Raw genomic sequence first — 42,989 nt, 5'->3', positions numbered from 1 at the left:
GGCGGGCCGCGGGCCCAGCCGGCCGCTGCGCCCAGCCTGCCGGCCGACGCGGCGCCCAGCCAGATCGGCCAGCGGTTGCTGGCCGAGACCGAGAGCGCGGTGGCCCGCCAGGAGTTGCTGCAGATCGCGTCGCTGCCGGCCGGCGAGAAGCATCCGGTCGAGGCGCAGGTGACCCGCTGGATGTTCGAGATGCCGTTCACGACCCCGCAGGGCGCGGCGGTTGCGCAGTTCGAGATCAGCCGCGACGGCCGCGGCAAGGGCGGCGAGGCGCAGCCGACCTGGCGCGCGGCGTTCTCGCTGGACATCGAGCCGCTGGGGCCGATCCACGCGCGGATCTCGCTGGCCGGCGGCCAGGCGATCGTCGGGCTGTGGGCCGAGCGCGAGAGCGGGCTGGCGCAGCTGGAGGCTGGGCGCGATCTGCTGGGCGCGGCGCTGGCCCGGGCCGACTTCCGGGCCGAGATCGCCGTCCACGCGGGCGCGCCTCGGCTCGCCGAACCACAGGCGGGCACGCTGGTGGACCAGACGTCATGAGCCAGGAGCCGCGCAACACTCTGGCGGTGGCGCTGACCTACGACGCCCCGCGCGCGCCGCGGGTGGTGGCCAGCGGCCGCGGCGTGATCGGCCAAAAGATCATCGAGACGGCCCAGGCGCATGGCGTGCCTATCCAGCAGAACGCAATCCTGGCGGAGGCGCTGTCGACCATCGAGTTGGAGACCGAAATCCCCGAGCGGCTCTATGTGGCGGTCGCCGAGATCCTGGCCTTCGTGCTGCGCACGGCCGAGGAGGGGCAGGCCCGCTGAGGTCGTGCTAAGCGGGGCGCATGCACGCGATCCTCTGCGCCACCCCTGAAGAGATGGACGCCCTGCGCGGGGTCCTGCACGCCGATCTGCAGCCGGAAGTCCACGGACCGACCCGAGTCTGGCGCGCCCGCTATGGCGATGAGCCGGTCGTGCTGGCCGAGGCCGGGATCGGCAAGGTCAATGCGGCGGCCGCCGCCACCCTGCTGCTGTCGCGGTTCGGGGCGCGCAGCCTCATATTCTCCGGAGTGGCCGGCGGTCTGAACCCGGCGCTGGGGGTCGGTTCGGTGCTGTTGGCCGACCGGCTGGCGGTCCACGACTACGGCATCGTCACGGCCGGCGCCTTCACGCCGACAGCCTATGGCGTGATCCCGGTTGGCGCGCCGGTGCTGTCTGCGCCCGAGCCGGTCGATGCGGCGGTGCGCGTGGTGCTGGCGCGGCTGGCCGGGGCGATGGCCGGGCGGCTCGACGCGCGGCTGGGCGGGGTGGTGACCGCCGACTACTTCCTCAACTGCCCGGCGACGCGGGACGAGCTGCACGCGCGCCTGGGGGCCGACGCCATCGACATGGAATCGGGCGCGGTCGCCGTCGTGGCGCGGGCCTGGAACACCCCGCTCTATGTGATCCGCACGCTGTCGGACCTGGCTGGCGAGGACAGCCACCTGACCTATGACGAGATGGTCGAGGCCGCGGCGGCGAACTCCGCCGCCTGCGTCGAGGCGCTGCTGGGCCTGCTGGCCGAGGGCTAGGCGACGGCGACCACCTCGACCTCGGCGCCGTTGACGTCGGCGAGGTCGCCGACGGTCTTGCCGAGCAGGGCGCGGGCCAGGGGGGAGATGTAGGACACCGAGCCGCTGGCGGGATCGGCCTCGTCCTCGCCAACGATGGCGTAGGTCTGGCGGCGACCGTCCTCGCGTTCGAAGGTGACGCTGCGCCCGAACTGAACCGTATCAAGCGAAAGGTCCGGCTCGACCAGCTGGGCGCTGGCGCGGCGCGCGCCGTAGTAGCGCAGGTCGCGGGTGGCCCGGGCCATGGCGGTGCGGTCGGCGTTCACGTCGCCGCTGGCCTGGGCGGCGTTGTAGGCCGCACGCGCCTTGGCGAGCTCCTCGTCGAGTTGGCTGAGGCCCTTGGCGGTGACCAGGTTCGGGTGCGGGGAGATCGGACGGTCCGGCAGGTCCGCAGCAGCGGACTCGCTGTCCTCCTCCTTGGTGAAGGCGACGCTCATAGCCCCATTATCTCAGGCGGCGGACGTCATGAAAACGTCGTAGCGCAAGGTCTTGCCGATGATCTGATGCGACGGAGCGCGCAGGCCCGCCATCGGCGGGCCCTTCCGAGGCCATTTCAGCACCACGCGCTTGCGCGCGCAGGCCAGGGCGGCCTGCATCAGTTCAAGCTGGTCGGGGTCGGTTCCGACAAGGTCGCGCAGCAGGCGCATGTCCTTCTTCACCAGGGCGCTGGAGGTGCGCTCAGGGTGCATAGGGTCGACGATCACGACATCCGGCGCCAGGCTCGGCAGGATCAGCCGCGCGTCGCCGTGCAACAGGGTCATGCGGGCGATGATCTCGGCCGTGCGCGGATCGGCTGCGGCGGCCTCCAGCCCGGCGGCGAGACGGTCATGGACGTGCGGCGAGCGCTCGATCAGCGTCACCTGGGCGCCCAGCGAAGCCAGAAGGAAGGCGTCGCGGCCCAGGCCCGCGGTGGCGTCGACGACGCTGGGCGTGACGCCCTTCACGAAGCCGGCGGCGCGCGGCAGATCTTGTCCCCGGCCGCCGCCGAACCGGTGGCGATGGCCGACCGCGCCGCCGACGAAGTCGATGGTCAACTCGCGGGCGAGGTCGGCCGGATCGCTCATCAGCGTTGGGACACCGTCCACTGGTCGACCACACGTTCCAGCACCGCCAGCGGCAGCGAGCCGCCGAGCAGCACCGCGTCATGGAAGCCCTTGATGTCGAACTTCGGGCCGAGGGCCGCCTTGGCCCGGGTGCGCAGGCGGTCGATTTCGGTATGGCCGATCTTGTAGCCGCAGGCTTGGCCCGGCCAAACCACGTAACGGTCGATCTCGTTTTCGGCCGCGCCCTTGGGCAGGCCGACCGTGTCGCGCATGTAGGCGATGGCTTGCTCGCGGCTCCAGCCCTTGCCGTGGATCCCGGTGTCCAGGACGATCCGGGCGGCGCGGTAGAGGAACGACTGCAGCCAGCCGATGCGGCCGGCCGGATAGGCGTCGTACATGCCCAGCTCGTCGCCGAGCTGTTCGGCGTAGAGCCCCCAGCCCTCGCCATAGGCGGTGAAGCCGATGTTCTTGAACAGCATCGGAGAGGCGCCGGCCTCCTGGACCAGGGCGCCGTGGAACAGATGGCCCGGCACCGCCTCATGATAGGTGAGGGTGGGCAGCGCCCACTTCGCCCACTCGGTCGTGTCGCGCAGGTTGATGTAGTAGGTGCCCGGCCGCGAGCCGTCGAGCGAGCCGCTTTCGGCATAGCCGCGCGGGGCGCCGATCTCGATAGCCGGCGGCACGCGGCGGATTTCCATCCCGCCCTTGGGGATGGTGTTGAACACCTTCGGCGCGGCGGCCTTCACCGCGGCCATCTGGCGGTTGAGCTCGGCCAGGAGGGCTTCGCGGCCGGCGTCGGTGTTCGGGTAGAACTGCGCGGGATCCTTGGCGAAGGCGTCGAGGCGGGCTGCCACCGTGCCTTGGGTCAGGCCCTGCGCCTTCAGCAGCGGGTCGAGGCGAGCGGTGAGGTCGGCGACCTGCTCCAGGCCGATCTTATGGGCGGCGTCGGGCGTCAGGTCGGTCGTGGTGTGGAAACGCAGCGCATACTCGTAGTAGGCGGCGGTGATCTGCTGGCGCGACACGGTGGCGTCGTGGACGGCGGTACGACGCTGGGCGCTCAGCAGCTCGATCTGCTGGGCCAGCGCCTGGGCGACGGGACCGTCGACGATGGCGGCGGCCTTGGCGGCCCAGTCGGTCCCGAGGCCCTTGGCGGCGGCGCGGCGGCCCAGCGAGGCGGCGAGGCCCGAACTCTCCCCTTTCTGGGCGGCCAGGGCGTTCATCTGGGCCAGGGCCTTGTCGAGAATGAAGTCCGGCGGGACGAGGCCCTGTGCGGCGCTTTCCTGGGCGCGGACGGTCTCGTCCTTCATCGCCTTGGCGAAGTCGGTCAGGCGCGCGAGATAGGCGTCGGCGTCGGCCTTGGTCTCGATCACATGCTTGGTGTCGAGGGCGTCCGGGACCTTCTGGTAGCAACCGGTCAGCTGGCTGAGCACATAGGGAACCGGATAGTCGTAGGAATCGACCCCGACGAAGGCGAAGCGCGCGCCCTCGGCGCAGCGGTCGGCGTACCAGGTGATGGTGTCGTACTCGGTGACGGCGCGGCCCGAGAGCTGCGAGCGGTCGATCGCCTTCAGCGCCGGGCGGGCGTCGATCAGCGGCTGGAACGAGCCCATGCGGCCGGCCTGGGAGCGGTCGCCGACGCGGGACTTCAGCGGCGCGCGGGCCGCCTTATCAAGGCCCAGGCCCGAGGCGTTGAGCGGGTCGGCCGCCAGCATGCCTTCGAAGATCTGGTCGTAGAGAACGAGCGCCTGAGCCGGGGCGGCGGCGGTCTTGGCCCGGGCAGGCAGGGCCCCAAGGCTCGCGGCGCCGGCGGTGGCGGCGAGCAGGTGGCGACGATTGAGCATGGACAGGAACTCCCCCGGACAAGAACGGGGCAAGAGGCCACGGGCCGAGGGAGTCGGCAAGTCAGGCGGTGCGGTGCGCGGCGATCTCGGCCGCCATGCGGATGGCGGCGACCAGGCTGTCGGGGCGGGCCAGGCCGCGCCCGGCGATGTCGAACGCCGTGCCATGATCGGGCGAGGTGCGGACGATCGGCAGGCCGAGGGTGACGTTCACGCCGCCCCAGAAGTCCAGCATCTTCACCGGGATCAGCGCTTGGTCGTGGTACATGCAGACGGCGGCGTCGAAACGGGCGCGGGCGGCCTCATGGAACAGGCTGTCGGCGGGTGTCGGGCCGCTGGCGGCGACGCCTTGGGCGCGCAGGGCCGCCACTGCGGGCGCGATGATCTCGACATCCTCGCGGCCGATGGTTCCGCCCTCGCCGGCGTGGGGGTTGAGGCCGGCCACCGCCAGCCGCGGCTCGGCGACGCCGAAGTCGCGGCGCAGGGCCTGGGCGGTGACGAGACCGGCGTTCACGATCGCCTCGACGCTGAGCAGGGCGCCGACCTTGGAGATCGGTTCGTGGACGGTGACCAGCGTGGTGCGCAGGCCGGGAACCGCCAGCATCATGATCGGGCCGCGCGCGCCGTCATAGGCCGCGCCGGCGGTCAGCTCGCCGAGGAATTCGGTATGGCCGGGAAAGCCGAAGCCGGCCGCGTAGAGCGGCGCCTTGGCGATCGGCGCCGTCACGACGCCGCTGACCGCGCCGGACAGGGCCAGACCGACCGCGGTCTCGATCCAGCGGATGATGGCCGGCGCCGCGGTCGGGGACGGCTGACCGGCGATCACCGGGCTGCGCAGCGGAATGTCCAATACCGGCAGGGCCTCGCCGAACACCGCGACGGCTTCCTTGGGCGTGGTCACCCGACGGACGGTTCGCATGCTGGCGCCCGACGCCGAAGCCACCGATTGCACGTCGCCGACCACCATGAAGGCGGGGCCCTCGCGTCGCAGCTGGTTCCAGGCCTTCACGACGATCTCCGGACCGACCCCCGCGGGGTCGCCCAGGGTCAGGGCGAGCGGCGGCTGGTCGGGCGGGGTCACCGGGTCTCGATCGTCGCCGACGTCCGCAGGTCGCGCATGTAGCGACGGGCGATCATGCTGAGCTGCTGGCCATAGAGCCGGCTCTCGATTTGCTCGGTGGTCAGGCTCTCGGCGCCGCCGGCCCGCTTGCTGCAGACGGCCAGGATGTGGAGGCCTGCGTTGGTGCGGATCGGGCCGGAGATCTGGCCGGACTCCAGGCTCTCGATCGCCTGGCGGAAGGCCGGTGCAAGGTCCTTGATCTCGGTTTCGCCGAGGTCGCCGGCGACGACGCCGTTGACCCGGCCGGCCTTGGCCTCGATGTCGCCGCAGCCGGTGATCTGGCCACGGACGGTTTCGAGCGTGGCGGTCGCGGCCGCGACCTGGGCGTCGGTCGCGCCTTGCGGCAGGGCGACGGCGGCTTGCTTCAGATGGACGACCGAAGCGCTGGCGCCCGAGCGCTTGTCGCGCAGGAAGATGATATAAACCCCGTCGCGCACGGCGATCGGCTGCGACAGCTGGCCGGGGCGCATCTGGTCGAGTGCGGCGTCGACTTCCGGGGCCATCTCGCCGGCGGTCACCCAGCCGGCGTCGCCGCCGTTGGCCGCGGTCGCCGAAGCCGAGAACTGGCGAGCGACGGCCGGGAAGGGCGCGCCCTGCTGCATCTGGGCGATCAACTGGGTGGCCCCGTTGACGGCGGTGTCCATGCCGCCGACGCGGTTGGCGTCGATGAACACTTCGCTGATCTGGTACTGGGGCTTAGAGGCGGCGGCCGCCATGCGCTGCTGCACGGCCTTGACCTGATCCTCGCCGACCCGCAGGCGCGAGCCGTACCGGCCGCGGATCCAGCGTTGCCAGCTGACCTGGGCGCGGACCTGGTCGCGCAGGGTGGCGACGTCGATGCCCTGGCCGGCGAGCGAATTGGTGAACTGCTCGAGCGACATGTTGTTGTTGCGGGCCATGTCGGTGAGCTCTTCGTCGACCTCGGCGGAGTCGGCGATGAGCGAGATCTTCTGTTCCTTCTCCTGGCGGCGGAGCTCCTGGATCTGCAGGCGCTCGTCGACCAGCGAGACCAGGGCCTCGCGCTGGAACTGGGCGATGTTCTGTTGCGTCGGCTGGATGCCGGAGGTGGCGATCAGCAGCCGCATCCGTTGAGCCAGGTCGTAGGTCGAGATGATGTCGTCGTTGACGACCGCCGCGACCGATTCCGACAGGCCGCGCGGCGCAGCGGGCGCCGGCGCAGCGGCGGCCGGGGCCGCGGCGGGGTCCTGAGCGAACGCGTACTGCGGAGCCGCAGCAGCGGCGAAGGCGGCGGCCAAGGCGACGCCGCGCGCCGCAAGGCCCGTGACTTTACGCGCGCGGATCATGGATGAGGTCTTCCTTAGCGTAGCCGTAGCGGGCGGCGCCTCTAGGCGGCCGCGGTTGTCAGTTGCCATATATCGGTTCGCCCAATGTGGCGAGGGTTAGGCGGAACCCGACGGACTCCGTCGCGCCCAGGCGATTGCCGATGGCGTCTTCGCGTCGATAGTAGACGTCCAAGCGCAGGCATTCGTCGCGATAGGCCACCCCGATGTCGCGGACGACCCAGGCGTCGGCCTGCAGATCACGGTTGCCGTAGGCGGTCAGCGACCAGTTCTTGGTCAGGTAGACCTCGCCGCCGAGATCGAAGTTCTCGACCCGACCGTTGGGATCGGTGGCGATCGGGCTGGAGCGATCGCGCAGATATCGGACGTAGCCGAAGCCCCACTTGGAATTGACGTTGGCCCCGGCCTCGGCGCGGGCGATGTCGAAATCCTCGGAATCAAGCCGGGCGCGGGTGAAGACGGACAGCCCGCGGACCGGCTCGGCCGAGGCCGCGACGATCCAGTCGGACGACTTGGAGCGCAGGCCGCTGGCCGCGGAAAAGACGTCGTTGTCCTCGGTGCGCAGCGAGCGGCCGATCAGCAGGCTGGCGCGCCGGCCGTCGTCCCACAGGATCGAGGCCCGTCCACCGACATTGGCCCGCAGCCCATCTTCGTAGAGGTCGTAACCGGGGAACTTGTTCGGACGGAAGAGGTTGGTCTCGTCGAACTCGAAGGCGAGGCTGTCCTCGTTGAGATAGATCGGCGCGCCCGAGGCGTCATAGCCGAGCACGACCTGTTTGACGTCGGGCGAAAGCGCAACCTGAACGATCGGCTCAAGAACCGCCGTGAAGTTCTTGTAACGCTTGAAGAAAGGATAGCTTACATCAGCGCCGGCGACGCCAAGGCCGCGCATCAGGCTGTCCGAGCGGGAGCCGTTCGACACCATGCCCTGCAGGTTGTCGTCGATCGAGTAGGCGTCGACCCGCGCCTGCACGTAGGGCGACACCACGACGCCCGCCTTGCTGATGAAGGTCGTGCGCCAGTCGACCTCGCCGGTGGCGCGGGCGCTGTCGAGGCCGTCGAGGCGCTGCGGCGGCGCGTTCAGCGGGGACTGGTCACGGGTCAGGGCCACGGCGCTGGCGCGGACGCGCAGGCGGCCGCCCAGCACGGCCGGTTCTGCCTCCCAGCGGGTTTCGATCAACGGCGCGACGATCGGGAAGGTCCGGTCGTTGTCGTCCGGACGCAGGCCCTGGATGGTGAAGGCGGCGGCCGAGAAGTACGAGCGCTGATCCTCGCGGATCGTATAGACCTGACTGATCAGGCGGCGGTCGTCGGCGACATAGGGACCGCGCGCCTCATAGACGCCGCCGATGTCGTACTTGTCGAACAGCAGGTCGTCGGAGGTCCGTTCGGCGGTGAAGCCCCAGCGCCACTTGTCGTTGATGGCGAAGGCGCCGGACGCCAGGATGTAGCTGCGCGAAGTCTCGTCGCCGCTCTGCCCCTGGGGTGCGCCGATGTCGTCGTCATAGGTGTAGCCGAACCGCGCCTCAAGCCCGCCGGAGTAGAACCGCTTGCGAAGCTTTCCGTTGAGAAGCGGATTAACTTTCGTGTTGATTTGAGGGCTTAGCGTCAAATCCGCAGACGGCGACAGCACGAAGAGATACGGCTGTTCGTACGACACCCCGCGGCGATCTGAGAACGAGATTTCCGGCGGCATCAGGCCGGACTTGCGCTCGGCCTGCGGGTCGGGATGCCAGAAGATCGGCAGGTAGATCAGCGGCACGCCCTTCACTTGGATGACGGCGTTCCGGTAGTAGACGAGCTGGCGCTGCTTATCCTGCACCACCTTGTCGGCCTTGATCGACCAGGTCGGCGATTTGGAGGCCTTGGTGTCGGGCGCGCAGATGTCGCACGGGGTATAGATCGCGCGGTTCAGCTCGTTGACGGTGTCGGAGCGGTGGACGGCGCTGGCGGCGGCCATCTTCACGTTCTGCTGCAGGCGTGATGAGAACCCGGTCGCGACGCCGGCCTTCATCTCGTCGTCGAGCACGATCTCGTCGGCGTACTGAACCGAGCCGTCGGCGTTGATGATCGAGGTGTCGCCGCGGGCCCGGATCAGGCCTTTGGCTTCGTCGTAGATCAGTTCCTGGGCATGCAGTGTGCGGCCCTGATAGCGGACCTCGACCTCGCCCTTGGCCGTGGTGATCTTGTTCTTGTCGTCACGGATGACGAGGTCGGCTTCCATGTAGAGCTGGCCAGGGGCCAGGCCGTCGGGCGAGGGCGGGGCGGCGCGCGCCGTCTCCTGCGCCTGGGCCGCGCCGCAGAACACCATCAGCGCCGCGCCCGCAAGCAGGCCGCGCTTGGCTGAGGCTGAACGCCTGCCGAGACTCATGAACTCCCCTCGCGCGGACCCTAGAGCGAAGCCCGATCCGATGAATCGGGCTTCGCTCAAGACTCCTTTGAATTGAAGCATTTTTCTGCGCCGAACCGCTGCCGGTTTCGGCGAAGGATGCTCCAGAGCGTGATGCATAGCCGGTCAGTCCGGCGATTCAACCGTCTTCGGTGTAGCAGAGCAGCGCAAGGCCTGACAGCAGCGCCACCAACGGCGGCGCCCAGGCGGCCGCGAACAGCGGGATGATGTCGGCGCCGGCCAGCGCGCCCGAGAACTCGTTGAAGAAGAAGACCACGAAACCGAGGCCCACGCCCGCGCCGGCCAGGCCCGCCAGACCGCCCAGCCGCGCCAGCCGCAGCGAGAAGGCCGCCGCCAGGATCGACATGGCCGCGAACAGCACCGGCGTGGCGAGCAACTGTTGGAACCGAAGCCGGTAGCCGTTGCCGGAGAAACCGGCCTGCTCGGTCAGACGGATGGCGTCGGGCAGGCGCCAGAAGGCCACCGACTCCGGCGCGGCGTACCGCTCCATGGCCGATTCCGCGTCGAGCGTGGAGCGGATCGACAGCGAGTCGGAACGCACAGAGCTTTCGCCCGCACTGGCCTCGCGCACGTCGGTGAGCTTCCAGTAGCCCGGATAGAGCTGGGCCTCGGCCGCTTCCAGCCGGCGCTTGAACTCGGGGCGGCCGCCGCGGTCCTTCTGGTAGACGAAGACCGAGACCGAACGCAGGCGCACGCGGCCCTGTTCGGTGTCTCGCTGCTTGGCGTGAATGACCATCTGGGTCCGTTCGTCGCCCTGGCGCAGCCAGACCTCCTTGGGCGCGTCGGTCAGGTAGTTTTCCATCAGGTCGGCGCGGTCGGCCTCGTACCGGGCGCTGAAGGCGGCGGCCAGCGGATTGAACACCAGCACGACGGCCACGCCGATCAGGAAGGCCACGGCCGCCGATGGCAGGATGAACCGCCAGGCCGAGACGCCGGCCGCGCGCATGGCGACCAGTTCAGAGCGCCGGTTCAGCCCGACATAGGCTGCGATGCCGCCGAACAGGAACACGAACGGCAGCAGCATCAGCACTACCGACGGAGCCTGCAGGAGGGTCAGGCCGAATAGCTGAGCCACGCCGACGTCGGCGCGCACAGCCACTTCCCGCGAGAGATTGACGAAGGAGACGAGGATGATCACCGCCGCGATCACCGCCAGGGCCGCGCCGACCCCGGCCAGGGTGCGCCCCATCACATAGCGTTCGAGCTTGCCGGCGCCGATCATGCGGCGGCCTCCCCGTGACGGCTGATCCGGTGAGGTTTCAGGCGCATGTCGATGAAACGCGAGACCTTTTCCCGGAAGACGCCGCGCAGGCCGACATAGATCGCGGCGACCGGCACCGCGTACTGCAGGACGTTCAGCCAGGCGGCCTCCTCGGAGGCGGCCTGGACGACGAAGCCGAGGATCCGGAAGCCGACCGCCACCGCGCTCATGATCGCGATGCGCCGGCCATAGCCCATGCGGCTGAAGCCGCCGCCGATGATGGCGGCGAAGGCCAGAGCCATCAGGGCGATGTTGTAGAGCGGACTGGCGATGCGGTTATGCCCCTCGGCCAGCAGCTTGAGCTGGTTGCGCTTTTCCCAGTCCTGGGTGAGGTCGGGGAACAGCAGTTCGTGGAGGTAGCGGTCCGACGGCTTGAAGTGGATCAGCTCGTCGCTGCGCATGAACGGGGCGAGTTCATACGGATAGTCGTCAAAGGTCAGGTAGTTGAGGACGTCGGCCTTGTCGAACTCCTGCATGGAGCCGCGATGCATGGCCAGGACCGGCTTGCCGTTGCGCTTCTCAAGCCGGCCTTCGTCGGCGGTGTAGGTGGTGGCGCCGCCGCCGTCCTTTTCCTGATGGATGAACAGGTTGTGGATCAGGCCGGTGGCGTCGACCGACTGGGCGTAGACGGTGAGGCCGGGGGCCGGGTTGGTGAACTCGCCCTCGCGGATCAGGGTCGAGGCGAGGTCGGTGCGGACCTCGAACAGCGTCTCGCGCATCTCGCGCGCCGCCAGCGGCTGGATCCAGAGGTTCATGACCAGGGCCAGCAACGCGATCATCGCGGCCAGCCGCAGGCCTGGCGAGATCACCCGCCAGCGGCTCATGCCGCCGGCGAAGCAGACCACGATCTCCTGTTCGGTGTGCAGGCGATTGAGCGAGACCAGGGCGGCGACGAATACCGCGATCGGCAGCACCATGTTGACCAGCTGCGGCATGGCCAGCAGCGTCACCTTGGCGAACACGACGGCGCTCTGCCGCTGGCCGACGATGAGGTCCAGCGCCGACAGGCTCTGCGACAGCAGGGCGACAGCCGCCAGCGCGCCCGTGGCGAGCACGGTCGGTCCGAGGAGCTGGCGGAGCAGATAACGGTCGATCAGCAGCATGGGCAGAAAAGTGGGGTTCGGCCGGGGATTTTGCGCGCCCTGGACGTGAACCTGCTCTAAATCATGCGTCGCCGCGTCACACAACCGCCGCAAGAACGGCCAAGCTTGCGGGCGAGGTGGGCGCGGCCCCAATTTCTATTCGGAGTTCGAGACTGATGGAGATCGAGTTCATCGCGGCTGGCGCGGCGCTTCCCGAGAAAAGCGCCCTGGCCTTGGTGGTGTTCGAAGGCGCGGTGTTGGACGGCGCGGCCGGCCAGGCCGACGCCCAGGCCGGCGGCGCCTTGGCGCGCGCGGCGGCCGCGCAGCGGTTCACCGGCGCGAAGGGCCAGGTCCTGGACGTGCTGGGCGCGGCCGGCGCGGCGGACCGCGTCCTGCTGGTCGGCGCGGGCAAGAAGGACGGTTTCGACGACGTCGGCGCCGAACACGCGGCGGCCAGCGCCTACAATGCGGTCAAGACCTGCGGGCTGACGACCCTGCGCGTGGAACTGCCGGCCGGCGGTTCGGCGGCGCATGCGGCCCTTGGCGTGCGGCTCGCCGCCTACCGCTTCGACCGCTACCGGACCAAGGAGCCGGCGGACAAGAAGCCGTCGATCGCCAAGACCCAGGTCGTCGCGGCGGACGCCGACAAGGCGCTGGGCGCCTTCGCGCCGTTGGCCGCCCTGGCCGACGCTGTGGCGTTCTCGCGCGATCTGGTCTCCGAGCCGCCGAACGTGCTTTACCCCGCCGAGTTCGCGCGTCGCGTGAAGGCGCTGGAGAGCCTGGGCCTCGAGGTCGAGATTCTCGGCGAGGCCGAGATGGAGAAGCTCGGCATGGGCAGCCTGCTGGGCGTCGGGCAGGGCAGTGCTCGCGAGAGCCAACTGGCGGTCATCAAGTGGTACGGCGCGGCCGACAAGTCGGCCCAGCCGATCGCCTTCGTCGGCAAGGGCGTCTGCTTCGACACCGGCGGCATCTCGATCAAGCCGGCCGACGGCATGGAAGACATGAAGTGGGACATGGGCGGCGCCGGCGCCGTCGCGGGTCTCATGCACGTGCTGGCCGGCCGCAAGGCCAAGGTCAACGCCATCGGCATCCTCGGCCTCGTCGAGAACATGCCCGACGGCAACGCCCAGCGTCCGGGCGACGTGGTCACCTCGATGTCGGGCCAGACCATCGAGATCATCAATACCGACGCCGAAGGCCGCCTCGTGCTGGCCGACGCCATCTGGTACTGCCAGGACCGCTTCAAGCCGAAGTTCATGGTCGATCTGGCCACGCTGACCGGCGCGATCATCATCAGCCTCGGCAACGACTATGCCGGCCTGTTCTCGAACAATGACGAGCTGTCTGCGAACCTGCTGGCGGCCTCGGGCGCCGAGGGCGAGCCGCTGTGGCGCATGCCGCTGCCGGCGCAGTACGACAAGAACATCGACTCGATGATCGCCGACATGAAGAACACCGGCGGCCGTCCGGGCGGTTCGATCACGGCGGCGCTGTTCATCCAGCGCTTCGTCAACAACGTGCCCTGGGCGCACCTGGATATCGCCTCCACCGCCTGGAAGAAGCCCTCGACCGTCCCGACCATCCCGGACGGCGCGACCGGCTTCGGCGTGCGGCTGCTGAACCGCATGGTTCAGGACAAGTACGAGGGCTGAGCGTGACTTTTCCTCCTCTTCATGGGGAGGGACAGGTCGCCAAGCGACCAGGGTGGGGCCGCGTCTGCGGTCCCCACTCGTCTCGCCGCCCTGCGGCGATCCACCCTCCCCACAAGGGGGAGGGAAGAAAGGATCCATGCGCTTCATCCTGCTTCACAGCCCGCTGACGGGCGCGGCGGCCTGGGGTCCGGTCGCGGCCGAACTGGCCTCGCGCGGGATCGAGGCGACGCGGCCGGTGATCCCGCCGATGCAGGCCCTGGCCGCGCCCTACTATGAAAGTGCGGCGCAGGCTGTCGCCGCCCAGGTGCTGAGCCAGGGCGGGCCGTTCGTGCTGGTCGTCCATTCGGCGGCCGGCGGCCTGGCGCCGTCGGTCGTGGCCGCCGCCAAGGGGCAGGTGCGCGGGGTGCTCTACGTCGATGCGATCCCGCCCCATCCGGGCCGTAGCTGGTTCGACACCGCTGGCGACGGGCTGGTGGCGAGCCTGAAGGCCAAGGCGCAGGAGGGTATGATCCCGGCTTGGGATCAGTGGTTCCCCGCCGGCGCGCTGGAAAGCCTGCTGCCGGAAGGGCCGGTCCGCGCGCGCTTCACCGGCGAGCTTTCGGCCACGCCGCTGGCCTGGTTCGAGGAGCCCGCCCCGCAGATCGACTTGCCGCGCGACGTCGGCTGGGGCTTCCTGCGGCTTTCGAAGGCCTACGAACGCGAGGCGGGCGAGGCGCGGCGGCTGGGTTGGCCGACCCTGCGCCGCGACCTGCATCACCTCTCGATGGCCACGCATCCGACGGAGGTCGCCAACGCCATGCTGGCCCTGACCCGGCTCCTGGGACTGAAGGCGGGCGCGTGAGCGAAGCGCCCTGCGAGGTCTGGTTCTACCACCTGGAGCGGTCCGGGCTGGACCAGGTGCTGCCCGACCTGCTCGAGCGCACCCTGGGGCGCGGGTGGAAGGCGGTCGTGCGCACGCGCGAGCCCGACAGGATCGAGCACCTGGACGGATGGCTGTGGTCCTATCGCGACGATAGCTTTCTGCCGCACGGAACCGCCGACGAGCCGCAGAAGACGCGCCAGCCGATCCTGCTCACCCTGGCCATGGACAACCCCAACGCGGCGGACGTGCTGTTCGTCGTCGACGGGGCCGAACCGGGAGACCTTGCCGGATACGCCCGATGCATGATCGTCTTCGACGGGCGCGACGAGGCTCAGCTGGCGCTCGCCCGCAGCCAGTGGAAAGCGGTGAAGGCCAAGGGGCATCCGGCGGTCTACTGGAAGCAACAGGAACGGGGATGGGAGAAACAGGCATGAAGAAGTTCGTCATCCTTGGCGCGTCGCTGATCGCCCTGTCGGCCTGCGCCGACAGCCCGCCGGTGCCGCCGCCCGCCCCGCCGAAACCCGCGCCGGCCCCCGCGCCGCAGCCGCCGAGGGAGCCGGACCAGTGCGGCGCGGCGGACGCGCAGAAGTACGTCGGGCGCCCGCGCACAGAGATTCCGGTCCCGGTTCTGCCGAATTTGCAGCGGGTGGCCTGCACGACCTGCCCGATGACCATGGACTTCAATCCCCGCCGCCTGAACTTCCTCTACGACGCGGCCACTGGGGTCGTGAAAGAGGTCAAGTGCGGCTAACGCCGCGGGCGCGATGAGCTCGTCGCTGGGAGCCATGATCCTGACGGGCGGCGCCTCCACACGGATGGGCGCCGACAAGGCCGCGCAGCTCTGGGCTGGCGTCCCTGCGGTCGAGCGCGTCGCCGCCCTGGCGGCCGCGGTCGGGGCTAGTCCGGTGATCACGGTCGGCGGCGACGCACACGGCCTGCCGCATGTGCGTGACGAGCCGCCGCTGGGCGGCCCGGTCGGCGGGGTGCTGGCCGGCGCGGCCGCGCTGCGCGAGGCCGGCTGTCTTCGGGGCCTGGTCCTCGCTGTCGATGCGCCGACCCTGCAGGCGGACGACGTCATGCCGTTGATCGAGGCGGCCCTGCCGGGGGCCGCTTATGAGGGGCTGCACCTGCCGCTGGTGGTGAGCCTCTCGGCGCTGCCGGCGGACGCCGAGGCTGGATGGCCGCTGGCCCGGCTGGTCGAGCGATCCGGTTTGGTCCGGCTGACCTGTCCGCCGCGGGTCGCGGCGCGAATCCGCGGGGCGAACACGTTAGACGAGCGCGACGCCCTGCTGGCGTGCATGCCGCCGGACGATTCCGCCGAGAATCCGGGCGCCAGCTGACCGATCCTTGGGCGTTTCGGCGCTGTGGGGGGGAGTGGCGCGGTTCGCCCCCTGCTCAAGGCCCCTGCGGCGATCTTAGTCGAGCGGCATGCGCGTGCTCGTCATCGATCCCGATCCCGCCCGGGCCGCCCTCGTCGCCGAGGGCCTAGCCGGCGTGGAGCCATTGGAGGTGCGGCGCGCGGCGGTGTTCGACGAGGCGGAGGCCGCGCGCTTCGGACCCGACGTGGTCGTGGTCGCCGCCGACAGCCCCGATCGCGACACCCTGGAGAGCCTGCGCGAGACGAGCCTGGCCAATCCACGCCCTGTGGTGATGTTCGTCGACCGCTCCGAGCCGGGCCTGGCGGAGGAGGCGGTGCGGGCCGGGGTGGCGGCCTACATCGTCGACGGCCTGGCGGTGGGCCGCGTCAGGGCGATCCTGGAAGTGGCGATGACCCGCTTCCAGCTGATGAGCCAACTGCGCCACGACCTGGAGCGCGCCAAGGCGGATCTGGCGTCACGCAAGAGCGTCGAGCGCGCCAAGGCCTTGCTGATGAAAGAGCGCGGCCTGGAAGAAGACGCGGCCTACAAGTTGCTGCGCAAACTTTCCATGGACACCGGCCGGCCGCTGGGGGCGGTGGCGGCTGACCTCCTGGCCTTCGCGGGCGTGTTGAAGGGAGACGGCGGATGAGCCGGAGCGAGGTCCTGCGGCTGGGCTTCGTGCCCCTGACCGACAGCGCGCCGCTGGTCGTGGCGAAGGAGCGCGGGTTCTTCGAGGCGGAGGGCCTGAAGGTCGAGCTGAGCCGCGAGGTGTCGTGGGCGACGATCCGCGACAAGGTCGCCGTCGGGGCCCTGGACGGCGCTCACATGCTGGCGCCGCTGGCGCTGGCCGCCACCGTCGGCGCCGGCAGCGAGCCGACTCCGATGATCGCCCCTATGGCCCTGAACCTGAACGGCGCGGCGGTGACGCTGTCGACACGGCTGACCGCGGCGCCGGGCGAGAACGGCGAGGCCGTGGCCCTGGCCAAGCTGATCGCGCGCCGGCGCAAGGAGGGGGCCAGTCCGCTGACCTTCGCCGTCGTCTATCCGTACTCGGTGCACAACTACCTGCTGCGCGACTGGCTAGCGGCGGCGGGCGTCAATCCGGACAGCGACATCCGGCTGACGGTCGCGGCGCCTTCGCGCATGGCCGAGCTGCTGGCCGGCGGGGTGATCGAAGGCTTCAGTGCAGGCGAGCCCTGGAGCAGCGTGGCCGTCGCATCGGGCGCCGGACGCGTCGCGGTCCGCGCCTCGCAACTCTGGGGACGCGCGCCCGACAAAGTGCTCGGCGTCACCCAGGAGTGGGCGCAGGAAAACGGCGAGATCCTGAACCGGCTGCTGCGGGCGCTCATCGCAGCGGCGGCCTGGTGCGATGAGCCCGAGCATCGCGGCGAGCTGTCGAGCCTGCTGGCCAGGCCGGCCTATGTCGATGCGCCGCGTGCGGCGATCGCCGCCAGCCTCGACGATGTGATCTTCCATCGCGACGGGGCCAACGCGCCGCGCCCGGCCCAGGCGGCCTGGTTGCTGGGCCAGATGGCCCGCTGGGGCCAGGTGGCGGCCGACGCAGAGACCTCATCGGTGGCCGGCCAGGTCTACCGGCTTGACCTCTACGAGGCGGCCCGCGCCGGCCAGATCGCCTAAAATCCGATCATGGCGCCGGCCGGGCGCCACGTTTTTGCGCTGCAGCAAAGACCTCGCGACCAACGCTTGATTTGCAGATGACGCCGCGGCCGGGCGGCGGTCTCCTGGTCTCGGCCTCAGGACAACGGCGTTCGCGGCCCCTGGAATCCGCCCGATGACGGGCCGATCCGCCACCGGCGACGCCGCCGCTTCCGTCCATTCCTGCACGGGGCCATTCAGCCATGCTGAGCCGTTCATTCCTCAAGTCGGGCCATACGCCGACCCTGTTCTCGGCGTTCCTCTATTTCGACCTCAGCTTCATGGTCTGGGTGATCCTGGGCCCGCTGGGCGTGGCGATCTCCAAGACCCTGCATCTCGACGCCGGCCAGAAGGGACTGATGGTCGCCGTGCCGGTGCTGTCGGGCGCCATCCTGCGGCTGGTGGCCGGGGTCATGGTCGACCACATGGGTCCCAAGCGCACCGGCCTGATCGGCCAGGTCATCGTCATGGCGGGGCTCGGCCTGGCCTGGTTCCTGGGGATCAACAACTACAACCAGGTGCTGATGCTGGGCGTCGTGCTGGGCGTGGCGGGAGCCTCGTTCGCCGTCGCCCTGCCGCTGGCCTCGCGCTGGTATCCGCCGGAACACCAGGGACTGGCCCTGGGGATCGCCGGCGCCGGCAACTCGGGCACCGCCCTGGCGGCCCTGTTTGCGCCGGGCCTGGCCCAGACCTTCGGCTGGACCAATGTCATCGGCCTGGCCGTGCTGCCGCTCGCCGTCGCCTTCGTCGTCTACCTGATCTTCGCAAAGGACGCTCCGAACCGCCCGCCGCCCAAGCCGCTGTCGGAGTATCTGAGCGTTCTGCGCACCGTCGACGCCTGGTGGCTGATGCTGCTCTACGGCGTGACCTTCGGCGGCTTCGTCGGCCTGTCGTCCTCGCTGACCATCTACTTCAACTCAGAGTACGGGCTGCCCCCGGTCACCGCCGGGTTCTTCACCGCCGCCTGCGTGTTCGCCGGGTCGTTCATCCGGCCGGTGGGCGGGGCGCTCGCCGACCGTTTCGGCGGGGTCCGCACCCTGACTGTCGTCTACATGCTGGCCGCCGTCGGCCTGACCCTGGCCAGCTTTGAAGCCGCCAACCCGTACGTCGCGCTGGCCGTGCTGATGTTCAGCATGATGGCGCTGGGGGCCGGCAACGGCGCGGTGTTCCAGCTCGCGCCGCAGCGGTTCGGCAAGGAGATCGGCGTCGTCACCGGCCTGGTCGGCATGACCGGCGGCATCGGCGGCTTCTACCTCGCCGCCAGCCTCGGCTGGGCCAAGCAGGCGACCGGCAGCTACCAGCTCGGCCTGCTGGCCTTCGCGGGACTGGCCTTGCTGGCCCTGGCCTGCCTGACCGGGGTCAAGGCGCGCTGGCGCCAGACCTGGGGCGCGCAGGCCGCCGGCGCCCAGCTTCGTCTCTGATCGGGAGCGCGTGATGTCCAAGGAAAAGCTCGTCGTTATCGGCAACGGCATGGCCGGCTGCCGGGCGGTGCAGGAAGTGCTCAAGCACGACCCCCACCGCTACGAGATCACCATCTTCGGCGCCGAGCCGCGGGTGAACTACGACCGGATCATGCTCTCGCCCGTGCTGGCCGGGGAGAAGGCCTTCAAGGACATCGTCCTCAACGACGAGGCCTGGTACCGCGACAACGGCATCGCCCTGCACGCCGGCCACGCGGTGACGCAGATCGACCGCGAGGCGAAGATCGTGCGCACCGCCTCCGGCCTGGCCGAGCCCTATGACCGTCTGCTGCTGGCGATGGGATCGGATCCGGTGCGGCTGCCGCTGCCGGGGGCGAACCTTGAGGGCGTGGTCACCTTCCGCGACCTGGACGACGTCGAGGCGATGGTCGCCGCGGCGGCAAGACCAGGGGCGAAGGCCGTGGTGATCGGCGGCGGGCTGCTTGGCATCGAGGCGGCCTACGGGCTTGTGCGACGCGGCATGGCGGCGACCGTCATCCACCTGATGGACGTGCTGATGGAGCGGCAGTTGGACGCCTCCGCGGGCTTCCTGCTGGTCGAGGCTATGGCCCAGCGCGGCGTCGAGACGGTGTTGGGCGCCCAGTCCGAGGAGATCGTCGGCCAGGACGGCAGAGTCGCGGGCCTGAAGCTCAAGGACGGCCGCGTGTTGCCGTGCGACATCCTGGTGATGGCGGTCGGTATCCGCCCGAACGTGACGCTGGCCCGTGACTGCGGCCTGGAGATCGGGCGTGGGGTGGTCGTCGACGACGCCATGCGCACCTCCGATCTGGCGATCCTGGCGGTCGGAGAATGCGCCGAGCATCGGGGCCAGTGCTACGGCCTGGTCGCGCCGATCTGGGAGATGTGCAGGGCGCTTGGCCAGACCCTGACCCAGGGCGAGGGGGCCTATGAGGGCTCGGTGCTCTCGACGCGGCTCAAAGTCTCGGGCGTCGACGTGTTCTCGGCCGGCAGGTTCGGCGGCGGGGCCGGGTGCGAGGACATCGTTTTCCGCGACGCCGGACGCGGGGTCTACAAGCGCGTGGTGCTGGAGGACGGGAAGGTCGCCGGCGCGGTGCTGTTCGGCGACGCCGCCGACGGGCCGTGGTACTTCGACCTGATGAAGTCGGGGACGCCGGTCGCCGACATCCGCGAGACCCTGATCTTCGGCCAGAGCGTGACGGAGGGCCTTCGCGGTCTGGACCCTAGCGCCGCCGTTGCCGCCATGGCCGACGAGGCCGAGGTCTGTGGCTGCAACGGCGTCTGCAAGGGCGAGATCACCGGCGCGATCATCGGCCAGGGGCTTGCGACCCTGGATTCGGTGCGCGCGGTCACCAAGGCCTCGGCGTCGTGCGGTTCCTGCACGCCGCTGGTCGAAAAGCTGCTGAAACTGACCCTGGGCGACGGCTTCCAGGTGCAGACGGGACCCAAGCCCGTGTGCGGCTGCACGACCAAGGGCCACGACGAGGTGCGCCGGCGCATCGTCGCCGAGGGCCTCAAGTCGATTCCGGCCGCCATGCAGGGGCTGGAATGGGCGACGCCCGACGGCTGCGCCTCGTGCCGGCCGGCGCTGAACTACTACCTGCTGTGCGCCTGGCCGGGCGAATATCGCGACGACAAGCAGTCGCGGTTCATCAACGAGCGCGCCCACGCGAACATCCAGAAGGACGGGACCTATTCGGTCGTGCCTCGGATGTGGGGAGGCATGACCAGCGCCGCCGAGCTGCGCGCCATCGCCGACGTCGTCGAAAAGTTCGACGTGCCGGCGGTCAAGGTCACCGGCGGCCAACGCATCGACCTGCTGGGGGTCAAGAAGGACGACCTGCCGGCGGTCTGGGCCGACCTCAACGCCGCCGGCATGGTCAGCGGCCACGCCTACGCCAAGGGCCTGCGCACGGTGAAGACCTGTGTCGGCTCGGACTGGTGCCGGTTCGGAACCCAGGACTCCACCGGCCTGGGGGTTCGGCTGGAGAAGTTCATGTGGGGATCCTGGGCCCCGGCCAAGGTCAAGCTGGCGGTCTCGGGTTGCCCACGCAACTGCGCCGAGGCGACCTGCAAGGACATCGGCGTGATCTGCGTCGACAGCGGCTACGAGATCCATGTCGGCGGCGCGGCGGGCCTACACATCCAGGGAACCGAGCTGCTGACCAAGGTCGCCAGCGAGGACGAGGCGGTGTGGACCATCTGCGCCGTCACCCAGCTCTACCGCGAGAACGGCTGGTACCTGGAGCGGATCTACAAGTGGATGGCCCGGGTCGGGCTGGAGAGCATCAAGGCTCAGGTCGAGGCCCCCGATGCCCGCAAGGCGCTCTACGACCGGTTTGTTTATTCGCAGCGGTTCTCGCGCATCGACCCCTGGGCAGAGCGCGTCGCCGGCCGCCACGCCGAAGAGTTCAACCCCTTAAGCCGCCGTATGGAGTTCGCCCCGTCATGAACGTGCTGGTGAAAGACCCGATCGCCTGGACCGACGTCGGCGCGGTCACCGACATTCCGCTGCGGGGCGCACGCCGGGTGCCGACCCCGGACGGCGACATCGCCATCTTCCGGACCGGCGACGGCAAGGTGTTCGCCCTGAAGGACGCCTGCCCGCACAAGGGCGGGCCGCTCAGCCAAGGCATCGTCCACGGACACGCGGTCGCCTGTCCGCTGCACAATTGGTCGATCGATCTGGCCAGCGGCGAGCCGATGGGCGCTGACCGAGGCAAGGGCTGCACGCCGGTCGTGCCGCTCGAGGTCCGTGACGGGCGCCTGCTGCTGGGACGGAGCTAGCACGATGGCCGGGGGCGCGGTTCGCACAGCTTGCCCCTATTGCGGCGTCGGCTGCGGCGTCGCGGGCCGAGCCGAGGGGCGAGGGCTGGAGGTGTCCGGCGACGCGGGCCACCCGTCGAACATCGGACGACTGTGCTCGAAAGGCTCTGCGCTCGGCGCAACGGTCGGGCTGGAAGGGCGGCTGCTCACGCCCATGATCGGCCGGCGGGCGGCGAGCTGGGACGAGGCCACCGCCCTGGTCGCCCGGCGCTTTCGCGAGACCATCGCCCGGCATGGGCCGGACTCGGTGGCGTTCTACGTCTCCGGCCAGCTGCTGACCGAGGACTACTACGCCGCCAACAAGCTGATGAAGGGCTTCATCGGCTCGGGGAACATCGACACCAATTCGCGGCTCTGCATGGCCTCGGCGGTCGTCGCCCACAAGCAGGCGTTCGGCGCCGACCTGGTGCCCGGCTGCTATGAGGACCTGGAGCTCGCCGATTTAGTGGTGTTCTCCGGCCACAACGCGGCCTGGACCCATCCGGTGCTGTTCCGGCGGATGGAGCAGGCCCGGGCGCGCGGGCAGAGGCACGTGGTCATCGATCCGCGCCGCACCGACACTGCCGAGGTCGCGGACCTGCACCTGGCGCTCGCCCCCCAGACCGACGTGCGGCTATGGAACGGGCTGCTGGCCGAGCTCGACCGGCGCGGGGCGATCGATGACGCCTATGTCGCCGCGCACGTCGCGGGCTTCGCCGAGGTGATGGCGGCGCTCGCGGCCGACGATCAGTCGCCCGCTGCGGTGGCGGCCGACTGCGGCCTGCCGCTGGCCGACCTGCAGACCTTCTACGACTGGTTCGTCCAGACGCCGCGGACGGTCAGCCTGTTCTCGATGGGCGCCAACCAGTCGACGCAGGGCGTCGCCAAGGGCCTGGCCATCATCAACACCCACCTGGCCACGGGGCGGATCGGCAAGCCCGGCGCCTGCCCGTTCTCGATCACCGGCCAGCCCAACGCCATGGGCGGCCGTGAGACTGGCGGCATGGCCACGACCCTGGCCGGGCACATGGACTTCGACGACGCGGCCCGTGCGCGCGTCGCCCGGTTCTGGGGCGCGCAGGACGTGGCGCCGCGGCCCGGCCTGAAGGCGATCGACATGTTCGACGCCATCGCCGAGGGCAAGATCAAGGCGCTGTGGGTGATGGCGACCAATCCAGCCGTCAGCCTGCCAAACGCCACCAAGGTCCGCGCTGCGCTGGCGGCATGCCCGTTCGTGGTGGTCTCCGACTGCATGGCGCAAACCGACACCGCTGAGTTCGCCCATGTGAAGCTGCCGGCCCTGGCGTGGGGCGAGAAGGAGGGAACGGTCACCAACTCCGAGCGGCGGATCTCGCGCCAGCGGCGGCTGTTCGACCCGCCAGGGGAGGCGCGGGCCGACTGGCGGATCATCGCCGACGTGGCCGTGGCCATGGGTCATCGCGACGCCTTCGACTGGCGCACGCCCGCCCAGGTGTTCCGCGAGTGGGCGCGGCTGACCAACTATGAGAACCACGGCCGAATGCTGTCATTGGGGCCGCTGGCGGCGCTGACGCCGGAGGCCTACGAGGACCTGGAGCCGGTTCAGTGGCCGGTGACCGCCGAAGGCGGCACCGCGCGGCTGTTCGCCGACGGCGTGTTCCAGACCCCCGACGGCCGGGCGCGGATGGTGGTGACCCAGGCCAAAGGCCCGGCGCAGGCTCTGGACCCGTCGTATCCGCTCGCGCTCAACACGGGCCGGGTCCGCGACCACTGGCACACCCTGACGCGCACCGGCCTGGCGCCGGATCTCTGCCGCCATACGCCTGAGCCCTATGTCGAGATCCACCCCACCGACGCCGGGCCGCTGGGCGTTGTCGAGGGCGCGCTGGCGCGGGTGCAGACCGCGCAGGGCGAGGCGATCGCCCTGGCCAAGGTCACCGACCGCCAGCGGCCCGGCGCGATCTTCATGCCGATGCACTGGACCCAGGCGTTCGCGCCGAGCGGGCGGGCCAATGCCCTGGTCGCCGCAGCCGTGGACCCGCAGTCGGGACAGCCGGAGTTCAAGCACACGCCGGCCCGGGTGCGCCCCTATCGTGAGACTTGGCGCGGGTTCTTCATCGCCCGCGAGGCTTGGTCGGCGCCCAGCGGACTGGACCTGGTCTGGCGGCGGATCCCGCAGGCCGGCTGCCAGTTGCACGAGTTCGCCGGGCGGGGCGACGAGGTCGAGCGCGAGGCCTTGCGCCGGGCGCTCTGCAAAGGCGCGGCGGGTGAGCCGCTGCGGTTCGAGGACCCCGCCGCAGGCAGTCTGCGTGAGGCCTATTTGGCGGGGGAGGGGGTGGAGCGGGTGCTGTTTACGGCCACGAACGGCGCGCTGCCGCCGCGCGACTGGCTGGTCGAGCTGTTCGCCAAGGACGAGCTGAGCGGGCTCGACCGCACCGCGCTGCTGATCGGCCGGGCGCCGGGGCGCGTGGTCGAGAGCGCGCCGCTGGTCTGCGCCTGCCGCGGGGTGCGGGCCGACAAGATCGGCGCGGCGATCACGGCCGGAGCCGGCAGCGTCGACGCGGTCAGCGAGGCGACCGGCGCTGGTTCGTCCTGCGGGTCCTGTCGGCCAGAGATCGCCCGCATCATCGCCCAGAGCAAACGCAAGGAGGTGCGTCATGCCGCGTGATCCTGGACGCGTTCTGCTGGTTGGGGCCGGTCCCGGCGCCGCCGACTTGCTGACGGTTCGCGCCGCGCGCGCCGTGAGCGAGGCGCAGGCGCTGCTCTACGATGCTCTGGTCCCGCAGGAGATCCTGGACCTGGCGCCGGTCAACTGCCTGAAAATCCAGACTGGCAAGCGGGCCGGGGGGACCAGCATGGCCCAGCCGACGATCAATCGGCTGATGGTGCGGCTCGCCAGGCGCGGCCTGGACGTGGTGCGGCTGAAAGGCGGCGACCCATCGGTGTTCGGCCGGGTCGGGGAGGAGATGGCCGCGCTGCAGGCGGCAGGGATCGAGGCGCAGGTCATCCCCGGCGTGACCGCGGCGGCGGCGGCGGCCGCGCAGTTCGGCTTTCCGCTGACCCATCGGGGCCGGGCGCGGCGGGTGGTGCTGACCACGGCCAGGCTGGACCAGGGCGGCCTGGTCGAGGATTGGCGCGCGGCGGCCGATCCTGAAGCGACCCTGGCGATCTACATGGGCGGCGCCTCGGCTGGCGCGATCCGGGACCGGCTGCTGGCGGCCGGACGCTCCGCGGCGACTCCGGTCCTGGCGGTCGAGAACGCCGGCCGGGACGAAGCGCGGCTGTTCACCGGCGTGCTGGGCGGCCTGGCCGAAACCGTGCCGGGCGACCTGGACGGCCCCGTGCTGATCGTGGTCGGCGAGGTCGCGGCCCAGGCGATCCAGACGGCGCTTCCGGCGTTGACGGGGCTGGCGAGTTAGCCGGCTTGGCCGCGGACGCGGCCCCGGCGCACACTGGCGCCGATTCCGGTTGGTCGTGGTGAAGCCGATGAGCGTGATTGCCGCCTATGTCTATGGCGAGGGCCAGCGGGTACGCGAGATCGACCTGTGCGATCCGGCGAGCCTGGAGATGTCGCCGGGGCAGTTCGCGTGGATCGGACTGTTCGAGCCGAACGAAGCCGAGCTCGACATCTTGAGGCGGCGTTTCGACCTGCATCCGCTGGCGGTCGAGGACGCCTTGAAGTCCGATCAGCTGCCGAAGGTCGATGTCTATGGCGACCAGCTGTTCGTCGTCGCCCGCACGGCGCATCTGGAGGGCGAGAAGATCGGATACGGCGAGACCGACATTTTCGTCGGCCCCAGCCACATCATCACCGTCCGTCATGGCTCGGCGCGCGCGCACCTGGAACTTCGCGAGCACCTGGAGGCCGCGCCGACCCAACTCAAGCACGGCGTCGATTTCATTCTGCACGCGGTGCTCGACTTCATCGTCGACGGCTACTTCCCGATCGTCGACGCGATCGAGGAGAGGGTGCTGGAGATGGAACGCTACGCCCTCGACGCCTTCCTGAGCCGCGCCGAGGTCCTGCGCATCTTCGCCCTCCGCCGCGAGCTGATGCGCTTCAAGCGGGTGCTTGGCCCGATGGAGGAAGTGGCCAGCCGCCTCGAGCACTATGAAATGCCCTGCATCGACCCGGACGTGCGGCCCTATTTCCGGGACGTCTGCGACCATGTCAGGCGCGTCGCGGCGCTGGTCGAGGCGCTGCGCGAAGTGCTCTCGTCGGTGTTCGAGGCCAGCAGCCTGATGGAGCAGCAGCGCCAGGGCGCGATCACCCGGCGGCTGGCCGCCTGGGCCGCGATCCTGGCGGTCCCGACCGCCATCGCCGGCATCTACGGCATGAACTTCGAGGTCATGCCGGAACTGAAATGGCGCTACGGCTATCTGATGGTCGTGGTCGCCATCGTGGCGATCTGCCTGTTCCTCTATGCCCGCTTCAAGCGGTCGAAATGGCTGTAGTCATGGAACATGTCGTCATCCCACTGGACGCCGAGCGCGACGTCTCGGGGCTCTGGATGCGGCCGCAGGCGGCGAGCGCGGCGCTGGTCCTGGCGCACGGCGCCGGCGCGGGCATGGCGCACAAGGCGATGGCCGCCACGGCGGAGGGGCTGGCGCAGCGCGGGATAGCCACCCTGCGCTACAACTTTCTCTACATGGAGCGCGGCTCCAAGCGACCGGACTCGCCGGGGCTGGCGCACGCGGCGGTGCGGGCGGCCGTCGCAAAGGCCGGTGAGCTGGCCGCCGGCCTGCCGCTGTTCGCCGGCGGCCGCTCGTTCGGCGGGCGGATGACCTCCCAGGCCCAGGCCGAGCACGCGTTGCCCGACGTGCAGGGGCTGGTCTTCTTCGCGTTTCCCCTGCATCCGCCTGGCAAGCCCGGGGTCGAGCGGGCCGCGCATCTGGCCGACGTGAAGGTCCCGATGCTGTTCCTGCAAGGGACCAACGACGAGTTCGCCCGGCTGGACCTGCTGAGCGAGACTGTCGCCGGGCTCGGGCCCAGGGCGAGCCTGACCCTGGCGCAGTTCGCCGATCATTCCTTCCACGCGCCGGCGAGGAGCGGCCGCAAGGACCCCGAGGTCATGGCCGAGATTCTTGACGCCTGCCGCACGTGGATGGCGGCGACCTAGACCGAGGCTGCGGCCCGGGCGGCGATCGGCGGCGCGTAGCCGGCGGCCTTGGCGCGGGCCTCGCCGCGGCCGATTTCCTTCAACAGGTCGTCGACATAGACACCGAAGTCGACCTGAATGGTGTGGCGTTTCGAGCGGTAATACTGGCCAAGATGGGCGGCCTCGTCGCGCGTGATGGTCTCGGCCATCTCCGCGGGCGAGGGCGGCAGATAGCGACCAGCCAGATAGGCCGCCGCCAGCTTGGCCTGCTGCTCGGCGAAATTGACCAGGGTCGGCAGCGGCTGGGCCAGGCCCATGTAGAACAGGTTGGGCACGGCCGGGTTCATCATCCGCTTGAACAGCGGCAGCCGATGGTCGGCGTCGGGGACCAGCGCCGGATCGTCGAAGAACGGAAAACGCATGTCGTAGCCGGTGGCGAAGATGATGGCGTCGACATCCTCGACGCTGCCGTCGGCGAAGCGCACTCGATCGCCTTCCAGCCGTTCGATCGCCGGCTTGAACTTCACGTCGCCGCAGCCCGCCCGGGTCAGGAACTCGCCCGACACCGAGGGGTGGGCCTCCAGCGGCTCGTGATCGGGCTTGGGCAGACCGTAGTCCTCCATCCGCCCGATCGACTTCTTGATCGCAGCGCGGGCCAACGACAGGCCGAGCTTGCGCGGCATCCAGCTCGGCATGGCCGATTTGTCGGCCGGGCGGCCGTTCATGTACTTGGGCAGCACCCAGACCCCGCGGCGGGCCGAGACCCAGAGGTTCTTGGCGATCGGCCGCTGGGCCAGCTCCGAGGCGATATCCATCGCCGAATTGCCCATGCCGACCACCACGATGTTCTTGCCGCGCATGTCGACCGGATCGAACGGATCGCGATAGGCGTGGCTGTGAAACGCCGCGCCGTTGAACTCGCCGTCATAGTCGGGGACGCGCGGGCTCCAATGATGGCCGTTGCAGACGAACAGCACGTCGTAGAGCCGGGTTTCGCCGGTCGAAAGTTCGACTTCCCACAGCCCCTCCGCCGTGCGGCGCGCCTTCTCGACCGCGGTGTTGAAGGTGATGGTCGGGCGCAGGCCGAAGTGGTCGACGTAGTCCTTGAAGTACTGGAACAGCTGGGCGTGGTGCGGAAAGTCGGGCCAGTCGGCGGGAACGGGGTAATCCTCGAACGCCAGCCGCCATTTCGAGGTGTCGATGTGCAGGCTCTCGTAGCAGGCCGACAGCCCGTTCGGGTTGCGGTAGTACCAGTTGCCGCCGATGTCGTCGGACAGTTCGAAGCAGTCGTACGGGATTCCGTGATCCTTCAGCCGCTTGGCGGTCGTGAAGCCCGAGCAGCCCGCCCCGATGATGCAAGCCTTTGGCGGCTGAGCCACGGCGTTCTCCCTTGCATGACGTTGATCGGCGGGAGGCTAGCGCCGGACCGGCCGCGGCGCCTAGATTCACGTCGGGGAACCCGGTGTCCGCGGCTCTGATCATCCAAAGCGGCGGGCAGCCGACGCTGGATCAGGGTAGGGCCGAGCTCGCACTAGATCGGGGGCAGGCCGTCCATGATCGCGGTCAGGGCCATGGCGGTCTCGCTCTCCATGGCGCTGTGGCCCGCATTGGTCATGATGAAGGTCGCCGGCGGCGCGCCCAGCTCGGTCAGCGTCGCGGCCAGGCGCGAGGCCTGGGGCAGGGGACAGACCTGGTCGAACCGGCCGTGGACGATATGGGTCGGCACGCCGACCAGCTTGTCGGCGTTGCGGACGATGTAGTCCGGTTCCAGGAACAGCTGGTTGGCGAAGAAGTGGGCCTCGATCTGCGCAAAGCAGAGGGCGAAGTCCGCCTCGCCGAATTTCCCGGCGTCGGCGGTGTCGGGGATCATGTTCGAGATCGTGCCTTCCCAGACCGACCAGGCCAGCGCCGCCTGCAGCTGGCGCTCGCGCTCGGCCGCGGTCGCCGGCGTCATGTCGAAGATCGCCTTGTAGGCCCCCATCATGTCGCCGCGGTCGGAGGTTGGGATCACCTCCACGAAGGCCTTCCACTCGTCCGGATAGGTGACGTAGGAGCCGGGCTCGCTGAGCTCGAACGGCGTCTGCGCGAACACTGCGGCGTTGCCCTGGTACATATAGAGCAGGTCTTCCTTGGTCCCGAGGAAGATCCCGCGCAGGATCAGCGAGGCGACGTTCTGCGGGTGGCGGATGGCGTAGACCATGGCCAGGGTGCTGCCCCAGCTACCGCCGAAGACGTGCATCTTGCCGGTGATCGAAAGCGCCTCGCGCAGCGCGTTGATGTCGGCCACGAGATGGTCGGTCGTGTTGTCGGTCAGGGCGATCTTCGGTCCGGCCGAGGCGACGGTCGGCTCGCTCTTCCCGCAGCCGCGCTGGTCGAACAGGATCACGCGGTAGCGCTCCGGGTCGAAGAAGCGCGACATCACCGGGGCGCAGGCGCCGCCAGGCCCGCCGTGCAGGAACATCACCGGCTCGCCGTCCGGGTTCCCGTACTCTTCCCAATAGAGCTTGTGGCCGGGCGAGACCGGCAGCAGCCCGGAGCGGTTGGCCTGCGCCTGGGGATAGGACCACTGGTCGGTGATCTTGCTGGTCGCCTGCAGTTTCGAGAAGTCCACGGGGCTGCTCCGGATCGGTCGCTTTGACCGCGGCTTGGACCCATGCGTGTCCTTAGGTCAACCCGCCATGTCGTCAGGATTCGACGAGCAACGCGCGCAGCTCGGCCTTGGCGACCTTTTCCAGGGTCGAGCGCGGCAGGCTATCCACGAGCCGGACTTCGTGCGGTTGCTTGAAGCTGGCGAGCGCCTGGCCGCAGGCGGCGAGAATCTGCGCCTCCAGTTCGCTCGGCGCCCCGGCGGCGGGGATCACGAAGGCGACCGGCGCCTCGTCGAGCATCGGGTGCCGCTTGGCGACGACCGCGACCTCGGCGACGCCCGGCACGGCGGCGATTACCCGCTCGATCTCCGAGGCCGCGACATTCTCGCCGCCGACCTTCAGCATGTCCTTCGATCGGTCCGCGAAATAGAGGAAGCCGTCGAGCCCCAGACGCACCCGGTCGCCGGTGATGAAGAGGCCGTCGTCGCGGAACGCCGCGGCGGTGGCGGCCGGATCGCCGGCATATTCCTTGAACAGGGAAAGGCCCCGTTGGCCGCCGACGAACAGGTCGCCGGTCTCGCCCGGCGCGACCGGCCGACCTTCATCGTCCAGCACGTGGATGTCGTAACCAGGGGCGGGGCGGCCCATCGACATCGGCGCGTCGGGCTGGCGGGCCGATCCGACCGTGCCGTGGGCGATGGTCTCGGTCATGCCCCACCAGCCGATGGTCTTGACCCCGAAATGCTTGTCCCAGGCCGGCTCGCAGATCGCATTACCCCAGAACCGGTAGCTGTGTGAGGGCGGCAGCGGCTGGGCGGCCAGCGCCTTGACGCAGAACGGCACCACGGAGGTCCAGGTCGCGCCGTGCTTCAACGATACCGGCCAGAAGCGCGAGGCCGAGAACCGCGGCATGAGCACGACGTGCGCGCCCGCCCACAGCGAGGCCAGCACCGAGTAGGCCTGGGCGTTGGTGTGGAACAGCGGCAGGTGGGTAAGATGGACGTCGCCTGGCCGCAGATCCTCGTTCTGGGCGCAGCTGCGCGCGCCCCAGAGCGCATTGCCGTGGGTCCACAGCACCGCCTTCGGCCGCGCCGTGGTGCCGGACGTGTACTGGATGGCGAAGTCGGCCCACGGGTCGTGCGGCCGCTCGCCCAGCAATCCCGGCTCGGCGTCGATCGCCGCGAAGGGTTCGAAACCCGCGACGGGCTCAGCGCGCGCGCCGTTGTCGGTTTCGGTGACCGCCCGCCATCCGAGGTCCGGCGCCGCGGCCGCGACCAGGGCCGCGAACTTCGGCTGGGTGATCGCACCGACTGCCCCGCTGTGCTGGGCGAAATAGGCGATTTCGTCGGCGCTGGATTTGGCGTTGGTGGTCACGGCCACCGCGCCGGCATAGGCGCAGCCCAGCCAGGCGATCACCGACTCCGGACAGTTGTCGAGGTGGACCAGAACCCGCTGACCGGGCTGGACGCCGCGCGCCTGCAGCCCAGCGGCGAACCGGCGCAGGACCTCGGCGAAGGCGTCATAGGTCCAGCTGCGCGGCTCGCCCTCGAAGGGCTCCCAGCTCAGCCAGGGGCGGCCGGCCTGCGCCCGGGCCTGGCTGTCGACCAGGGTGCGGATATCCATACCCGCGAATGGCGAGATCGGACGAGGGGTCAATGGGCCGCTCCCTTGGGCGTCGGAGCGTCCTGGAACACCCCCTGGCGAACGATTTCGTCGGCGGCCTGCGCCGCGATGGCTTCCGGTTCTGCGCCGGGCACGCCCAGGCCGCGCAGCAGCAGCGCGCACATCTGCTGGGCCAGGCTGACGGCGAACGGCGCGGTCGGCTCCTGGGTGACACGGATCAGGGCGAGCTGAGCGATGCCAAGGACGAACAGGACCCCGGACTCCGTGGTCGCGACCATAAAGCGACCTTGGGCCAGGCCGTCGGCGATGTCGTCGACCAGCCCCTTGTTGAGCGGGGTCGAGATCGAGGTGTGGCCGCTGTGCATGCGCACCAGAACCCCGGCCCGTTCCGGGTCGTCCACCGCATAGCGCAGGTAGACGCAGACCGCGCGGGCCATGCGCCGTGCCGGGTCGGCGACCCCGGCGTTGGCGCGGGCCACCGCCCGCTCGACGTCGGCGCGGATCTCGGCGGTGATTTCGCGGACCAGGGCGTCGCGGTCGGGAAAGTGGTTGTAGAAGCTGCCCTTGGAGACCTCGGCCGCCTGGACGATGTCGTCGATCGCCACCGCGTCCACAGGGCGCTCGCAGAACAGCCGCCGCCCGGCCGCCACCAGCGCAGCCCGCGTCTGCTGGGCCCGCTCGATCCGCTTGCTGCTCACCGCCCCTAGCCCTCCGCCATCAGCTTCATCTCCTCGCCGAGTATCGCGGCCAGGGCCGGTCGGGCCAGCATTCGTTGCTGGTAGGCGTCGAGATTCGCCAGCGCCGGCAGCTTGCCCGCGACGGCCGGCGCCCCGCGCCACAGCAGAAACACCAGCAGGTAGAGGTCGCAGACGCTGAAGGCGTCGAGCAGATGCTCGCGGCTCGCCAGGTGGGCGTCGACCTCCTGCAAGGCCGCGCCGATCCGCGCCACATGAACGGCGCGCACGGCCGCCGCGTCGCAGCCATCGAAGGCCTCGGGCCGCAAGGCGCCGGTATAGGCGCCGTGCACCGTGCTCGACAGGAATGAGAGCCAGGCCTGGGCCTGGGCCCGCGCAAAGGTACCCGGCGGCGGCAGCAAACCGGCCTCCGGCGCCAGGTCGGCGATGAACGGCAGGATCGCCGTCGATTCGGTGATCACCCCTTGGTCAGTCTCCAGCGCCGGGACCTTGCCGCGCGGATTGACCCGCAGATAGGCCTCGGTGCGGTTCTCGCCGCGCGCGGTGCGCACGACGGCGACCTCATGGGCCAGTCCGGCCTCGGCCAGGGCGAAGCGGCTGGCGAGGGAACAGGCCATGGGCGCGTGGTGCAGGCGTAGCATGAAGGACTCCTAGACTGGGCGCAGGGCGCGACGATACGCGGCCGCAAGGTCGGCCGGCTCGCCGGCGCCGAAGACGTAGCGATCGGGCCTCACCAGGACCGCCGAGGCCCCGTGACGGTCCAGCCAGGCGTCGATGTCCCGGGCGAACGGCGCCAGGCGCGGATCCTGAAGCGTGATGACCAAATCGGTTTCGGCGCGGGGCGCGCGAGTGATCAGCCACGGCCCGTCGCCGAGGGCGTCGTCCAATCGCCGTTCGGCGCTTATCGGTTGCGGAAACAACGTCCCGGCTCCGGCTGCGCCCGTGAGGATCGCGACGCTGGCCAAGGGCGCTGGGGCGGCCGGGGGCATGGGCGCGACGCCCGCCGCGCGCTGGGCCAGCATCCCGGCGTCGCGCTGGGCCGCCAGCGCGGGGTCCTGGGTGCAGACCACGCGGCCCATGCCGATGGCGAGTTCGATATAGGTCCGCACGTGCGGTTCGCGTTCGGCCTGATAGGTGTCGAGCAGCCCCTCGTCGGCCTCACCGTGCAGGACCGCCCGAAGCTTCCAGGCGAGATTGGCCGCATCGCGCAATCCCGAGCACATGCCCTGACCGGCGAACGGCGGCATCTGGTGCGCGGCGTCGCCGGCGAGCAACACCCGCCCGGCGCGCCAGTCCTTGGCGACCAGGCCGTGGAAGCGATAGACGGCCTTGCGCTCGATCCGCACCGGCCCGCAGTCCCACGCCTCGATCAACGGGGTGATAAAGTCGTCGTCCAGCACCTGCTCTGCGGTCTCTCCCGGCAGCAGCATGAACTCCCAGCGATGCCGGCCCGGCCCCATCAGCACGCAGGTCGTCGGACGCGCCGGGTCGCAGATCTGCAGGTTGATATCGGGCAGACGCGCGCCGGGCTCGACGGCGGCGTCGATCACCAGCCACGGTTCGTCGAAGCGGTAGTCGTCGAGCGTCCCGGCGACAGCCTCGCGGACCGCACTGGAAGCGCCGTCGCAACCGACCAGATAGCGGGCGCGGATCTGCGCCTCGCCGTCGGGGCCGGCGACCGACGCGGTCACGCCGTCGTCGTCCTGCTCAAGCCGCAGGAAGCGATGGCCCAGGCGCACCTGCGCCAGGGGGGCGGCCTCCAGCCGTGCGCGCAGGGCGTTCTCGACGGCCGGCTGATGGAACATGTAGCCTGCGGCCCAGCCGCACGGCGCCAACTGCGGCAGCTCCATCCGCATCAGCACTTGGCCATCTGCGGCCCGGAACTCATAGGCCGGCGCCGGTCGGGCGTGCTGTGCGACCTCGTCCGCAATGCCGACCTGCTGAAACAGCCGCATGATCTCATGATCGAAGTGCGCGGCGCGGGGCAGGGGATATACGTCGGTGTCTTTGTCCAGGGCGACGGCGCTGACGCCGCCGCGGGCCAGCAACAGGGCGAGCATCGCCCCGACCGGCCCCAGCCCGACGACCAGAACGTCGCAGTCGAAACCTGCATCAGCCACGGTCCGGCTCCGGCGCGCAGGGGTTCTCGATGGCGCCCAGGCGTTCGATCTCGATGCGCACCACGTCGCCGGCCTTGAGGAACTGCATCGGCTTCATCGCTGCGCCGATCCCGCCGGGCGTGCCGGTGAAGATCAGGTCGCCGGGCTCCAGGGTCATGGCCTGCGACAGATGCTCGATCTGATCCCAGACGTTGAACACCAGGTGGCGGGTGTTGGAATCCTGGCGCGTCTCGCCGTTGACCTGGCAGCGGATCGCCAGCGCGTGCGGATCGGCGATCTCGTCGGCCGTGGTGATCCAGGGGCCGAAGGGGGCGTGGGTGTCGAAGGATTTGCCGATCACCCATTGCGGGGTGCGGTGCTGCCAGGCCCGCTCGGTGGCGTCGTTGCCGACGCAGTAGCCGAACACCGCGCCGGGGGCGTCGGCCTTGGCGATGTGCCGGCCGCCGGCGCCGACGACCGCCACCATCTCGGCCTCGTAGTCGAGCGCCTGCGAGACCTTGGGCACGTCGATGGGATCGAAGGGGCCGCTGGCCGCGGTGGCTGCCTTGGAGAACCACACCTGGTGCTCGGGCGTGCCCAGATTGCTCTCGGCGATGTGGTCGGCGTAGTTCAGGCCGATGGCCATGATCTTGCCCGGCCGTCGGATCGGGGCCAACAGCCGCACCCGGTCGAGGGGCAAGGCGCCGGTCGCCGCCGCCTCGATGGCGCGGACCTCGCGCTCCACCTGCGGCCAAGCGGCGATCAGGCCGATCATGTCGGCCGGCAGGCCCGGCGCCGCGCGATTGAGCGGCACGATGGTCTCGCCGGCGACGAGGCCGAGTTCCGGCGCGCCGCCGGCCTGGAAGGTCGCGAGTTTCATGGAAGGTTCTCCGAAAATCTGCCGCTCAGCCCATGGTCGGCGGCGCAGCGGGGCCCCACTGAACCCCCATCAGGTCGGTCAGGCTGGCGACGTTCGAGCCGTCGGCCGCGGTGAAGAGGTCGCCGTCGGTCCAATGCTCCAGCGTGTGGCCCCAGGGGTCGCGCCAGTAATCGAAGATCTGGCTGCCCAGGATGTGGCGGCCGACACCCCATTCGGCGTGGCGGCCGGCGTCCTTGAGCTGCTGGTGCCCGGCCATCAGGTCGTCGAAGTCGGCGACCTCAAAGGCGGCGTGGTTGAAGCCAGGCCCCGACGGAGACTGGATCAGGAACAGCGTGTGATGGTCGGTCGGCGTCGCGCCGCGGTCGCAGCGCAGGAAGGCTCCGACCGAGAACTCCGGCGTCAGCGCAATCTCGTCCGACGTGATGAAGCCGAAACGCTCCTTGTACCAACGCTCGACGGCGCGGAAGTCGGAGACGTTCAGGACGCAATGGCCCAGGCGCACGACATGCGCCGGACCGCCCGCCACGCGCTTGGTCTGGCGCAGGCGCGCGCGATCGGCCGCCGTGTTCCAGGCCTCGCGCGGGGGGAGGGGCAGCGGCGCCGCCCGAGCCTGCCCCGCCACCACCTCGACAGGGCGGCCGTCCGGATCGGCCAGCCGCACCACGTGGCCGCCGCCGGGCGTGTCCAACGGCTCAACCTGCACGCCTTCGGCCGCCGCCAGCGTCTTGAGGTCGGCAAGCGAGGACGCCCGCAGCCCAAGGCCGGCGAAGCCAGGCTCTCCCAACTCGGTCACATGCAGGAAAGGACTGTCGCCGCCGCCCCGAGCGAACAGGCGCCCGCCGTCCTCCGCGACGGCCATGCCGAAGTCCTCGAGAAAGGCCCGCATCTGCGCCAGGTCCGGCGCCCGGAAGCGGACGAAGGCGATGTCGTCAATCTTGATCGTGCTCATGTCGCGCCATTCGCTGACTATTTAGTCATCTAATGCCACTTCGAATATCCTGACAAGCCAGTTTATCGCCGCGCCCGGCAGTCGGGCCGATGACGGACCGGTCACTTACTACCGCCCCGGGCGTGCGTGTGGACGCGGAGCCGCGCCTGTTTTTGAGCGAGCCGCTCATGGCCATCCCCGAAGCAGAAGGCGCATCCCGGCGCCAAGGCGCGGCATCGAGCGCCTCGTCGAGGCTGCGCGCGGACTTTTTGCCGATGAGGGCGTCGAGGGGTTCAACTCGAACGTCGTCGCCAATCGGGCGGGCCTGACGCCGCCCAAACTTTGGTCAAAGCACCGGAGCCGACTTCTGCTCCGGGCGTAGTTCGCGATGATAGGTCGACGTCAGCTTCGCCGCGGAACGCGCCTCAGGGCGAGATTGATTCAGATCAAGGCTCCGATCACGCCAAGGAACATTGATCTCACAAGACGTCAGGCGAGGGGGCCCATTTTCCGACAGATGGCGTTTCAGAGCGCCTCTGTTGCTTGGAGGGTCTGATGAAAACCACCTCGTCTGGCGACTCCGCCATATTCACGGAACCGACCAAATGGGCCTCAATGCGAGGTCACGCTCCGGGCCTGGAGGACATTGTCGGACGACTACGGCTTCAGGTGGCCGGGGTCGACGCAGGGGTGCTGAAGGTCGAAAGCGGCGCCGTCGAGATTCTCCCTGAGGGCGACGCGTCCGCCCTGATGGCCGTCGACAGCCAGGCGACGCTGCTGAGTGTTCTTGGCGGCGACACTCACCCCTTCGTCGCCTTCCTGCAGGGTCGGTTGCGCTTGGAAGGCGATCGCGCGCTCGCGCTCCGTATCGGGTTCGGCCTGCAGGCCGGTTCGCCCTGGAGCGGCCTCACTCCTGGGAGTTAACGCCATGGCCTTGGACACGATTAGCATCCTCGACGGCAACGAGTTCGTCGTGAGCAATCATCAGGGCGACCTAGACGCGACGCCCGCGGCGCATCACGGGTTGTTCCTGGACGACACGCGGTTCCTGTCGCGTTGGGTGCTGACCATCAATGGCCAGCGGCCGATCCTGCTTTCGATCGACGACACCTCCTACTATCGGGTCCAGCACTTCCTCGCTCTGGCGACGGGCGAAGTCTATATCGACTCCCACCTGACCGTCGTTAGGCAGCGTGCCGTCGGCGGGGGATTCCACGAAATCCTGAACCTCGCAAACCATGGCCAAGAGCCTGTCGATCTCGAGATTCGAATCGAGGCGGCGGCTGATTTCGCCGATCTGTTCGAGGTCAAGGACAAGCTGAGCAAGAAGGGGCAGCTGTACTCCAGCGTGGAGAATGGAGAGGCGCTAACGCTCGGGTATTGCCGCGATCAGTATCGGCGTGAGACGCGGATTACGAGCAGCGTCCCTGCAGAGCTGAACGAAACCGGCCTGACCTATCGGATTCGTCTGGATCCGCTCCGCCAGGACACCAACTCGATCTGGACGACGCACATCGATGTGATCGCCGTCAAGGATCCTGACAGCACTCCGGCCAAGGCGACTTCTCGACTTGGGAACGAGGGCGTTCGGCCCGAGCTCGCGGAGAACCTGAAGCGCTGGGTCGACGGCGCGCCGAAGGTCGTCGCGTCATGGCAGCCGCTTGAGCATATCTACCGTCGCAGCTTGGTCGACCTCGCCGCGCTTCGATTTCGCAAGCCGATCCTCCTCGGCGCGATGCCCGCGGCGGGCCTGCCCTAGTTCATGACCGTTTTCGGCAGGGACAGTCTGTTGACCAGCTTCCAGGCCATTCCGTTTATGCCGGACCTCGCAGCGACCACGCTGCGCACACTGGGCCTTCTGCAATCGCGTGCGCATGATGAGTTCCGCGACGCCGAGCCCGGCAAGATTCCGCACGAAGTCCGCTTCGGCGAGATGACAGCCTTCGAAGATACGCCCCATTCGCCCTACTACGGGACTGCCGATGCGACGCCGCTGTTCCTGATCGTCATGGAGGAATACGAGCGCTGGACCGGGGACCGGGCCCTTGTGCTCTCGTTGGAAAGCGAGGCGCGCGCCGCCATAGCTTGGATCGACAACCACGGAGACCGCGACGGGGACGGCTACATCGAATACGAGCGCCGCAATCCGAACGGCCTCGAGAACCAATGCTGGAAGGACTCCGGGGATTCTATCGCGTTCGCGGACGGAACTCTGGCGGACACTCCTCGGGCGACCTGCGAACTGCAGGGTTACGCCTATGACGCCAAGCGGCGCACCGCGCGCCTTGCGCGGGAGGTCTGGAAAGACTCCGTATGGGCCGCGGAACTTGATCGGCAAGCGGACGAGCTAAAGCGCCGGTTCAATGATGAGTTCTGGGTCCCCGACCGGAAATTCTTCGCTCTCGCGCTCGACGGCCGCAAGCGCAAGGTCGACTCTCTGACATCAAACATCGGCCATCTTCTGTGGAGCGGGATGGCCGATGAAGATAAGGCCAGGCACTGTGTCGAGCACCTCTTGGGCGAAGCCCTTTTCTCCGGTTGGGGCGTGCGCACGATGGCCCAGACCGAAGGGGCCTATAACCCGATCGGCTACCATGTCGGCACCGTGTGGCCCCACGACAACGCCTTCATCGCGTGGGGGCTGCGACGCTATGGGTATGCGGCAGAGTCCGCACGCCTCTCGTACGCGATGCTGGAAGCGGCCGAGCTATTCCACCACCGACTCCCGGAAGCGTTCGCGGGATACAACCGCGCCATTACCAAGTTCCCGGTCGAGTATCCGACCGCGTGCAGCCCGCAGGCCTGGGCCGCCGGGGCTCCGTTGTTACTGATCCGCGCTCTCCTTGGCCTGGAATCCATAGGTGGAAATCTGATCGTCGATCCGGCGCTTCCCGAGCCCCTCGGACGACTTGAGACCCTGGATATTCCGGGCCCCTGGGGACGACGGGACGCTTTCGGCCGCGCACGGGGCGAGATCCCATCAAATCGCAGTCGCGGCCAAGGCTGACTACTGGATGCCCAGCGCCGAACGGGAGACGGTTGTCTGCCTCGAATGCCTCGCTGAAGACAACGAGGCGGGGAGGGCGCCATATGTGCGCACGGCTTGGACACACCCGCTGGCTGTGATTTGCCCGACGCATGGAAGAGTTCTGGCGCCAAGCCGATACCCCTTCAGCTTCCACATGGAACGGAAGGGGCACATCAAGAACGAGCCTTTGAGACGCCAAGTTGGCTTTCATGGACGAACTACGCATTCGCCTTGACGGCCTGCTCAACAGCATAACGTCGGCCGGTCGCATGCCCACCGACTTGGCGGTCCTCGGACGCCTTCGAACTGTTATCGGCGATATCGTCGACGCGCTCAGAACCGCGCCGAGGCGAAATGTCGAGTCGCTTGTGCGTCAGTTCAATCGGGGCCTTCGACAGTGGGGGCCGCAGCCGACGCCGTACATGATCGCCGATGGTCTGGCGGACCTCGAACCGTTTGATCGTGTAAAGCATGTCCTGCTGGCGCTGTCAGTCATCAGCGAGCCGGTCGCGAGCGGCATGGTCGCGGAGCTGGTCCAAAAGGAATTAGATGCTCCGTCAGGAGCGATCCTTGATCCGCTGGTGGTTTTGGCCGTGGGCCTACAGAGGCGCGACATTGGGGAACTGGATCTGCGCGCGGCCGCGGTGGCCACCAAATCTGCGACGCAGATGGGAATTAGAACAATGTAACGGATCAGAATTGATGTCCCGTGGAGTTGGGGGTGTTGTCCCCGAATAAGCCCCGCGGGTTGCGAGCCCGATGAGATTCTGTCTCGGCCGATCAGAGATTTTGCCTTCTTGCGGCCAGAGATTTTGTCCTGCCCCGCAGCGTCCGACGGCGACGTGCCCGATCACTCGACCTTCTCAAAGAACCGCCATGGCCGCTTTCGAGAGCGTGATCTGCTGCGGCATCTGTTCGAGGCGGTCGTCGAGCGCTGTATGTCTGAAGGTCTGGTCGGCGGCGAAGGCTTCGCCGCCGATGCGCGTCCCGTCCCGGACTGAGGAAGCGGGCCGCCAAGCTGCCGTCCTTCAGATATAGTCGAATTTCACTCCAGATCCCGGCCCGCGCTAGCCGATCGGCCAACTGACGCGCCGCTCTTTCAGCCTCGCGACCGCTACGGAAGACCATATCGTTGGAGATGTTGTCGATCGTAAGCTTCCAGCCGTCAGGCAAGGCTGTGACTGCGATCACACGCACGAGTCATTCCGCTCTATCTTGCGGTTTCAGGCTCGCGGAACGTCGGCGCCGTCCAAATCACCCAGTTGGTCGAGCCGAGCGATCGCGGCTCGTATCTCATCCAGACGTACAGGCTCCGGCGTCCCCAGAAGCCAGCGCAATCTCGGCTCGTCCTGCACAGCCGAGGCGTCAGACGCCCACGAGCAGAGAATTTCGCGCTTCTGCTGCGTGGTGAGATGGGGATCCTTGAGGACATCCAGCGGATCGCCGAAGCCGATCGCGGGACGCACACCGCGCTCGAGTATGGCTTTGAGGCCGTGGAGGCTCCGAGCCCCTGGCCCCAGATGAGACCGTCGGACGTCGCAAGACGCATCGTCAGACTCCCTAAGTTCCTACCTTTCTGTTTCTCGCCCGATCCTGATTGGAAGGCGCGCCGATGATCTGGAGGAGCCAAACCCAAATTCTAGAGGGGGCCGGTCGCGGTCGGAACCTCCCTTCAATCCATTCGCTGATGGCCAAAGACGTTGTTACGAGGCGGCCGGAAACGTCCGTGCGACGCGGCCCGTGTGGACAGGAATGGATATCCGTCGGAGGTTTAGATGATGGCTCCGCTTACCGACCACGACGACTTGGCGCTCGCGCGCCTTACGGTCTTGAACCGAGAACTCGAGGATCTTGAGCGAGCGCTAGACGTGGCGAAAGAGGGCGCGCCATTGCCCTGGCCGGCCGTGGAAATCTTCGTGAAGCTGGCCGCAGCCGCTGAGGTTTGTGAGCGCCTAATCGCCCAGCATGCTGCAGGCGCCGCCCGACTTGGCGACGAGACTCTCGGCGGGGTGGCGGAGACGCTGCGCATGGTGCGCGAAGTCACCACCACGCTGGTCGAAATTAGCTTGGCCGCAATTGGCGGCGGTAGGGCGTAGACAAGACCCAGAGCGAGCGGTCGCTCGCTACTTGAGCTGGCTGTCCTTGCTACCGCGCCGATTGATCAAGGAGTGCGCGACGTGGCGATCTCGTGCAGATTGACAGGCTATGCAGGTGGTCACGCCGGGTAGGGCCTCACGTCGCCGCTGAGGGATTTCCTCTCCGCACTCCACGCACTCCAGTGTGCCTTCGCCGTGGGGGAGGCGCGCGCGAGCGCCTTGGACTCCATCGCTGATGGTGTCGTGGATCTGGTCCAGAACTGCGCCTTCGTGCGCCCAACCCGTCGCCATGTCGTTTGAGTTCCTCCGAGTGCAGGTGTCAGATATGACGTGCTCGGTCCAATCCAAGCGCTGCCGCTAGACCCGGATAGCCAGCCTCCAGCCAAGAGCCCGCGGACCGTTGACATTGGGGAGCGCATGGCGGCGCTTCAGTCAGCCGCGACGGCGCTCCGGCGGCGGCTGTGGGCGCTCCACTTTTCGGATCAGCGCCCACCTTGGATCAATGGCAGACAGACTTGCTCGATCTGCCGGACGGCGTTGTCGAGCCGCGCGGGGATTAGATCGTTGTCACGCTGACCCCAGCCGATCGCACCTTTCCAAATCTCGCGTCGGGCCTCGCGATCCTCGGCCAGGTTGTCCCTCAGGAGTTCGCCCGCGGCGGCGACGATCTCAGTGTGGACCGAACGGACTTCCTCGAAGGCCGAAGACGCGGCCTCCCCAAAATACGCGATGAACCGGTAGCGATTGGCGTGGAGCTGCGAAAACAGTTCGCTTTCTTCGGTGATGCGCTCGATCGTGGCGGAAAGCGCCTCATTCCAGTCGTCGCTGCGTGCGGTCCTTTCGGGACCGGCCCCTTGGCCAACGGCCGGCGTACGCGCCCAGATGAGCACGTCCCTGGCCTGGTAGAATTGGGCCAGGACTTCCTCGGCTAATTCCGTCTTCCGCCGGCCGACAAGCTCGGAACGCCAGGCGCCCAAGCCGCGCAGCGCCGCCCAGCCGCCGACGAGCGCCGCCAATGCTGTAAGAAGCCCGCCGGCCGCGTTTATCCATTCAGGGTTCATGGCCGGGATCATACGCCCTGCCGGTCGTGGAGCCGTCAGGACACGTCCGTAGGGCACGCTCTGTCCGCACGTAGGTTTCTCGCAGGAATGCAGCGATCGCTGATCATCCTCTTGGCGCAGATCGACGCTCGATGAATCAAAGCGCCGGGCGAGGCGAAGGGGAGGGCGGACGCCAATCGCCCGCGGCTCCGCGGGCGTCGAAGATCGCCGAGGAGAGTGACTCGAAGCTGTAGTCGCCGTTGTGGCGCAGGCCATTGACGAAGAAGCATGGCGTCCCGTTCACGCCGCTGCGAACGCCTCCGATGAAGTCGGCGCGTATCTTCGCGACAAAGGTTCCAGCATCCAACGCCTCGCGCAGCTCGGGCTCGGGTAGGTGCAAGGCCTCGGCTATGGCGAAGATTGTTGGCACGCTTAGCTGAGGCTGGTTGGCGAACAGAGTCTCATGCATGCGCCAGAAGGCGTTATGAGCGCCCGCAAACTCCGCGGCCTGCGCGGCGACCTCTGCGTAAGGGTGGACCGTGGAAAGGGGGAAGTGGCGGAAGACGAGTTGCAGTTCCGTGTCGAAGGTCTGAAACAGGCTCTCGACCACCTCCTGGGCGGCCGCGCAGTGCGGGCACTGGTAGTCGCCATATTCAACGAGGACGACGACGGCGTCGGCGTCGCCACGTCGGTGATCAAGCGGCGTCGGAGGCGTTTGGAGCATTGGAGGCGTCCTGAGTTGAGAGGCGGTCCAGGGCGTCGAGAATTCCGTCCGCGCCTGGGTTCACCGCGATGGGGGACAGGTGGCTCCAGGCGATCACGCCGTCCGCTCCAATCACGAACAAGGCGCGCTCGGCGACACCCTCAGAGTCACGATAGGCGCCATAGGCCCGCGCCACCTCGCCCTTGGGCTCAAAGTCCGAGAGCAGCGGGAAGCTCAAATTGCGGTCCTTGGCGAAGGCGCGATGGCACCAAGGACCATCGACCGAGAGGCCCAGCAAGTCTGCGCCGCGACTATGAAACTCAGATAGTACTTGATTGTAGAGCGTGACCTGATCGCCGCAGACTGGGCTCCAATCAGCAGGATAGAAGGCCAGTATGATGCGCCGCCCGCGCATTTCGCTGAGCGACAATGACTGATCGGGTGTCACCCGGAGGCGGAAGTCCGGAGCCACGTCGCCGGCTGGCAAGATTTGATTCATGTGGCCTCCTGTGCTGTCCAACGCAGGCTAACGGCGCCCCAGGAGCTGCGAACTGACGCACGTCAGTCAGGCGCCATGTTCGCGCCAGCGCCTGCACGCCGCGACGCGTCGAACTCGACACCTGCGGACCAGTCCGTGGACAGGAAGGGCGGTGTAGCTATGGCCGCAGACCGCCCGATCTTTTGGCCCATGCCGGGATTTTCCGACTGCAGCGAGGGACCTTCCCGACGGCTGCGGAGTTCTTTCTGCGGGAATTCTGGCGTTGAAGTCGACCGTCCGACGGAGGTGACCGTACCTGCCACCCGACCGCACCCGCTCAT

Annotated in this window: 45 protein-coding genes and 1 pseudogene (1 of these 46 only partly in view); 25 read left to right on the top strand and 21 right to left on the bottom strand. The window is 68.9% G+C overall.

The window, feature by feature from the left end; translation table 11 throughout:
* The 3 genes from OUA97_RS23330 to mtnN form a co-directional block, all read left to right on the top strand.
* A partial coding sequence (locus OUA97_RS23330; RefSeq protein ID WP_323690514.1) for a flagellar hook-length control protein FliK occupies positions 1-531 on the top strand: 531 nt, incomplete at its 5' end.
* Positions 528-800 carry an EscU/YscU/HrcU family type III secretion system export apparatus switch protein gene (locus tag OUA97_RS23325; RefSeq protein ID WP_323690513.1) on the top strand — a complete coding sequence of 91 codons (273 nt, stop codon included), beginning with the start codon at positions 528-530 and terminating at the stop codon, positions 798-800. The genes OUA97_RS23330 and OUA97_RS23325, both read left to right, overlap by 4 nt.
* A 20-nt stretch (positions 801-820) precedes the next feature.
* Positions 821-1,546, top strand: a complete 726-nt coding sequence (mtnN, locus tag OUA97_RS03060; protein WP_267230327.1) for a 5'-methylthioadenosine/S-adenosylhomocysteine nucleosidase — start codon at positions 821-823, stop codon at positions 1,544-1,546.
* Here the strand turns inward: mtnN and greA are convergent.
* The 8 genes from greA to lptF form a co-directional block, all read right to left on the bottom strand.
* Positions 1,543-2,022, bottom strand: a complete 480-nt coding sequence (gene greA / locus OUA97_RS03055) for a transcription elongation factor GreA (RefSeq protein ID WP_267230326.1) — start codon at positions 2,020-2,022, stop codon at positions 1,543-1,545. The genes mtnN and greA overlap by 4 nt on opposite strands.
* A gap of 12 nt (positions 2,023-2,034) precedes the next feature.
* Positions 2,035-2,649 (bottom strand): class I SAM-dependent methyltransferase, encoded by a 615-nt coding sequence (locus OUA97_RS03050; protein WP_267230325.1) that lies wholly within the window; start codon positions 2,647-2,649, stop codon positions 2,035-2,037.
* Positions 2,649-4,469, bottom strand: coding sequence for a DUF885 domain-containing protein (locus OUA97_RS03045; protein WP_267230324.1), 1,821 nt, complete (start codon positions 4,467-4,469; stop codon positions 2,649-2,651). Before OUA97_RS03045 ends, OUA97_RS03050 begins: the two co-directional genes overlap by 1 nt.
* Before the next feature lie 61 nt (positions 4,470-4,530).
* Positions 4,531-5,547 (bottom strand): 4-hydroxythreonine-4-phosphate dehydrogenase PdxA, encoded by a 1,017-nt coding sequence (gene pdxA / locus OUA97_RS03040; protein WP_267230322.1) that lies wholly within the window; start codon positions 5,545-5,547, stop codon positions 4,531-4,533.
* Complete coding sequence (locus tag OUA97_RS03035; RefSeq protein ID WP_267230321.1) at positions 5,544-6,890, bottom strand: peptidylprolyl isomerase; 1,347 nt, start codon at positions 6,888-6,890, stop codon at positions 5,544-5,546. Before OUA97_RS03035 ends, pdxA begins: the two co-directional genes overlap by 4 nt.
* Positions 6,891-6,948: 58 nt before the next feature.
* On the bottom strand, positions 6,949-9,258 hold the full coding sequence (locus OUA97_RS03030) for an LPS-assembly protein LptD (protein WP_267230320.1): 2,310 nt from the start codon (positions 9,256-9,258) through the stop codon (positions 6,949-6,951).
* Between the two features lie 157 nt (positions 9,259-9,415).
* On the bottom strand, positions 9,416-10,519 hold the full coding sequence (locus OUA97_RS03025) for an LptF/LptG family permease (RefSeq protein WP_267230319.1): 1,104 nt from the start codon (positions 10,517-10,519) through the stop codon (positions 9,416-9,418).
* Positions 10,516-11,661: an LPS export ABC transporter permease LptF gene (lptF, locus tag OUA97_RS03020; RefSeq protein ID WP_267230317.1), complete on the bottom strand. Its 1,146-nt coding sequence runs from the start codon at positions 11,659-11,661 to the stop codon at positions 10,516-10,518. Before lptF ends, OUA97_RS03025 begins: the two co-directional genes overlap by 4 nt.
* A gap of 155 nt (positions 11,662-11,816) precedes the next feature.
* On the opposite strand from lptF, the gene OUA97_RS03015 reads away from it, so the two are divergent.
* The 14 genes from OUA97_RS03015 to OUA97_RS02950 all read left to right on the top strand — a co-directional run bounded on the left by OUA97_RS03015 (position 11,817) and on the right by OUA97_RS02950 (position 26,511).
* On the top strand, positions 11,817-13,292 hold the full coding sequence (locus tag OUA97_RS03015) for a leucyl aminopeptidase (RefSeq protein ID WP_267230316.1): 1,476 nt from the start codon (positions 11,817-11,819) through the stop codon (positions 13,290-13,292).
* 136 nt (positions 13,293-13,428) lie between these two features.
* Positions 13,429-14,133, top strand: a complete 705-nt coding sequence (locus OUA97_RS03010; protein ID WP_267230315.1) for a hypothetical protein — start codon at positions 13,429-13,431, stop codon at positions 14,131-14,133.
* On the top strand, positions 14,130-14,588 hold the full coding sequence (locus OUA97_RS03005; RefSeq protein WP_267230313.1) for a DNA polymerase III subunit chi: 459 nt from the start codon (positions 14,130-14,132) through the stop codon (positions 14,586-14,588). Before OUA97_RS03010 ends, OUA97_RS03005 begins: the two co-directional genes overlap by 4 nt.
* Entirely contained in the window at positions 14,585-14,905 is a 321-nt protein-coding gene (locus OUA97_RS03000; protein WP_267230311.1) for a peptidase inhibitor I78, read from the top strand. Before OUA97_RS03005 ends, OUA97_RS03000 begins: the two co-directional genes overlap by 4 nt.
* A 13-nt stretch (positions 14,906-14,918) precedes the next feature.
* Positions 14,919-15,494, top strand: coding sequence for a molybdenum cofactor guanylyltransferase (gene mobA / locus OUA97_RS02995; RefSeq protein ID WP_267230309.1), 576 nt, complete (start codon positions 14,919-14,921; stop codon positions 15,492-15,494).
* Between the two features lie 88 nt (positions 15,495-15,582).
* Complete coding sequence (locus OUA97_RS02990) at positions 15,583-16,161, top strand: ANTAR domain-containing response regulator (RefSeq protein ID WP_267230308.1); 579 nt, start codon at positions 15,583-15,585, stop codon at positions 16,159-16,161.
* Positions 16,158-17,150, top strand: coding sequence for a CmpA/NrtA family ABC transporter substrate-binding protein (locus tag OUA97_RS02985; RefSeq protein ID WP_267230307.1), 993 nt, complete (start codon positions 16,158-16,160; stop codon positions 17,148-17,150). Before OUA97_RS02990 ends, OUA97_RS02985 begins: the two co-directional genes overlap by 4 nt.
* 221 nt (positions 17,151-17,371) lie before the next feature.
* Entirely contained in the window at positions 17,372-18,589 is a 1,218-nt protein-coding gene (locus OUA97_RS02980) for a nitrate/nitrite transporter (protein ID WP_267230306.1), read from the top strand.
* A 13-nt stretch (positions 18,590-18,602) separates the two neighbouring features.
* Positions 18,603-21,059 (top strand): nitrite reductase large subunit NirB, encoded by a 2,457-nt coding sequence (gene nirB, locus OUA97_RS02975; RefSeq protein ID WP_267230305.1) that lies wholly within the window; start codon positions 18,603-18,605, stop codon positions 21,057-21,059.
* Positions 21,056-21,394 (top strand): nitrite reductase small subunit NirD, encoded by a 339-nt coding sequence (nirD, locus tag OUA97_RS02970; RefSeq protein ID WP_267230304.1) that lies wholly within the window; start codon positions 21,056-21,058, stop codon positions 21,392-21,394. The genes nirB and nirD overlap by 4 nt, the downstream gene beginning before the upstream one ends.
* A gap of 4 nt (positions 21,395-21,398) precedes the next feature.
* Positions 21,399-24,059: a nitrate reductase gene (locus OUA97_RS02965; protein ID WP_267230303.1), complete on the top strand. Its 2,661-nt coding sequence runs from the start codon at positions 21,399-21,401 to the stop codon at positions 24,057-24,059.
* Entirely contained in the window at positions 24,049-24,810 is a 762-nt protein-coding gene (gene cobA / locus OUA97_RS02960) for a uroporphyrinogen-III C-methyltransferase (RefSeq protein ID WP_267230302.1), read from the top strand. The genes OUA97_RS02965 and cobA overlap by 11 nt, the downstream gene beginning before the upstream one ends.
* 67 nt (positions 24,811-24,877) lie before the next feature.
* Entirely contained in the window at positions 24,878-25,846 is a 969-nt protein-coding gene (locus OUA97_RS02955; protein ID WP_267230301.1) for a magnesium and cobalt transport protein CorA, read from the top strand.
* A gap of 2 nt (positions 25,847-25,848) precedes the next feature.
* Complete coding sequence (locus OUA97_RS02950; protein ID WP_267230299.1) at positions 25,849-26,511, top strand: alpha/beta family hydrolase; 663 nt, start codon at positions 25,849-25,851, stop codon at positions 26,509-26,511.
* Here OUA97_RS02950 and OUA97_RS02945 read toward each other — a convergent pair.
* The 8 genes from OUA97_RS02945 to OUA97_RS02910 all read right to left on the bottom strand — a co-directional run bounded on the left by OUA97_RS02945 (position 26,508) and on the right by OUA97_RS02910 (position 35,324).
* A complete protein-coding gene (locus OUA97_RS02945) occupies positions 26,508-27,869 on the bottom strand; it encodes a flavin-containing monooxygenase (protein WP_267230297.1) in 1,362 nt (453 codons plus the stop codon). The genes OUA97_RS02950 and OUA97_RS02945 overlap by 4 nt on opposite strands.
* A gap of 152 nt (positions 27,870-28,021) precedes the next feature.
* Positions 28,022-29,101: a prolyl aminopeptidase gene (gene pip, locus OUA97_RS02940; RefSeq protein WP_267230296.1), complete on the bottom strand. Its 1,080-nt coding sequence runs from the start codon at positions 29,099-29,101 to the stop codon at positions 28,022-28,024.
* Between the two features lie 73 nt (positions 29,102-29,174).
* On the bottom strand, positions 29,175-30,734 hold the full coding sequence (locus OUA97_RS02935) for an AMP-binding protein (protein WP_267230295.1): 1,560 nt from the start codon (positions 30,732-30,734) through the stop codon (positions 29,175-29,177).
* Positions 30,731-31,399 carry a TetR/AcrR family transcriptional regulator gene (locus OUA97_RS02930; protein ID WP_267230294.1) on the bottom strand — a complete coding sequence of 223 codons (669 nt, stop codon included), beginning with the start codon at positions 31,397-31,399 and terminating at the stop codon, positions 30,731-30,733. Before OUA97_RS02930 ends, OUA97_RS02935 begins: the two co-directional genes overlap by 4 nt.
* A 5-nt stretch (positions 31,400-31,404) precedes the next feature.
* Complete coding sequence (locus OUA97_RS02925; protein ID WP_267230293.1) at positions 31,405-32,037, bottom strand: glutathione S-transferase family protein; 633 nt, start codon at positions 32,035-32,037, stop codon at positions 31,405-31,407.
* 9 nt (positions 32,038-32,046) lie between these two features.
* Positions 32,047-33,516 carry a bifunctional 3-(3-hydroxy-phenyl)propionate/3-hydroxycinnamic acid hydroxylase gene (locus OUA97_RS02920; protein WP_267230292.1) on the bottom strand — a complete coding sequence of 490 codons (1,470 nt, stop codon included), beginning with the start codon at positions 33,514-33,516 and terminating at the stop codon, positions 32,047-32,049.
* Positions 33,509-34,375: a fumarylacetoacetate hydrolase family protein gene (locus OUA97_RS02915; protein ID WP_267230291.1), complete on the bottom strand. Its 867-nt coding sequence runs from the start codon at positions 34,373-34,375 to the stop codon at positions 33,509-33,511. The genes OUA97_RS02920 and OUA97_RS02915 overlap by 8 nt, the downstream gene beginning before the upstream one ends.
* A 25-nt stretch (positions 34,376-34,400) precedes the next feature.
* A complete protein-coding gene (locus OUA97_RS02910) occupies positions 34,401-35,324 on the bottom strand; it encodes a VOC family protein (protein WP_267230290.1) in 924 nt (307 codons plus the stop codon).
* Positions 35,325-35,858: 534 nt separating this feature from the next.
* Here OUA97_RS02910 and OUA97_RS02905 point away from each other — a divergent pair.
* The 6 genes and pseudogenes from OUA97_RS02905 to OUA97_RS02885 form a co-directional block, all read left to right on the top strand.
* Entirely contained in the window at positions 35,859-36,227 is a 369-nt protein-coding gene (locus tag OUA97_RS02905) for an SCP2 sterol-binding domain-containing protein (RefSeq protein WP_267230289.1), read from the top strand.
* Between the two features lie 4 nt (positions 36,228-36,231).
* Complete coding sequence (locus OUA97_RS02900; protein ID WP_267230288.1) at positions 36,232-37,062, top strand: glycogen debranching N-terminal domain-containing protein; 831 nt, start codon at positions 36,232-36,234, stop codon at positions 37,060-37,062.
* Positions 37,063-37,092: 30 nt separating this feature from the next.
* Complete coding sequence (locus OUA97_RS02895; protein ID WP_267230287.1) at positions 37,093-38,310, top strand: amylo-alpha-1,6-glucosidase; 1,218 nt, start codon at positions 37,093-37,095, stop codon at positions 38,308-38,310.
* A gap of 7 nt (positions 38,311-38,317) precedes the next feature.
* Positions 38,318-38,566, top strand: a complete 249-nt coding sequence (locus OUA97_RS23390; RefSeq protein ID WP_416362408.1) for a TniQ family protein — start codon at positions 38,318-38,320, stop codon at positions 38,564-38,566.
* Positions 38,532-39,020, top strand: coding sequence for a hypothetical protein (locus OUA97_RS02890; RefSeq protein WP_267230285.1), 489 nt, complete (start codon positions 38,532-38,534; stop codon positions 39,018-39,020). The genes OUA97_RS23390 and OUA97_RS02890 overlap by 35 nt, the downstream gene beginning before the upstream one ends.
* A gap of 147 nt (positions 39,021-39,167) precedes the next feature.
* Positions 39,168-39,314 (top strand): annotated as a pseudogene (locus OUA97_RS02885) (IS5/IS1182 family transposase); the annotation flags it as partial.
* Positions 39,315-39,554: 240 nt separating this feature from the next.
* Here OUA97_RS02885 and OUA97_RS02880 read toward each other — a convergent pair.
* On the bottom strand, positions 39,555-39,797 hold the full coding sequence (locus tag OUA97_RS02880; protein WP_267230284.1) for a hypothetical protein: 243 nt from the start codon (positions 39,795-39,797) through the stop codon (positions 39,555-39,557).
* 309 nt (positions 39,798-40,106) lie between these two features.
* Between OUA97_RS02880 and OUA97_RS02875 the strand changes: the two genes are divergently transcribed.
* Entirely contained in the window at positions 40,107-40,427 is a 321-nt protein-coding gene (locus tag OUA97_RS02875; RefSeq protein WP_267230283.1) for a hypothetical protein, read from the top strand.
* Positions 40,428-40,454: 27 nt separating this feature from the next.
* Here OUA97_RS02875 and OUA97_RS02870 read toward each other — a convergent pair whose 3' ends face one another.
* The 4 genes from OUA97_RS02870 to OUA97_RS02855 all read right to left on the bottom strand — a co-directional run bounded on the left by OUA97_RS02870 (position 40,455) and on the right by OUA97_RS02855 (position 42,669).
* On the bottom strand, positions 40,455-40,718 hold the full coding sequence (locus tag OUA97_RS02870; RefSeq protein WP_267230282.1) for a DksA/TraR family C4-type zinc finger protein: 264 nt from the start codon (positions 40,716-40,718) through the stop codon (positions 40,455-40,457).
* A gap of 191 nt (positions 40,719-40,909) precedes the next feature.
* On the bottom strand, positions 40,910-41,500 hold the full coding sequence (locus OUA97_RS02865) for a hypothetical protein (RefSeq protein WP_267230281.1): 591 nt from the start codon (positions 41,498-41,500) through the stop codon (positions 40,910-40,912).
* A gap of 124 nt (positions 41,501-41,624) precedes the next feature.
* Positions 41,625-42,191 carry a DsbA family protein gene (locus OUA97_RS02860; protein ID WP_267230280.1) on the bottom strand — a complete coding sequence of 189 codons (567 nt, stop codon included), beginning with the start codon at positions 42,189-42,191 and terminating at the stop codon, positions 41,625-41,627.
* Positions 42,163-42,669: a redoxin domain-containing protein gene (locus OUA97_RS02855; protein WP_267230279.1), complete on the bottom strand. Its 507-nt coding sequence runs from the start codon at positions 42,667-42,669 to the stop codon at positions 42,163-42,165. Before OUA97_RS02855 ends, OUA97_RS02860 begins: the two co-directional genes overlap by 29 nt.
* Before the next feature lie 285 nt (positions 42,670-42,954).
* Between OUA97_RS02855 and OUA97_RS02850 the strand changes: the two genes are divergently transcribed.
* Positions 42,955-42,989, top strand: partial view of a PAS domain-containing protein gene (locus OUA97_RS02850; RefSeq protein WP_267230278.1) — the start only. Its footprint extends 1,747 nt past the window's final position; the window shows 35 of its 1,782 coding nt (coding positions 1-35); its start codon is at positions 42,955-42,957; its stop codon lies beyond the right edge, outside the window.

It is taken from the genome of Phenylobacterium sp. 58.2.17, from assembly GCF_026411515.1.
Taxonomy (GTDB): Bacteria; Pseudomonadota; Alphaproteobacteria; order Caulobacterales; family Caulobacteraceae; genus Phenylobacterium.
Note: the sequence above shows the minus strand (reverse complement) of the source record. Positions and strands in the feature narration are given on the sequence as shown.

Bases quoted from the DNA above. Each gene is read 5' to 3' on its own strand.
- OUA97_RS23325 (WP_323690513.1), top strand. From the start codon at position 528: ATGAGCCAGGAGCCGCGCAACACTCTGGCGGTGGCGCTGACCTACGAC.
- mtnN (WP_267230327.1), top strand. From the start codon at position 821: ATGCACGCGATCCTCTGCGCCACCCCTGAAGAGATGGACGCCCTGCGC.
- greA (WP_267230326.1), bottom strand. From the start codon at position 2,022: ATGAGCGTCGCCTTCACCAAGGAGGAGGACAGCGAGTCCGCTGCTGCG.
- OUA97_RS03050 (WP_267230325.1), bottom strand. From the start codon at position 2,649: ATGAGCGATCCGGCCGACCTCGCCCGCGAGTTGACCATCGACTTCGTC.
- OUA97_RS03045 (WP_267230324.1), bottom strand. From the start codon at position 4,469: ATGCTCAATCGTCGCCACCTGCTCGCCGCCACCGCCGGCGCCGCGAGC.
- OUA97_RS03035 (WP_267230321.1), bottom strand. From the start codon at position 6,890: ATGATCCGCGCGCGTAAAGTCACGGGCCTTGCGGCGCGCGGCGTCGCC.
- OUA97_RS03030 (WP_267230320.1), bottom strand. From the start codon at position 9,258: ATGAGTCTCGGCAGGCGTTCAGCCTCAGCCAAGCGCGGCCTGCTTGCG.
- OUA97_RS03025 (WP_267230319.1), bottom strand. From the start codon at position 10,519: ATGATCGGCGCCGGCAAGCTCGAACGCTATGTGATGGGGCGCACCCTG.
- lptF (WP_267230317.1), bottom strand. From the start codon at position 11,661: ATGCTGCTGATCGACCGTTATCTGCTCCGCCAGCTCCTCGGACCGACC.
- OUA97_RS03015 (WP_267230316.1), top strand. From the start codon at position 11,817: ATGGAGATCGAGTTCATCGCGGCTGGCGCGGCGCTTCCCGAGAAAAGC.
- OUA97_RS03010 (WP_267230315.1), top strand. From the start codon at position 13,429: ATGCGCTTCATCCTGCTTCACAGCCCGCTGACGGGCGCGGCGGCCTGG.
- OUA97_RS03000 (WP_267230311.1), top strand. From the start codon at position 14,585: ATGAAGAAGTTCGTCATCCTTGGCGCGTCGCTGATCGCCCTGTCGGCC.
- mobA (WP_267230309.1), top strand. From the start codon at position 14,919: ATGAGCTCGTCGCTGGGAGCCATGATCCTGACGGGCGGCGCCTCCACA.
- OUA97_RS02990 (WP_267230308.1), top strand. From the start codon at position 15,583: ATGCGCGTGCTCGTCATCGATCCCGATCCCGCCCGGGCCGCCCTCGTC.
- OUA97_RS02985 (WP_267230307.1), top strand. From the start codon at position 16,158: ATGAGCCGGAGCGAGGTCCTGCGGCTGGGCTTCGTGCCCCTGACCGAC.
- OUA97_RS02980 (WP_267230306.1), top strand. From the start codon at position 17,372: ATGCTGAGCCGTTCATTCCTCAAGTCGGGCCATACGCCGACCCTGTTC.
- nirB (WP_267230305.1), top strand. From the start codon at position 18,603: ATGTCCAAGGAAAAGCTCGTCGTTATCGGCAACGGCATGGCCGGCTGC.
- nirD (WP_267230304.1), top strand. From the start codon at position 21,056: ATGAACGTGCTGGTGAAAGACCCGATCGCCTGGACCGACGTCGGCGCG.
- OUA97_RS02965 (WP_267230303.1), top strand. From the start codon at position 21,399: ATGGCCGGGGGCGCGGTTCGCACAGCTTGCCCCTATTGCGGCGTCGGC.
- cobA (WP_267230302.1), top strand. From the start codon at position 24,049: ATGCCGCGTGATCCTGGACGCGTTCTGCTGGTTGGGGCCGGTCCCGGC.
- OUA97_RS02955 (WP_267230301.1), top strand. From the start codon at position 24,878: ATGAGCGTGATTGCCGCCTATGTCTATGGCGAGGGCCAGCGGGTACGC.
- OUA97_RS02950 (WP_267230299.1), top strand. From the start codon at position 25,849: ATGGAACATGTCGTCATCCCACTGGACGCCGAGCGCGACGTCTCGGGG.
- OUA97_RS02925 (WP_267230293.1), bottom strand. From the start codon at position 32,037: ATGCTACGCCTGCACCACGCGCCCATGGCCTGTTCCCTCGCCAGCCGC.
- OUA97_RS02915 (WP_267230291.1), bottom strand. From the start codon at position 34,375: ATGAAACTCGCGACCTTCCAGGCCGGCGGCGCGCCGGAACTCGGCCTC.
- OUA97_RS02910 (WP_267230290.1), bottom strand. From the start codon at position 35,324: ATGAGCACGATCAAGATTGACGACATCGCCTTCGTCCGCTTCCGGGCG.
- OUA97_RS02905 (WP_267230289.1), top strand. From the start codon at position 35,859: ATGAAAACCACCTCGTCTGGCGACTCCGCCATATTCACGGAACCGACC.
- OUA97_RS02900 (WP_267230288.1), top strand. From the start codon at position 36,232: ATGGCCTTGGACACGATTAGCATCCTCGACGGCAACGAGTTCGTCGTG.
- OUA97_RS23390 (WP_416362408.1), top strand. From the start codon at position 38,318: ATGCCCAGCGCCGAACGGGAGACGGTTGTCTGCCTCGAATGCCTCGCT.
- OUA97_RS02875 (WP_267230283.1), top strand. From the start codon at position 40,107: ATGATGGCTCCGCTTACCGACCACGACGACTTGGCGCTCGCGCGCCTT.
- OUA97_RS02870 (WP_267230282.1), bottom strand. From the start codon at position 40,718: ATGGCGACGGGTTGGGCGCACGAAGGCGCAGTTCTGGACCAGATCCAC.
- OUA97_RS02865 (WP_267230281.1), bottom strand. From the start codon at position 41,500: ATGATCCCGGCCATGAACCCTGAATGGATAAACGCGGCCGGCGGGCTT.
- OUA97_RS02860 (WP_267230280.1), bottom strand. From the start codon at position 42,191: ATGCTCCAAACGCCTCCGACGCCGCTTGATCACCGACGTGGCGACGCC.
- OUA97_RS02855 (WP_267230279.1), bottom strand. From the start codon at position 42,669: ATGAATCAAATCTTGCCAGCCGGCGACGTGGCTCCGGACTTCCGCCTC.